Origin of the sequence: Marinobacterium zhoushanense, assembly GCF_014641945.1 — a bacterium.
GTDB classification, from domain to species: domain Bacteria; phylum Pseudomonadota; class Gammaproteobacteria; order Pseudomonadales; family Balneatricaceae; genus Marinobacterium_D; species Marinobacterium_D zhoushanense.
Genome location: NZ_BMIJ01000006.1, coordinates 173,015 through 230,685, shown reverse-complemented (window position 1 = coordinate 230,685; position 57,671 = coordinate 173,015). Strand labels below are relative to the sequence as shown.

Here is a 57,671-nt window from a genome sequence, read left to right as displayed (position 1 = left end):
TTCAGAAACTGGCACAGCTGCACAGGGTGGAATTCGCCCAGGTTTCGCTCCATATCCCAACGCTCGATCAGCATCTCCGCTCCCGGTTGGCGGATGTCGATCAGGTTAAAGGAGTTGGGGGCACCCACCCGGGTTCGCGATGACACACAGGTTCCAGCCAGCAGGAATACAAGGGATGACGGCAAGGATGGGTAGAGGTGTTCGGAGGTTCGCATCAGTGGATCGTGGATATGTCCGCCCACCACCAGATCGACTCCATGGTCAGTCAGGATACGGCATATCGCTTCGGCACCACGGATAATATTGTGGCGGTCCTGATGCCGGCGGCAATCCACCGGGTGGTGAAACAATGCGATGCGGTGACGCGCCGGCATACGGGTTAATTCGCTCAGCTGCTGCGATAAGCGCCCCAGCTCAAGTTCGCCATTGCGGTGACGCCAGCGCGGTGCCGAATTCAGCGCCAGCACCTGTACATCCTGGCCGGTCCAGGCAAATGGCGGCAGCGCGAAACGCTCGCGAAAGCGGCCATAGGGGGAGAATATGCGACGGCCGATATCCCAGAGCGGAATATCATGATTACCCGGCACCAACAGTGCCGGCGCCGTAGGAAGCCTGTCCACGAATCGCCGTGCGCTGTCGAACTGCGACGCCGTGGCGCGTTGGGTGATATCACCTGAGAGCATCACCAGATCGGGAACCAGCTCCGAGACACGCTCCAGCAGCGCATCGCACACCGGCGCCTGTTCGGTACCAAAATGGGGGTCGGAGAGATGAACGATGCGCATCAACCCTGCCCCTCAGGTGGCGCCACCACCCACAGCGCGCCACTTTCGATGCTGAATCTCAGTGGCGTTTTGATTCTCACCCGTTCACCGTCAAGCACCACGTTCAGCCGTTTACGGTTGGTGTTTATCTCCAGCTGCTCGGCGCAGAAGTACTCCAGGCAGGCTTCATCCCGCAGCCTGCGCATCAGCCCCCGCAAGCTTAGCCTGAGCATGGCCCAGTGGCTTACCGGCTTCATCACCACTACACCGAGATTGAGAGTATCGATAGAGGGACCTATCTCCAGGTCCACCCCGCGCATCTGCAGCGAATTGATGCCGACGAACACCATGGGGCTCCTTAGTTCTCGCGTAAGATCCCCGGTACTCAGCGTCAGATCGAGCGAGCGATAACGCCGCATCAGCGTCACAATCGTAGAGAGAATCGCGACCACCCGGTGTCGTCCGAAACGCCTGGCGTGTTGCTCCCGCGCCCGAATCATCCTCGAATAGAGGCCAAAACTGGCGTTGTTGTTAAACAGACGATCATTGACACGACCCAGATCCACTCGCCTGGGTTCGCCCTCCAGCGCCAACCTCAGCGCCGGTTCGAAAGCGGTCGGAATCCCCAGATTGCGTGCAAAGAAATTGAAGGTTCCGGTAGGTATAACCGCCATCGGAATGTCGGTAGCGCAGAGCGCTTCACTCACGGCCCTGATGGTGCCGTCACCGCCCACCACCAGCACACGTCCTTGATCTCGACCTGCCGCCTCGCAGGCCTCCCTGATGCTGGTACTGATCTGCCGCTTGTTGCGACTTAGGTGAAGTTCCGTCGGCACGCCCTGTGCCCGGCAACGCGCTTGCACCTTCTCCGTAATCTGCGCTGCGAGACCCTGCCCGGAATACCCGTTCGCCACAATATGGATCGTGCCCTTTCCGCTCATCGTTCACCGCAAGCCAACACCCTGTTTTAAAGAGAGTTTATTAGCTATAGCCTGTATTACCAATTAGCCGCTATGAGAGACTGGCGAAATCGTCTATTTGTTCGCTAGCGGGCCGGAATATGAAACGACGGGAATCACTGACACACAATCTGTACCAGAAACTGATCAACGAGGAGGACGCCCGCGCCTGCAAGGCGATCGACGAGGCCGCCTGCCGTGAGGTTCCCGGCAATTTTATGCTGACGCTGTTCAGCCAGTTCCTGACCCAGCTCGGGGATGCGGTGTCCAATCCCAAGATCGTGTTGCCCTGGATTATGGAGAGTATCGCCGCGCCACTCTATCTGCTCGGTCTTCTGGTGCCGATACGTGAATCGGGTTCGATGCTGCCACAGCTGGTGATTGCCAGTTATGTGCGCCGGATGCCCGTACGCAAAACGGTCTGGGTCGTCGGCAGCGTGCTTCAGGCACTGGCAACACTCGGCATCGCGCTGGTGGCCTGGCAATTGGAAGGGACAGTAGCCGGGTGGTCGATTATCGCCCTGCTGACACTGTTCAGCCTGTCTCGGGGGCTTTGCTCCGTGGCATCCAAGGATGTGATCGGCAAAACCATCCCGAAGAAACAGCGAGGTCGGCTTTCCGGCTGGTCCTCGTCCGCCGCGGGACTGATCACGCTAAGCCTGGGCGCGCTGTTATTGATCAACGGTGGCCAGGCGTTCAGCCCCGAGCATTACGGCCTGTTGCTTGCGGGTGCCGGTACCCTGTGGCTGATAGCAGCGCTGGTTTACATGCAGGTGAAGGAGTTTCCAGGCGAAACCTCGGGTGGCGTCAACGGTTTTACGGAAGCGTTGAAACGGCTGGATATCCTGCGTACCGACAAGCCGTTCCGGCGATTCGTGATTACCCGTGCACTGATGCTCTGTTCGGCGCTAACAGCGCCCTATTATGTTGTGCTGGCGCAGCAACACCTGGGGTCACCCACTTACCTCCTGGGACTGTTCATTCTGGCCAGTGGCACAGCAGGCCTACTGTCCGGCCCGTTCTGGGGCCAGTTCGCGGATGTTTCCAGTCGGCAGGTACTGATTGTTTCGGCGCTGCTCACCTCGCTACTTGGCTTCGCCGTGTTCACCGTAGATCGCCTGGCACAGGAGTGGCTGAGCATCGCCTGGGTATTGCCCCTAGTCTACTTTATCCTCAGTGTGGCCCATCATGGTGTGCGGATAGGCCGTAAAACCTATGTCATCGATCTCGCCGAGGGTAATAAGCGCACCGATTATGTCTCGGTCAGCAACACGGTTATCGGGTTTATCCTGCTGCTGATGGGGCTGATCGGAGCCTTAAGTGGCTTTCTGCAGCTCAGTGGCATCATTCTGCTGCTATCCTGCCTCTGCCTCGGCGGCGCCGCTCTGGCGCTCACCCTGCCGGAAACGGAATAGCGCCGGTTCAGCCGGCCGGTTGCAACCCGAAGCGGCTCAGCTGCATCTCCTTCAGCCGGCTTAGCGTGCGCCTGAAGGCAAATTCCAGGTAACCCTGGGGATAGAGCGAATCCATCGCGACCGCCGCTTCCAGATAGAGGGGCACCCCCCGGTCGTAACACTCATCGACCAGGGCGATGAAGCGGCGCACACCATTATCGCGACGTGACAGCGGTGGCATCTCGCGATCGCCGGTATCGACGCGTTCGGCGGCATCCTCTGTCCCCCTGGCGATCCCCGACAGCTGCTGTTCACTGGCCAGCGGCGGCAGATCGCTCAGCAAGATGTGATCGAAACGGTCACACAGCTCGATATAGTCATTGGCCCAGAGCGGTGCTTCGCAGAGTTGGTCGTAACTGCACCAGAGCACATGTGCGTTCTGGCTTAACACCTCGATACGGCGCTCCCCGATCGTTAACGGCTGAGTATGCCCGCGCTCTCCGGCCAGACGTGCGAACAGCTCCGCCATCTGTTCAGGCCGGGCGGTGTCCCGTATCCAGTAACGCTGCGTCTGTGCCCCGGGATGCAGGCGGTGATCTTCCGGGCCGCGCACATCGACGATATCCATATGTTTCTGGATCGCATCGATCGCGGGCAGCAAGCGATCACGATGGTGGCCGTGGGAGTAAAGATCCTGCGGCGGCTGATTCGAGGTCAACACCAGCACCAATCCGCTGTCAAACAGCTGACGGAACAACGGGCCGAGAATCATTGCATCGCCGATATCATTGATGAACAACTCATCCAGACACAACACACGAAGCTCCGTCGCCAGCTCCTTTGCCAGGGTCGACAACGGGTCGCTCTGACCGGTCAGCTCGAACAAACGTTTGTGCACCCAGCGCATGAAATGGTGAAAGTGCTGACGCCGAACGGGCACCGAAAGCCCCTCGTGGAAGCGGTCCATCAACCAGGTTTTACCACGCCCCACCGGTCCCCAAAGATAGATGCCACGCACTCTATTGCGGCTGCTAACGTGCAGCGCCTCATGGCAGGCGTGCAGATGCTCGACGGCCAGGCCCTGGGCCGGGTCCTCTACAAAACCTTGCTGCAGAGCTAGCTGATAGGCATCACGGGGGGAAAGCGGCACTGGGAGCTCCGTTAGACTGGCTTCTTTCGGGAGGGAATGATCCCGATTTAGGGCGACTCGGGCAAGTCTCCGGATATTACCCTGGACTAAATAGAAGCCTCTGAACTACCTATACTCAACGAATCGTCAAATATCTCTATACGACATTCATAACCACAAATGCATTACTACAACACAGATTTCAAATTATCATTATTAATTATTGATTATATACACCGTCGATTTTGAAACTTCACAAGTTTTCAACTCACTCTGTTAGAACCAGTATTCAAGCATGTGTAATCATGGCTTATGAAACCTGGGGCCAATCACGATGACAGCACCAAAAAAGTGCATCTAATGTCGCGCATATAACAACATCTTGCAGATATCAGCGCCCAACTTTAATTTATTGCCGATTTTGACCGATTAGACCTTTACCTGTCATAAAGCGGCCCTATACTGGCGCCCTCTCCTTAGCCGCTACACAGGTAACAATGCCATGAACACCCCTGCCATCCGCTTTAACGGCAATGTCGAGTACCGTATAGAGGGTGACACCGCCCAGCTCGGCGCCGAGCTGCAGATCGAAGATCTGCAGCGGATCGAATGCCAGCGGCTGTCGCTTCAGCTCTGGGCCTGCCCTGACCAGGTCAACCCCCAGGCCCTCCAAGGCACCCGCGTTGCAGCGTTGGCACTAAGCCAGAGTCTGTTCACCGGTTTCTACCAGGATCAGACGCTGGCACTGCCACCGGCCGGTGATAACGACTACACCATGGCACTCGCATTGGTTGGCGAAACCGCTGACGGCAACATCCAGGTACATGACTGCGCCGTATTCGCCAACCGTCAGCTGTTCCTGCAACCCAGCATCCAGGGTCGAGTCGACTGCCAGCTGCACGATACCAGCGTCTCTATCCGCATTGACGCGATCGCCAACAGGCGTGACGCCGACAACCGCTCTGGCGCACTGAGTCTCGAACTCTGGGCACTTAACGCCCCCTATCAGGGCGGCGCCTTTGTCGGATTTCCTATGGCCAGTACTGAGCTCGGCACACTAGATGGTCAGTGTGCATGGCAGGATTGCAGCTTTAACCTGGAGATCAACCAGCCGCCAGTGGGCGAGTGGGCGCCGGCGTTGATGCTGCGTGAATGGACTCCGGCCGGTTACATCACCCGCGACTATCGCCAACTGCCGTCACTGGTACGTGAAGCGCAGATGCCGATGCCGGCGGCGGTGGTTAATTCCCAGCCGACTGCGGAGTTCATCGCATATGAATCCAGCGCTAACGATGCGGATCAAACGCCAGTAGAACGCGAGCACAAGGCAGACGCGGAAGCCGCGGTTGTCACCGAAAAAGAGGAGGTGCTGAAAGCGCCGAAAACGAATAGCGACGCCAAGCGCGCAGACAAGGCCGAGAAAAAACCCGCTACCAAAGCGGCCAAGAAAAAGACCGACAAGATCGATGAAGCGGTATCCATCAATACCGCCAGTGCCAAGGCACTGAGCAAGGTCCGAGGACTCTCCCCGCGCCTGGCCGAAGCGATCATCGCCGAACGCCCATACGCCAGCCTGGATGAGCTGCTGAAAGTGCGCGGCATCGGTGCCCGCATGCTGGTTAAGCTGCGTGAACTGCTGTCGCTCTGATGCAGAAGCTTCAAGCGGGAACAGCCGTTCCCGCTTCCACTCATCGATCCCGGGCGTCAGTTGCCATACCCGACTCGAGCCAGCGCACGGTTTGTCGGGTCACCAGCATGGTCAACAACACCCCCGCGGCAAAAATATACAGGCCGTAGTGTACCTGGACGCTGACAATCACACCCAGTTTGACGGTAACGATCAGCATCGCGACCACCATCACATCCAGCATCGCCCAGCGGCCGTATTCGTGCATCAGGTGCAGGATTTTTTGGGTATGGCCATTCGCAGCACCGTTTAGCGAAAGTAACCGTACCAGCAACCCCAGCTTGGCCAGCGGCAGAATCACGCTAAAACCGAATATCAGCAGGAAAAGCAGATACTGCCCCTGCATCCAAAGTTTGGCGATACCGGTCAGGATCGAGATCTGTTCATCGAAGATCCAGAACCGGGTCAGCGTCAGCAGCGGCGTTACCATACCGGCCAATAACAGCAGACCGGAGAACAGTGCCAACCACTGCAGATAGCGAGGGGATTTCAGCACCTGTCCTCCTCAGATCCAGCGACGCACACGGCGGAGATAGCGCTCATACTCCTCGCCGAACAGACCTTTCAGCACTCTCTCCTCGGGCCGGATCTGGAAGCAGTTCATATAGAGGACGAAAAGAATCAGCCAAAGCGGCGCCAGCCAACTGGGTTCATGCAGCGTATAGGCTGTCAGCAACAACAGCAGTGCCAGATACATCGGGTTACGGGAATAGCGATAGAGCCCGCTGTTGACCAGCGTGTTCGCCTTCTCCGGTTTGTGAGGGTGGACGGTGGTCCTCGCCCGGCGAAACTGCACTACCGCCAATACGCCGATCAGCAGGGCGGTAAAGCTCAATCCATATTTAAGCCAGACCAGCGCAACCAGCCGATCCGCCTCCAGCGGCAGAGGCAGCAGACGGGCGCTGCCCCAGATTAGCAACGCCAAGATAGCCGCCAGCAGTACCGGCGGGCATTTGAGCTCCAGCGACATGGTATCCTTCTATCCTTTTACCCTGTTCCCGGTGCAAGGATACCAGATCCCGGCCGCTCGTAGCCCCGCCGTCTGTTGCTATCTTCCCTCCCTTCAACTGAGCCAACCTCGCGCGAGCATTAACCTTAAGCGGATCTGTAAAAACTGACGTTGGTCAAAAGTTTCGCTTAAGTCACATTTGTCACTAAATAGATATTAGACATATACTTGTTCGGAGTTAACTGACTGTGGGGTTAGGTAGATGCAAGCAGGTCGATTACTCGCGCTGTCGCTAATGGCGCTAGCTATTGCAGGATGCGACCAGGAGCTCGATGCCAACACGACGGACGGAAAGGAGCTTTTCAACTACCACTGTGCGGGCTGTCACAAAGAGAGCGGCACTGGCTCGTTTCTGGAGGGGATTCCGGCCAACCGAACGACTCAGTTGACCGAGAAACAGGTGACCCAACTGATCCTTCATGGCAAGTCACAGATGCCTGACATGCCTGCCTTCTCTCAACTAAGCGAGCAGCAGGCACGTAATATTGCGCAATACCTGCTGCGTACCCTCGCGGAAAAATGACTCCAGTTCAGCTGGCAAACAGGGTCGAAAACTGCCGCGCGATACCCAGCACGCTGACAACGATCAATACCCCGCCCAACACCCTGAAAAACAACGGTGTCTCCTTGCTGACCACATAACGGTGGAAACACTCTCCGATCAGATGGCCGACGAAGGCACAGGGCAGCAACCAGAGCTGATGGATCAGTTGCAGATCTACGCCGGCGATGATGAACGAAGTCATCTTTATCGCCACCAGGATGAACCAGAGCACGAATAGCGTATCGCGCAACTGTTGTTTGGCAACGTGGTTGGCGTAGACCGCGACGATCAATGGCGCGCCGATAAGCGAGGTGCCGCTGACGTAGCCGCCCATGGCGAGAAACAGATTATCGACCCAGGGTTTATTGCTGCGGAAAGGTCTATTCAGCACATAGCCAACAGCGTAGGCAATGACGATCACGAAGATGATACTGCTCATGATCTCGCCCGGCAGCGTCAGCAAGCCGAGTACGCCGACCAGTTTCGGCACGATCATGATCTTCATTGAATGGAGGAGGTAATGCCAGTCGATACTGCCCTCGCCCGACTGTCCCCGCTGCGCACGATAGCCACGCCAGGCTATCCACGACGAGAAAATCAGCAGATGAATAGAGATAACCGGCAGGAATACCAGCGGTTCGTTGAGGATCAGAAGCAGAAACGGCAGCGAGAGTACTGCACCGCCAAAGCCCAGACCCGAGCGCACAAAGCCGCTCCAGATAAAGGACAGGCCTATTAGCGCGTATTGCCACCACAAAAGTTCCGTCATCTTCCCATCTCGCCGGACACAAAAACGCCCAGCTTATCAGGTCTCGATGATGGCCAGAACGCGGCGGCGTTAAACTTTGCCGCCGCATTCTGAAACCGACTTCAAATACTGTTCAACGGCGCGATCGAAGCACCTTGACGCCCGACGGCCTTGCTCGCATCCTCTGCAAATACTGATCGAGCGTTCCAGAGACCGGTATCAGGTCCGCTCCCATCGGCAAGCCGCTGAGATAATCGAGCATCGGCGTCAGCAGAGCGTCGGCCAGGGTGTAGCGATCGCCCGCGATGAACTGGCGATTCCCCAACAGCAGCTCTACCCGTGCCAGCGCCCTATAGGCTTCAGGCAAGGCCTGTTCTACCGCATCCATGCGCACAGTGCCGTTTTCTCCCTTGGGAAAGGCAAACTCCAGCAACAGCTTGCGCACCAGCGCCTGATCGATATACAGCCCGATCTCGGCAGCAGTCTGGTCGACCTGGATCCGCCCCCAAAGGTCGTCAGGCTGCAGTGCGGGCCCGTCGAACGCGGCATCGATATAACGGCAGATCACCGCAGTCTCAAAGATCACCCGATCACCGTGGATCAGTGCCGGCACCTTGCCATAGGGGTGCAGCTTGAGATGTTCATCACTCTTGAAATCAATACTCTGTCCATTCGGCTCAAAGCCGATGGCATAGTCGACACCCTTCTCCTCGCAGCAGAGCATGACGCTTCGCACGAAGCTGCTGAAACCCGGCCCCAGAATATGCAGAGTTGCCATAGCTGATCTCCCTTTCCGATTCAGTTTGTCCGCAGTATCCTTACAGCTTTCACAATATGTTCAAGAACATATTTTGTAGCCGAATGCACCCACAGCGGGAGGATGAACACCATGAGCTGGAGCCCGGATCACAAGGAGCGCAGTCGCCAGCGTATCCTGATGACCGCCGCGCGCCTGTTTGCCCAGCAGGGGTTCGATCAGGTCAGTATCGATCAGGTGATGAGCGCAGCGGGCATGACCCGCGGCGCCTTTTATGCGCACTTCACATCCAAGAGCGAACTGTACGGCGAAGCGATCCTGACGGCAGCACGCAATGCCCGTGACACACGGCTGGGCCCCAATGCAGAAACTGACCAGCATCTGGAGCGAGTGGTCAATGCGTACCTCAGTGGCGAGCATGTCAGTGGCGACGGCCTGCACTGCCCGCTGGCGTTTCTGGTCAGCGATATTGCCCAGCGTGATGAACAGGTGAGGGATATATGGACCAGGGTGTTCCGCGGACTGGTCGATGTTGTTCGCCAGGAGCAGGACGACTCAGGCTATGCTCGTGCCTTACAGCACGTGGTGATGATGATCGGCGGCGTCGCCATCGCCCGCGCCCTCAACGATGAGGCGCTGATCCGGACGCTGCTCGAGAGTTGTCGAACAGCGATTCTCGACGCCAGTATTGACACCACCAAAGCCGGAACAATCGGGATATGTCGCACTCCATCGGCATCTGCCTAGCGGTACTCGCACCAGATCGAGGAGTTAATCGGGTTAGCTGCCACATTCTGCATTTAGCAGTTGAGCGGCAAGCCGAATACCGCCATCGCCGCTTCCTTGAACGCTTCCGAGTGCGTCGGGTGCGGATGGCAGACTGAAGGAGACGCATGGCCCGATTGACTAATATGCATATGCATGCATACTGGAGCCATGTTAACGGAACTCGATGAAATCTGCCTGGCCCACTGCCTCCGTAGTGCGGACAGAGTGGTCAGCCAACTCTACAACGAATCGCTGGCACCGCTGGGGCTGCGGATCACGCAGTTTTCCCTGTTACGGGCTCTGCATCTGCTGGGCAGTTGCAATGCCTCACGCTTGGGAGAGGTGTTGGTGCTGGAACAAGCTTCCGTTTCCCGGGGACTGCAACCGTTGATCCGTGACGGTTATGTGCAGGCGGCAGAGGGCGAGGACAAGCGCGAACGGGTGCTGCGACTGACGCGGGAAGGCGAGGCGCTCTATCAGCAGGCGTTGGAGCCCTGGCAGCACGCCCAAGCGCAATTCAGGCAGCATCTTGGCGAACACAAGAGTGAACAGCTGGTTGCCTTCAGTCGTTGTATCGCGGCGATGAAATAGGCTGCCGAAAGCGCCTGTAGCGTGCTGGTTTCTTAGCGCCTGTACACGATCTATTACATATTACCGACCTTAAAAATGCGGCGAAGATTATCCAGGGCAACATCCCGCGAGGCGTCTCTCGGCGCTGAAAACGGGGTGGATGTGGATCTCATCCGCTCGCTTCTGATGCGCGGATCGAACATGGCGGCGATGTTTTCCTCCGCCACATCCCGCGCGGCTTCACGCCGAACCGGGGTGGTGACTGCAGGCAGCTCCATTGTCGACAGACTCGGGTTGTGTATCCGGTTGATATTTTCCATCGCCACACCGCCATCTGCCATGGCCGTTTGGGTCATAAATAGCGCGGCCAACGCAAACAGAAGGGCAATGAAAGGGCTGCCGGAATAGTTTCTCACAGAAGCTTTCATGATGGACACCTAAATAATGCATATGCATGTATATGGTTGAGAAGAGCGCCCGCTAAAGCGCAGGTTCGGTGAGCCTGGATCTCCATATCCTCCCGCCGATAGCTTGAACATAGTTGCATATGCATTTAACGTCAAACCAGCACCCCGCCAGCGATTAACCTCCGACCGGGAACCCGTGCTCGCTTATGCGCATTGGATGAGGTCGGCCCCAAATGCGGCCTCAGGCGACAATCACGCAGATGGCGCCGAGCACAATAAAGGCGAGGCCCCACAGGTCGCGCGTACCCAGTTTCTCGCGGAACCAGCGGGCTGAAATCGCCAGTGTGAACAGCACCTCCACCTGACCGAGGGTCTTGACCATCGCGACCGTCTCCAGGCTCATGGCGGTAAACCAGCCGATAGAGCCCAAACAGCTGAACAGGCTGGTCAGCATCACCGCCTTGGGCCGTTGCCAAAGCGCCGCAATGGTCGGGCGGTCACGGATCGCCAGCCAGGCGAGTAACACCAGCGTCTGGGTCGATATCACCCAGAGCAGCACCCAGGCGGCGCTGTGCGGGAAACTCAGTTCCAGCATCAGGGCCGCCTCGCGCACCCAGAGCGTGGTCAGCGCGAAACACAGCCCGCTGCCCAATCCGGTTACCACGGTTTTCAGCGGTAGCTCGCGAACGGCATGGGTATTGCTCATCAACCATACCGCCAGCGCACCGATCAGTACGCCGATCCAGGCCAGCAGCGTTAACGGGGCACTGAAGAAAAACGCCCCAAGCACAGCAGCGATGACCGCTTCACTCTTGGCCAGCCCCACCCCGATAGCATAGTTGCGCAGCCGAAACAGCATCACCATCAGCGCGGTGGCAAAGATCTGCGACACCGACGCCGCCAGAATGGTCAGCACGAACGGCGTATTGAAGCTCGGCACCGCCACCGGCTTGAACCAGTAGAGCAGCACCAGATAGATCGCGGCCAAGGGACTGGCCCAAAGGAAGCGGGCGAGCGTCACACCGGCGGTGTTCACCTCTTTGCTCAACCGGTTCTGGAACGCATTGCGCCAGGACTGCATGAACGCGGCAAAGATCGTAAACGGTATCCAAAGGCCCATCGTTATCCATCCATCGGTTGTGCCCCCCCCCTAACAGCCCAGGGGCCTGCGCTTTCTTGGGGCGGGGGGCGCCATTGTACGACCCAGCGCGCCGGGTACCAACTAGCGATAGCTTCTTTGCGTATCGCCCGACAGTTCCTGCTGCAACCATTCGATCAGCCGGTGGATCAGTGGCCGATTTTCGCCTGCCGGTAGCCACAGCCCGACGCGTGCCGGCGTCTCGATAAACCCCCAGGGAGCCACCAGACGCCCGGCACGCAGATCCTCCTCCACCAGATAGGCCGGCGCTATCGCTACACCGAGTCCCACCAGTGCCGCTTCCAGCATGTAGTTCAGGTGCTCAAACGCCTGGTCACGCCTGATCCGCGTAACCTCCAACCCCTTAGCCGCAAACCAGAGCGGCCAGGCCTGGGCGCGCGACTGGGTATGCAGCAGCGGCAAGGCGTACAAGGATTCGGGATCCTCCGCACTCAGTCCCTGCAGCAGTTCAGGCTTCATCACCGGCCCCATCAGCTCCGGTGCCAGATCGATCACCTGGGCATCGCCGGGCCAGGGCGGCTCGGCGAAACGCAATGCCACGTCCACCCCGGGCCCCAGCGGCCATTGCGCCTCCTCACTGGCGGTCAAATGCAGCTTCAGCTCCGGACACTGCCGCTGCAGCTTGTCCAGCCGGGGTATGAACCAACGCGCAAGAAAGCTGCCAGAACAACTGAGCACGATGGGAGCGTCGGCGGCACGGCGCTTCAACTGATCGCAGGCCTGAGCGAGTTGTTCGAACGCCTGTGAGGTAGAGGCACGTAACTGATCCCCTTCGGCGGTCAGCACCAGACCTCGCCCTTCGCGCTTGAACAACGTTACGCCCAGCTGCTCCTCAAGCTGGCGAAGCTGTCTGCTTACCGCGCCATGTGTGACATGCAGATTCTGTGCAGCACGGGTTACACTTAACTCCCGCGCCGTTTCATTAAACGCACGCAATGCATTTAACGAGGGTAATGTGTCACTCATGGGATATCAAACCTGTCAGCTTTTCTCACAGATTAACGTAAAATAATCGATTTTCACACGCCTTAATCTCAACTAACCTAGAACCCATAAAGTTACCGCTATGGAGCCTTGCCATGAGCACCCAGACCCAAAAAACACCCGAGATCGGCCCGGACCTGAACGGTTTCTTCGGCACCTTCGGCGGACGCTTTGTCGCCGAGACCCTGATGCCGCTGATTCTCGACCTGCAGGCCGAATATGAGAAGGCGAAGCACGACCCCAGCTTCTACGCCGAGCTGGAGGCACTGCAGAAGGATTACGTCGGTCGCGAGAGCCCGCTCTACTTCGCCGAGCGCCTGACCGAACATCTGGGCGGCGCCAAGATCTACTTCAAGCGCGAAGACCTGAACCATACCGGCGCGCACAAGATCAACAACTGCCTGGGCCAGATCCTGCTCGCCAAGCGCATGGGCAAAAAGCGGATCATCGCCGAGACCGGCGCCGGCATGCACGGCGTGGCCACCGCCACTGTAGCCGCCCGCTTCGGTCTGGAGTGTGTGGTCTACATGGGTACCACCGATATCGACCGCCAGCAGCCCAACGTGCAGCGCATGAAGCTACTCGGTGCCAAGGTTATTCCGGTTGTCAGCGGCACCGGCACGCTGAAAGATGCGATGAACGAAGCGCTGCGCGACTGGGTCACCAACGTGGAGTCCACCTTCTACATTATCGGTACCGTGGCCGGTCCCCACCCCTACCCAGAGATGGTGCGTGACTTCCAGTGCGTGATCGGTAATGAGGTACGCGAACAGCTGCAGCGGAAAGAGGGACGCCTGCCGGACTCTCTGGTCGCCTGTATCGGCGGCGGTTCAAACGCCATGGGCCTGTTCCACCCGTTCATCAAGGATGCCTCCGTGCGCCTGATCGGCGTTGAAGCCGCCGGTCACGGCATCGACAGCGGCAAGCACGCCGCCAGCCTCAAGGGCGGCACGCCAGGCGTACTGCACGGCAACCGTACATTCCTGCTGCAGTCTGAAGACGGCCAGATCCAGGATGCACACTCCATCTCCGCCGGTCTCGACTACCCCGGCATCGGTCCCGAGCACGCCTGGTTGCACGATATCGGCCGTGGCGAATATGTCGCCATCACCGACGACGAAGCCTTGGATGCGTTCAAACTGACCTGCCGCCTGGAGGGTATCATCCCGGCGCTGGAATCGTCCCACGCCATTGCCTACGCCATGCAACTGGCCCCGACCCTGCCCAAAGATCACATTATGGTGATCAACCTGAGCGGTCGCGGCGACAAGGATATGGCCACTGTAACCGCATACCTGGCCGATGAGCTGGCAGACTGAGGAGTTAAAAGATGAGTGCTAACCAGACCCGTATCGAGCGCCGCTTCGCCGAGCTGAAAGCGGCCAACCGTGCCGGACTCGTCACCTTTATCAGTGCCGGCGACCCGGATTACGACACCGGCCTGAACACCCTGCTGGCGCTGTCGGAAGCGGGTGCCGACGTGATCGAACTGGGCATGCCGTTCACCGATCCGATGGCGGACGGCCCATCGATCCAGAAATCCTCCCTGCGTGCATTGACCGCCGGGCAGGATATGCAGAAAACCCTGGCCATGGTGCGCGCCCTGCGCGAGCGCGACAACGACACCCCGCTGGTGCTTATGGGCTACTACAACCCGATCTACTGCATGGGTGTGGACAGGTTCCTGAAGCAAGCCTCGGAAGCGGGTGTCGACGGTCTGATCGTGGTCGACCTGCCGCCGGAGCATGACGACGAGCTCTGCCTGCCGGCACGCGAATACAACATCAATTTTATTCGCCTGGCGACGCCGACCACCGACGCCAAGCGCCTGCCGCTGGTGCTGCAGAACACCTCCGGCTTCCTCTACTACGTCTCCAGCACGGGCGTCACCGGCGCCGCCGCGCCGACACCGGAAAAGGTAGAAGCGGAGGTCAATGCGATCCGCGCACACACCGATATCCCGATCGGTGTCGGTTTCGGTATCCGCACTCCGGAACAGGCGGAGCGTATCGCTCAGTTCGCTGACGCGGTGGTGGTGGGGTCTGCATTGACCGACTGCATCGAGAACGCGGCGACACCTACCGAAGGCACCAAAGCAGTGGCGGAGTTAACCCGCTCCTTGGCGGCCGCGGTGCGCAAGGCACGCCAGTAAGCCATAGAAACCCGCAGGCGCTTGTCAGCTGATCGAGACAAGCGCCTGCATGATCCCGCCCTCACGCAGTTGCGTTAGCTGCTCCTCATCCCGCACCAGAATCGCCCCGCAAAACGCCAGCGCGTTGAACGAGATCCCCTGCCACATCTCCGCCGTTCTTGGCACCATCAGCATCCAATCCGGCGTCAGCAGTAGGTTGTAGGGCGAGTCACGCCCCAATGCCAGTGCCTCACGTAAGACCCTGTAGTATTCGAGCAATCGATTGCCCGCCATGGACAGATCATCGAAGAGCCCCGCAGGCAGCTGCAAAACGGCGTGATTAAAGGCCAACCCCTCGTAGCGCTGAGGCTTATCACCCCGAATAGACCGCAACTGTTGCGAAAATGGCGTTTCGGCAAAGGGCTGCATCGGCAATGGCACCAGTTGCAGGTGTTTATGCGGCTGACTGGCCCCGGCGGTCTCGCCGCCGTTATAAAACGCCAAGCCCGGCAGTTGCGCCATCACCTCAGCCAGGGCAGCAAAATCACGTCGGTTGATCAAGTCGGACTGGGCTTCGAATTCGCGAGTCACGATCAACAGGTGCTGCTTCACCACATTGAACTTGTTCAGCAGGCAGCGGTGGTAGTCGCCAACATCTCCGACATACAGCGCCTCTTCATAGGGTAGAAAGGGGTTGGTATTATGGCTGCCCGCCCGCTCTAGCCGCGCCCTCGCCTCATCCTTGCGCTTGAGGTTATCCAGCACGCGGACCAGATACTTAAGCCCGCCCTGCTCCAAGACCTGAGCTTCGGTCGGGATTGACTGCAAAGCACCACAGGCGATGGCGGCCCGCGCGATACTGTCCACGTGATCTTTAAAATTTGACACCCGCCACCTCTTAAATACCCTTAACTAGCCAACCCTGGTGCAGCCGGAGCTTAGCCGGAATTTACGACTCCCTCCTTGGCAACGACATAATATGACTAAAATAAAATGAACAGAGCGGATACTGATATCCCGCTATAACTAAGCAGAACAGGGACAATACCATGTATTCAGACATTATGGTTCCGGTCAGCCTGCCCCACATTGACCAACTGGATAAGGCATTGAAAGTGGCAGCGGATCTTGCCCGACATTATGGCGCCAGGGTCCATTACGTTAGCGTATCCGCCTCCGCACCCAGTGAGGTAGCCCATACGCCGAACGAGTTTGCCGAAAAGGTTCAGCGCTTTGCCGCCGAACAGGGTGCCGCCCACAACATCGAAGTACAGGCACACCCGCTAATCTCTCACGATCCAGCTGCCGATCTGGATCTCGTATTGGAGCATGCAGAGGAAAAGTTGGGCGTGGACCTGGTGGTGATGGCGTCGCACTTGCCCGGCTTTTCCGATCATCTATTCGGCTCCCACGGCAGCCACGTAGCCTCGCACTCGAAGTTGTCGGTGTTCATCGTCAGGTAAATACGAGGCCCCGGGAGAAGCAGCGCTGAGAAACCAGTCAGGTATTCTTCAGTAGCCCGCGTGCAACTGAAAGGAGAAGCCGGTGTATCAGGTAGATCAACCTGGCCTTTCCGACCAAGACCCGATGCTGCCCGGCTGAAATGTCCCTTGGCGTTTCCTGCGCCAGCGTCTTGGGGGATCTTGTCCCCTCGCCACGCCCCTGCGTCATCGCCGTATTGACCAATGGCGGAACCACCTCGTACAGGGGCGACAGAGGATCCCTCCAACTGATAACGCAATGCCAGAGTAAAGCTGCTCAGTGCCGCCTTGGTCGCGCGATAAACCGGCGCACTCCGCTTGGGCGCCAGTGCCGCTTGGCGCCGACCGCTATACTATTCTGTAGCTAACCGACCGTTATACCTATACAACTCGACCCGGGGAGGCAGCATGAGCAATCTTACTTACCAGTGCGAACTGGAGTGCGACACGCTGCAGACAGGAGGAGCCGTGGAGCTGATCTTAGAGCCAAGAGAGAAAGATCTAGGCGGATTTTCTGTACGCCGTGTACTACCCACAAGGCAACGCAAGATGGTTGGTCCGTGGATCTTTTTCGATCATATGGGACCGGCGCAGTTTGACGCTGGGGACGGCGTCAATGTTCGCCCCCATCCTCATATCGGAATCGCCACCGTGACCTATCTGTTTGACGGCGAGATGTTGCACCGCGATTGCTTGGGCAACTATCAGCCGATCCGACCCGGCGATATCAATTTGATGGTTGCCGGCAAAGGTATTACGCACTCCGAACGCGAGCGCGAGGAGATTCGCAATACTGTTCACAGCCAGCACGGCTTACAGCTATGGCTGGCGCTACCCGAGGCTCAGGAGGAGATCGAGCCCGCGTTCTACCACTATCCAAGCAGTGCTATACCGACGGTGGAGGTGGCAGGGTTTCCGGTACGGGTGATGATGGGCAGTGCTTACGGTGTCACCTCGCCGGTGAAGGTATTCTCCGAAACGCTCTATCTGGAGGCGGATCTGAAAGCTGGGCAGCGCCTGGAACTGCCCGCAGCAGAGGAGCGCGCCATCTATGTAGCGAAAGGCGGATTGAAGACAGACGGGTCCCAGATTCCCGAACATGCGATGGCCTGCTTCTCCGATGTTCCCGGGGTTGTAGTCGAGGCCACACACGATACCCGCCTGGCCCTGGTCGGTGGCGAGTCGTTCAGCAAGCGTTATATCGAGTGGAATTTCGTGTCCAGCCGCAAGGAACGGATCGAACAGGCCAAGGAGGATTGGCGCAACGGCCGCTTCCCGAAAGTAGTCGGTGATGAGGTAGAGTTTATCCCGCTACCGGATTAGACCGTCCGCTTGTAGTCCGACCGTATAGCCATGGATCGCCCGCTCCAAGGCGTCTCGTTCCCTGTCAGGGTCCTCTACGCTTTCGATCAGTCGTATTCTGTCGACGTATGGCGCGGGCAATGCCACTTCATGGGCCCCGACCAGCACGTGGTTCAAGTACCAGGTGAAGGGTTTCATCTGCGGATCGGTCATCATCGCCCAGTAGGTATTGGCTTCTATCAGCTCACCTGCCGGACCGACCACAACCACCTGCTTCTCGCCGTAGCCAACACCTAGCCCCTCGGCCCGATCCAGAGCCGGTTTTTCAAGCGGGTCTATGTGGTAAAGAACACCGATCACCTGATGTTCCCGGTTACCGGTGTAGAAGGCATCGCACTTGCCGGAGCCATCACCGCCGCATTTATGAAAACGCAGGTCGTGAGACTCCAAACGGTAGCGTCCCAACCGCTTGGCGCTGGGTACGCGGTTGCGCAGCCGTGCGATCGACATGTTGGATCCGTAGGCGAAGTAGTGCATCTCTATCTCCTGAGCCACTATCTGCTCTCAGCGGCTCACTGGCTATGATAGCGCCTGCATTCGAAGTCTGAATGAGCGCTTTTCATATATCGGAGGCTAGCCTCTTACACCGCGATCACCTCGATCCGTTCCTGCTGACCGTGCTCCCCGACCGGCTCGCGCTCCAACGCCCCGAGTGCCATCAGGATATTCTGTCGCCCCAGTTCGCGATAGGCATCCAGATGGCGCTCATCGAAGAACTGGTTAATCAAGCCATCATTGGGGAAACGGGTATCCAGCTTGGAAAAGCAGATCACCTGCGCCGAGGACGCCTTGGTCAGCACCGATTTAACGAACAGCAAACGCCCGGTTTTGCCGGATGCATAGCGGATCTGCCCCAGTGCATAGCACCCCTCATGCAGGCCGCTCTCATCCGACGCCAGCAGTTTGGTGTCGAGTTCTATATCGCACCCGAAATCGGCGTGGGCGCGCTGCAACAACAGGCCAAGATCACTCAGCGCTATCTGCGGATCAGCGCCGGCATCGCTGGAGATGATCAAAGGACACTCGCGGCGCAGCAATTCGTAGACACCGAGATTCTCGAAATGGCCACCGTCCGACAGATGGAGGCTGGAAGCGGTTTCGCTAAGTCCCTTGCCAAACAGCTCCCGGAAGATCAGCCAGAACGGCATGCGGGTAAACTGCTCTCCGGCACGGCGCGGATGCTGCACCCAGAAGCCAAGGCGGAAATTGATCAGCGTGAGCAATACGCTCAGTGCACGGTTTGCAGTTTGCGCGGTACCCGGGTCCACTGCAGCACCGCTGGTGGTAATCGCCTCGCCCAGACTGAGGCGTCCGGACTGGAACTGCGACGTGCGGGCAAAGCCGGTGACAGGATTACCACTGAACAGCGGGCTCAGGGTAAAACTGTCGCCCAGTCGCGAACGCGCCAGGGCCCGTTTGGAGTTGACCGTCGACAGCGTGGTGTTGATCAGTGGCAGTGGCGCCCCCTTGTCTGGGCCGATCTCGGCCAGCGGCATATCGTCCGCTTCGCGCTTTCCGTGCACTGGCTCAGCGGTATAGAAAAAGGCTTGCGCCAGTTGAGCCAGATAGTAGCCGTGCATCGAGGTGCGGTTAACGCTCGCCAAGGTCGCCAGCAGCACGGAAATACCCAAGATGGACCAGAACAGCGGATGATCGACCAGCATCAGGTGGAACACCAGATGGTAGGCAAGGGCCGCCAATCCATAGAGCACGAGGGTTAGGCCGAACAGCGCCAGTCTCGGCTTCATGCGGGCATTGGCCATCGCCCAAGCGCCGGTAATGAACGGCAGCGCATAGTCAAGGTGTTTACCCAGCCCCGCCCATGACTCGGAGGCGGCCAGCGCCAGCAAGGCATCGTCAAGCTGGGCGACCATCGGCAGGCTGCCCAGCAGCCCCAGGGTGATCGCCGTGCCGAGTGAACGGCCCATGAACCTGCGCGGCGCAAAGCTGCGCTTCAAATCGCCATGGGTACCCGCACGCCACAGGGCCATGGTCGGAATCGTCAAGAGATAGAGCGCGAAGCAGCCGATGGAGGCGAACATCATCAGCAGGTAGCCGCTGTGGCCGTGAATCACCTCACCGCCCGGTAGATGCCAGTGTTGCGGCCAGAGAAAACGGCTATGGGGCAGCCCCATCAGCCAAAACCCGGCCAGCAGGATCGGCAGCAGCACCATCAGACTGAACAGTGAGGACGCCAGAATACCGCCAGCCAGCGTCGCGGCGCTGACCCCCTTGCCCGCCACCAGATAGGCTGCGTTGGCACGCAACCAGTTGAGCACCGGCGCACTGAACAGCTCGGCCGCACCCTGCCCCTTGTGCTTGAGCCACTGATAGCAGCCAGCCATATAGCCGCCACCGGATACCGATGACAGGTAATCCACCCGATTGAGCCAGCCGCTCTCCGACAGGCCCTGAAGAATACCGAGCTGGAAACAGGCCGAGCGTATACCGCCACCGGAGAAGGCCAGACCGGTGATCGGCTGATCCGGGTCGATGCTGGCGGCCTTCCGACGCTGCGCGATCCAGACCGCTTCCTCCGCTTGCACGTCGGCGAAATCCTGGCGGTAGTTCGGATTGCTGTCATGCATAACCTTCGCTCCTCATTCAGCCCTGCCCGCCCAGGCAGGCGGGCGCTCCCGGATACTGGTAGCCCGGCGGGTTGTCACGGTGGATTTTGAGATACTCCAACAGCGCAAAACGCTCGTCGTTACTTAGCTCCGGGCCGATAACCCCTTTGGCCAAGGGATTGGCAGCCGGATCGTTCCGGTACGCCTGCCACTGTTTCGGCGTCGCCTCGAAACTGTGGCCGGTGTTGTGGTTACCGGTCAAAGCGGTGTTGAACCAGAATCCGTCGAACTCACCACCGGGCGGCTGGCCGGTGGTGTAACCGAGATGAACCGGGTCGTAATCACGCGGGCCGACAAAGAAGCTCGTATCGCGCTTGGCCGCAGGCAGCAGCATCTGGTGGATACTCGGCACCGAACCGTTGTGCAGGAACGGCGGCGTCGCCCAGACACCGGCCAGCGGGCGCGGTTTATAGCCGATGATCTGCTGCGGCAGATCAAGAGCACCGAACCCTTCCAGACAGGCCTGCTGCGCCTCGGTCAGGTTGTTGTCGCGGTAGTAACGCTGTTTCAACAGCAGGTCGATCAGGTTCAGGCCAAGCCCTTCGGTGATATTGGCCGGATCGATCGAGGCCAGCAACTTGGTAAAGGCTTGCTGGGCGTAATCCATGTCGTACCAGAGCGCATTGACCTGACACTGGGTGTCGCAGCTCAGCTGGGGGTAGGCCTCATACGTGGCCGACAGTTCCACATCTGGCTGCAGATCGAAATAGTTGAGCGCCTGCTTGATGCTGGGCACTGGGGAGGGTTCGAAGCCCTGCTCCGCCAGGGTATCCGGCGCCGGGAACTGATCCGCCAGGGCGCTGAAGGCGACACGAGCCTCCTCGCTCAAGCTCTGATCGATCGCCAGCTCCTGCAGGCGCATCAGCATGTCACGGGCCAACCTCTTCTGTAGCAGTGGATCGATCAGCTCCTTGACCTGGGTCTGGTCGATACCGGTTGCGGACAGGTCGTAGGTGCGCGACAGGAAGCTCTGCGCCTCGGTGGGATCGGTACCGATATGGTCAATCCCGATCACCTCGATCAGCCAATGGTCCCCGGGACCTGCCTTGAGCGGAGCCTCCGCCAATTGACGGGCACGGCTCGACCTATGTGGTCCATGGCACTCTACACAGTGGCTCTGAAACAGTTGCTCCCCCTTGGCAGCCTTGACCGTATCGATGGCGCCGAAGATATCCTCCGGCCAGATCGGCGGCGGCAGCTGCTGCAGGGCGCGCTCGATCCGCTCCAGCCCCGGAATATTCACCGAGGTGCGGAAGCGCTGATCGGCCGGCAATGGCGCACCCTCGGTGCTGACCAACTGGATATCGGCCCCTACCCCCAGCGCCTCGCCCACGTTACGCGCCAGCGGCTGGGCCACCGAGCCGTTGTACTGCACCCAGTTGAACTTCCAGATGTTCCACAGATAGGGGTAGCTCACGGGTGCCGAAGATTTTTGCAGATTGGCATCGGTCAGGTGCTCACCGAACACGGTGTTGGCAATACGGCCCAAGGCGTCGGTACGGCCGAACCCTTCGCGGGTCGGGTAGAGATGAGCCAGGGGGTTGTTCTGCTGGATACTGAGAAACGCCTCCAGCGTATCGCCCAGCTGCCGGTGCAACTTTACCTTGCTGCCGCCGTCGGTCAGTACCCGGTTGGCAAAGCGGTTGAACTTGAGCGGGTTGGCCCAGGTTTCCGCCAGCGCGCTGATCAGCGTGGGGCCGAAGCTGCCACGAGCGAGATCGGTAAACGCGTGCATCGCCTGACCGCCATCGATGCGCAAACCGTAACGCTTCCCCTCCTTGTTGTAGTGCAGCTCGCCGGTATGGCAGGCGGCACAACTGATATCAAGCAGCGCTTCGCCCAAAGATGCAGAGTAGCGCTTGGTAAAGCCGACCGGCAGTTCATCCGGGTGGCTGGGATCGCTCAGGAACTTGAAGCGGAGCAGGAACCGGGGGTCGGCAAAGCGCCCCTCCGACAGCGGCTGCTCAAGGTTGAGAAACCAGCTGTAACGCAACGCCGCATCTCCCGCGCCCTGCGGCAGCACGGCGCCCTGAGGGGTATGGTAATAGGTCTCGCGGGCTGAGGTTTTCCAGCCGCTATTCAGATAGCGGTATTCATCCACCGGTTCGAATCTTGGCATCCGCGCCTCTGAGGAGTGGACGAAGTAGGCAAACACCCCTATGGCGGCCATTACCAGCAGTACGATCAATATCAGCAGCCGCCAGATCAAGCGCGACGCGATTCCCTTGCTCATTTTGGTTCCTCTGCTTGGCAAGTTGTCGTTGTAGTGTTAAAGCGTTTTCAGATACTCAATCAGTGCACGTTTATCGGTGTCGGAAAGCCCCGTGCCGTATAGATGGCCAGCGTTACCATTCCCCGGCTCGGTGGTGTCGAACTGGCTGACCTGTGCTGCGTCGAGCACCTGCTTACCCAGCCCCACCGCGCGCGGATCGTACTCGACCCTGCCCACGGCAAAACGACTTGGACGCTCGGTGGAGAGCAGCGCTGCCAGCGAGGGTACCGAACCGTTGTGCAGGTAAGGCGCGCTGGCCCAGATACCGGAGAGCGGCCGCGCCTTGTAGGCGTAGGGACGCTCGTCCAGCGGTGCGCTGTACACCTTGTGGAAGCTGTGAAGACCGGCTTTGATCGACTGCCAGGGCTGCTGCAACAGTGCGCCAAGCGTCGCGTGCAGCACCAGCTCGATGCTGTAAGCCTCCTCCCCCAGCCTGTTACCGGCGACATAGAGCAGCTTCTTGCCCTCAAACGCGCCGCTCTTGGCCTTGGCATTGACGAAGTTGTCAGCCATGGTGCGGTCGGTACCGACCTTGTCCACGGACACCAGCGTCGCCTTCAACTCACGCTTGGCCTTGCTCTGATCGGAGATCATATGGCAGGACAGGCACTGGGTCTGATAGATGGCGCTGCCCTGCTCCGCTAAGGCTCGATCTATTACGCCCAGTTGCTGTTCCGGCCAAGCCGGGGCTTTCAGGTGGTACCAAAGATCCTGGATCGTCCCCAGGTTCTCCAGCTCGACGCCGGAATCGTAGCCAATGCCATCGCTGTGAATGTTCAGATCGCCGAACACCGCCAGTGCCGTGGTCGCGTTCTGCACCAGCGGTCCGGGCCCTGCGTTGGGTGCGGAGCCGTTCCACTGCACCAGATCCAGGTGCGCGGCGTCCCACAACACCGGGTAACTGACCGGAGCATCGGGTTCACGACGGTTTTCGGGAAGTTCAAGGAAATCCGCCGCCACCGCGTTGAAGATCTGGCCAAAGGCATCCAACCGGCCGCGCCCGTAGGCGTAGTGGGTATCGTTGAGTGCGGCCATTTTCTTCAACCGCTCGGTGCGCGTCTGCAGCGACTGCCGGATATCCGGTCCTGCCCCCAGCGCCTGGGCAAAGCGCGTAAACTTGCCGTAATCCCGCAGGGTGGCGTCCAGCGCGGCAATCACCTCTCTCTCGAGCAGCTGGAAATCGACCAGCGACTGTCCGCCATCGATATGCAGACTCTTGCCCCGGTAATAGATCTGCCCCGAGTGACAGGCGGCACAGCCAAGCCCCACCCAGCGCTCGCCCTGATGTGGAGGTGTGCTGGCCAGCCCGATGGGAAGGTTGTATGGATTCGCCGGTGAGCTTCCTGCCAACGCGAAGCCGAAACGGCGCAGGTTATCCGGACGACTGAAAAGCGCCTGACCATCCGCGTCTTCTAACACCAAAAACCAGGAGAGCGGCATGATGCGGGAGCCAAAGCTGGTGTACCAGGCGGTTTCCCGCTGCTGGTCGTTCCAGTTCTGATTTAATAGTTGAAGCCCTGTCGACGTGCTTGAGCTGTTGGTGGCCGGTGGTTCGTCACCGCATCCGGTTAACAGCAGCGACATTGTCAGTAAAAGTGAACCGGTTAGCACCCGTGGTGAAAATCGAAACTCCCTTGTCACCCGCGCTCCTTATTATTCGTATATTAATGGTCGCTAATTTTTATTGGTCTACTTTTAGACGCTAATAATCGACCTGCTCCAGGCAAGGATTCAATAAGAACAGGTGTTTAAGACATAGGTTTTTAACATAGAGTTGGAGAAGAATTACACCATTTTTTAACGATTTAACTGAAACGGAGTGAATGTATACAGTTTTTCGATTAGCCGACTCATGCTACGCGCTGCTGTTTTTTAAACTTGATAAGAAGGTCAACAAAAAGGCGAAAAGTAGGCAAAGCGATAGACGTAAGCGGCCCGGTATAATTAACCCGGACCACTACTGGATAAACAACCTTTACTGCAGGGGGTAACAGGGCGCTTCACCGTTTTCACAGATCCAGTTGATCCAGAGTTTACGATCCGTTCCTTCCTGCAGGGTGGCGAAGTTGCGGGTACGCAGGTATTTGTCTGCACCATGCGGCCGTAACATATCGATGGCGATCTGTTCATCCTCGCTCGGGTACTCGGTATCGTCGTTGGTCACCGCGCTGATACCGATCCACTGGATACGGCTCGGTGCCGGATGCACGATCCCCGAGGAGACCACTTGGTGGATCAGGGTCTGGTGCTGCCGATCTCTGATCACCCCCAGACAGCCGATATGAACGTCGCCGGACAGGATCAGCGTGCGTCCTGCCTGGCGTTTTCGGGCATTGGCCAGCAGGCGCATAATCAGTCGCGCCCGCTCACCTTCATGGGTCTTGGCTCGCCAATGGTCCTTGAGGTCGTCGGTCAGCTCCTCCATCTTCGAGGTCATATCGAAATAGGCCTCAACCTGTGAGAAGTCGCGATATACAACTGGTACCGCCGAGAGCACCAGCAGGTCGCCATTGCTGTCGCGCTGATCAAGCCAGGCCAGCAAGTCCTCCCACTGCTGACGACTCATCACCTGCTTGATCGCGCGTTCGGCGCGGTTGTCGAGCGCCAGAATATGGTAGCGCCGAAAACGGAAACCGAACGCATGATGGCCCCTTTCCGGCGCCAGCAATGATCGATTCTGAGGCGCATTACGCAGTTGGTAGAGTCTGAAAAAGCGTGCCGCGCCGTCGTAGATCGCGTGAAACACTGGGCAGTTCTGCAGATCCTCCGGGTAACTGCCCCAGCCATCGAAGATGTCGTGGTCGTCCCACATCATCACCGACGGAATACTGGCCATCATCCGGGCCACCGCGTCCTGCCGCCAGCGCTCCACATAGAGATTGGCGTAAAACTCGGAGATCTGACTGCGCATCAGGTCATCGGGTTCGGTCGCCATACGGGTCTCAAGATCCTGCTCGTGCCAATCGGCCAGCGTCTTCACCCGTGACCAGATCGAGTCCGCATAGACCTGGTCACCGCCCATCATCAGTAGCGAAAACGGTTCCTGGTCATGAGCCTTGGCCATCTCATGCCACATACGGTAGGGCGAACTGGTCGAGGTGCGTAGCGCCTCATCGGAGAAGCCGTTACAGGAGGCATAAGCGAGCTTGGGTTTCTCCTCGCGCCCCGGTTGATAGAAGGTCCAGTGTTGATGGCCGAATGGGTCAGACAGCGCTGTGTCGTCCACTAGCAGTTGATAGGCGATGAACTCACCCTGCTCAGGAGTATCCAGAGACTTTTCGGCCCGCCAGAAGCGCCCGGCCTCGTTATCCTCCACCATCATCGCCGTGACCGTCTCCGTTCGACCGGAGTCAGGCCTCAGTCTCAGAACGACCTGTTCCACATTGGATGAGGTGACCAGGCAGACGGTATACAAAGTATCGGACTCCAGCCCCAACAGCGGGCCCAGAATCAGTTGTGCCGACATCGATTAAACTCCTTTTTCAATAGATCCGCGTCCTTCTCGCACTCACTCGCCCGACAGGATATCGGACAGCGTACGGCCAACTTGTGCAAAGCGATCCGGGTCTTGGGCTTTCAGCGTACTCAACCACGCTGTCACCCGCTGCTCAAACTGAGCCGACTCCACGGTCTTCACTTTCTCGATCTGCTGCTGCAAGGATTCCAGCTTTTTCATCGCCTGCAGAGCCGCAACCTTACCGCTCTTATCGAGCGTATCTCTTTCCGCAAGACCGAGAACCAGCTCGGTCAGCCAGCCGATCTGTTTACCGTAGGAGGCGACATTTTCAAACACCTCCTGTTCAATTTTGCCGTTGCCTGCCTCCGGTTTTATCGTGCCGAACAACCAATGGGTTTCGGGCGCAATGCGCTGTATCGAATCGCCACTGAGCGGGAAATAGAGCTTGGGTGAGAACCACCAGTTCCACGGGTACATTGGACACTCCCTTGCTTGAACTAAACTAGCGTTTTATTTTTGGCCAACAGGTTAGAGGTTAGTCCAACTTCAGTCACCAGTCCGTCATCGTTCCTGTTTAGGGTATTGCGTTTGCCCATCCCACGACATGGAGTTCACCTCAGATGATCAGACACAACCTCTGCCACACCCTGCTGGCGATAGCGATCGCCGGCGTCGCGAGCAGTAGCCTCGCTGCAAGCTTCGACCGGATAGCAACCTTTGCTACCGCCGACAACCTGCCCATCGGCGGCGATATGAAGCATGAAACCTCTGCCGAGATCATCACCGCCTCTGGTGACGGCAATACCCTGATCTACTCCGACAGCCCCCGCGGTGGTGTCGGTTTTATCGACATCCGGGATAGCTACGATCCAAAAGCAGGCGGTTTTATCGCCCTGAATGGAGAGCCGACCTCCGTCTCGGCTTATAACAACCTGGTCGTTGCAGGCGTCAATACGTCGGAGAGCTACGTCGCCCCGTCAGGTTACCTTGCTGCCATCGACCTGGACAGCCGCCAGGTCATGAGCCGCTGCGATCTGGGAGGGCAGCCGGACTCGGTCGCCATCTCCAGGGATGGGCAGTTTGTTGCCGTGGCGGTCGAAAACGAGCGGGATGAAGAGCTCAATGACGGCTTACTGCCCCAAGCACCCGCGGGTTACCTGAGTATTCTGCCGATCGTCAACGGACAGGTGCAGTGCGACAAGCTGCGCCGTGTCGATGTCTCCGGACTGGCCAGGATCGCGCCGGAAGATCCGGAGCCTGAGTTTGTCGCGTTCAACGACAACAACGAGCTCGCACTGACGCTGCAGGAGAATAACCACCTGGTGATCGTCGATGCCGAAAGCGGCAGGATCATCAACCACTTCTCCGCCGGCACGGTGGATCTGGACGGTATCGACACCGAGAAGGATGGCGCCCTGCTCTTCACCGGTAGCCAGAACGGCGTCCTGCGCGAGCCGGATGCGGTCAAATGGCTGGACAATGAGCGTTTCGTCATCGCCAACGAGGGCGACTACAGGGGTGGCGCGCGCGGCTTCACCATCTTCCACAAGGATGGCCGCGTACTGTTCGAATCCGGCGCCACTTTCGAGCACCAGGTGGCCATGGCCGGCCACTATCCCGACAAGCGCTCTGGCAAGAAAGGGGCCGAACCAGAAGGACTGGAGGTTGCCCGCTTCAATGGCGAGACCTATATCTTCCTGCTCTCCGAGCGCGGCTCGGTGATCGGTGTCTATCGCGATACCGGAGCCGCACCTCAGTTCGTGCAGCTGCTGCCCTCCGGCATCGCGCCTGAGTCGGCGGTGGCCATCCCGGCACGCAACCTGCTGGTCAGCGCCAACGAAAAGGATCTGGTCGAGGATGGCGGAGTCCGCGCGCACGTAAATCTCTACCGTTTGGACGACGAAGCACCGCTTTATCCTCAGATCGTCTCTTCCGTCGATAGCGAAGGTCGACCGCTGGGCTGGGGCGCACTGTCCGGCCTCACTGCCGACCCACAGAAACCGGCGCTGCTCTACGCGGTCAACGACAGCTTCTACAACTCCCAGCCGCGTATCTTCACCATCGATGCCTCGGTCCAGCCTGCCCGTATTATCAGCGCTATCAACGTAACCCGCGACGGCAAAGCGGCCAAGGCGCTGGACCTGGAGGGGATTGCGTCCGATGGCAAGGGTGGATTCTGGCTGGCCTCCGAGGGCCGTACCGACAAGGAGATCCCGCACGCGATCTACCATGTCGACGCCAATGGCGAAATCGACCGCACGTTACCGTTCCCGGCGGAGCTGCTGAACAACGAAACCCGCTTCGGTGCGGAGGGCGTTGCCCTGATCGGCGACGAGCTCTGGATCGCCATTCAGCGCGAGTGGAAGGACGATCCTAAACACAGCGTCAAGCTGGTCTGCTACAACCTGAAGCAGGATAAGTGGGGGGCGGTGCGCTACCCGATCGAAACGCCTGAACAGGGCTGGGTGGGCCTGTCCGAGATCAGTGCCTATGGTGACGCTGTCTACATCATCGAGCGCGATAACCAGATCGGCGAGAACGCCCGCATCAAGCGACTGTACAAGGTCGCCAAGAGCGAGCTGAAGCCGGCGCCACTGGGCAGCAAGCTACCGGTGGTGCACAAACAGCAGGTGCGGGACTTCATCCCCGACCTGAAAGCGGACAATGGCTACGTGGTCGACAAGATCGAAGGCTTCACTATCGACAACCGTGGTATCGGCTACGCCGTCACCGACAACGATGGCGTCGACGACAGCTCCGGCGAGACCTACTTCTTCTCCACCGGGAAGATGTAAGCCTAAGGATTCTGTACAACGAAAAGGGTTGGTACAAATTAAAAGGGTCGGCACGTCCGACCCTTTTTATGTGCGGCAATGCTTCAACGCTGGGACGCCAGCAACCCACCACCAGCACCGGCCAACAACAGGGCACAACTACGGTTAAAGATCCGCTGTCCACGAGGCCTGCTAAACCATTGCTTCAGGTAGAGCCCGGCCGCTCCGTAAAGCGCGATCGCAACCCACTCCAGCAGCAGGAACAGCGCGCCCACTATGGCAAACTGCACCGCCATATCCCCGGCGGGATCGACGAACTGTGGCAGAAACGCGGTGAATATCAGGATCGCCTTCGGATTACCCGACGCCAGCAGGAACTCCTGCCGCGCCATGCCCAGCAGGCTCTTGCGCTTGGCATCCAACGCCACCTCCTCCGGTGTAACACCGGCAATCCAGAGCTTGTAGGCCATCCAGAACAGGTAGAGCGCACCGACCACCTTGATCAGGGTAAAGATCAATTCCGAGGTGTGCAGCACCACCGCCAGCCCCGAAGCCGCCAGCACGATCATCAGGGCAAAGGCGATGAGGCGTCCCGCCCCGGCAAGCACCGCGTTGCGCAGACCATAGCGCTGGGCATTGCTCATCGCCAGCAGGTTATTGGGCCCGGGTGACAGGTTCAGCGCGAAACAGGCCGGGATGAAGATCAGTAACAGATGCAGTGACATGACAGGTTGATCCGAGGCAGAAACGAGAGTGACTGAGCGACTAATTTTTAGCCAAGGCCGATCTTAATTCAACCGTATTGCCATCCGGATCCTGAATATACACCGATGGGCCGAACCCCTCGGCGCCATAACGTACCTCGAACGCACTCATCTCCACGCCCGCCTGCGCCAGCGCATCGTGCAGTTGCTGCTCGCTGATTGGCGCCAAACGCAGGCATAGATGATCCAGGTTGTTCTCGGTCCGGCTCGGCGGCCCTCCACCCATTCGGCCGAGTTCACTGTCAACGCGAACGATATCGATCAGGGCGTCGCCGGCACGCAGCTGCACCAAGCCGGTGTCAGGGCCGGTATCCCGCTCCAGCGTGCAGCCAAGCACGTCGATATAGAACGCGAGCATCGCCTCGAGCTGCGCGGTGCGCAGCACGATATGGTCTATGCCTTCAATCTTCAGCATCGTGTCACCACCTCCTTGGTCGAGCCGCCAGTTCAATCAGTATAACGACTGGCGGGTGACAATTGCGATTGGAGCCCGCCTCATAAAGGAGCGGGCTTGAGGCTCAGTACTGCTGATCCTGCTCGTCGATCTTTTCATACAGTTGGAAGCTGCCATCCTTGTTCAGCAGTACCACCGGATAGGCCTGGAAGCGGTCACCCATCTCCATACCTGGGCTGCCGGCCGGCATGCCCGGTACCGCCAGTCCAAGCGCGCCTTCAGGCGGCGCGGTGAGGAAACGCTTCACCAGCTTGGCAGGCACGTGGCCTTCAAACACATACCCCTCTTTCGAGACCGAGGTATGGCAGGAGCGCATGTTGGCCGGGATGCCGTATTCGTCCTTAACCCCATTGAGGTTATCGGGGTGGTGGATCGAGGACGCGAAGCCATGGGTCTGAGCATGCTCCACCCAGCTGGTGCAACAGCCACAGGTCGGGCTTTTGTACACGTCCAACTCAATATTTTGGCTTTGTGCATCGGCAACAGGAGACTTGGTATCGGTGGCCGAACTCTCCGAGCAGGCCGACAGAAACAGTGTTGCGCAGAGCAGAGCGGTGCCGGAATAGTGACGAGCGCTAAGAGTCATGATGATCTCTCCAAAAATGAACGAACCGATAGATACAAAAAGGATGGCGTCGATCAGCGAATTTTCGGAGGAGTATAAGGGCGTGACAGGGCAGCACTCATCGGCATATTGATACGGCTGTCGGGTCGAACTGAGAGCGGCGCGACGTCGAGCGATAACTGCATAGGCGGGCATGCTGAAGCAAGCGAGCACTGCCCCGCCCCGCAAGGGTGTTCCAGTTCATCGTCACAGCAATCGGACAGACTTACATCCAGGACCTGGTCGCACTCGGCCAGCTGCCCGCAATGTACGCCCGTATGCAGATCGGTCATGAATTCGGATGCCGACATCAGCGATGATGCCTGTAGCGTCAGCGACTGGCTCAGCAGCATCAATACCAGCAGCAGAGTCATGCCAACCTTACGGCAATAGTGTCTGATCAGATTGCTCAAACCTACTCTCCGAACCACGCTGAACCTAACCGAATCTTACCTGTTGGAGCACCTGAGCCGCCCAAAGTTTCACCGCCACAGGGGAAAACAATTAAAGGAATAATAACCGGGTCCGACTATTTTATCAGGACCCGGATCAATACTCCGCTTACTCTCGCACCAGAATCACCCGTACTGCATCAAGCTTGAGCTCAGCACGGGACAGGGCGTCCGCCATCTGTTCCCTGCGCCCAGCAAGCGCTTCGAGCTCCTGTGGATGGATGCCGGGATTTACCGCCGCCAACGCTTCCAGTCGCTGGTATTCGGCGCCCTGCTCGGCGTGCATCCGCTCCAGTGCCTGCTCGACCATCGGTGCAAGCTGCTTCTGCGCCAGAACGTCGGCCTGCTTGAGCTGGGTAACGATCTGCTCACGAGCCAGCCGCACCATATTTTGCCCGGCGGTACGCGATACCGTCTCCGCCAGCTTGTTCAGCGGCTCATGCCCCAGCGGCCCCGCCAGATCCTGGCCATTGGGACCGACCAGCACCCGCACCAGTCCCTTGGGCAGATAGCGCTGCAACTGCAGTGCCCGCGGTGCCGTGGTGTGCAGCTGGAAGATCGCTTCCAGCAACAGGGTACCCGGCGGCAGCGGCGGCAGTTTCAGCGTCACCAAGGAATTATTGCCATATTCGCCGCGCAGGATCAGCTCCATGGTGCCGGCCAGCAACGGGTGCTCCCAGCTCATGTACTCAATATCCTCTCGCGACAACGCCCGCTCGCGATTGAAGGTCAGCGTCAGCCCCTCGTCCTCAAGGCCTGGCAGCTGACACAGCATGTGTTCGCCCATCTGCAGTACCAGGCCATCCTCACCATGAGGCTGGGTATCAACGCCGAATCGCTCGAACAGTTTCTCGGCGTAGGCCTGCAGCTCCTCTCCCGACTCAGCGTCGATCACCGCGGCTGTTAGTGCCTCGGCGCGCTCCTGATCGCAGCTGCCCAGCTCCAGTAGCCGGTCGCGACCTGTGGCCAGCCGGTCCTCAAGCTCAATACGGGCGCTGCTGGTATCGGCGATCAGTTGCTGGAGCGCCTGGCTGTTCTGCGGATCGTTCAGGCATTCATACAGCTCGTCGGCGACCTGATGATAGATCGCCTCTCCGCTGGCGCAGACACGGCTGAACGCCTCCAGACCACTGTCATACCAATCCAGCAGCACGCCTACAGCACTGTCCTGATAATAGGGAACATGGATCTGGATATCGAAACGCTGCCCGATACGGTCGAGGCGACCGATACGCTGCTCCAGCAGGTCAGGGCTCAGCGGCAGATCAAACAGGACCAGGTGATTGGCAAACTGGAAGTTGCGCCCCTCTGAGCCAATCTCAGAACAGATCAAAACCTGGGCACCCAGCTCCAGATCGGAAAAATAGGCGGCGGCACGGTCGCGATTGATCAGCGACATCCCCTCATGGAACGCCGCGGTGCGCAGCCCCTGACGCAGGTTAAGATACTCCTCCAGCGCGATCGCAGTCTCCGCATGGGCGCAGATCACCAGCGCCTTATCCTTGCGGTTCTCGCGCAACCACTCCACCAGCCACTCCACTCGCGGATCGAACTCGACCCATTCAGGCCCCAACAGCAGCTCCGGATGCAGCATCTGCTCCATCCGCGCGGTCAACGCCGCCTCCTCGTACACCGCCGGCATCGGCAGCGGAACCGCGTCGAGCTGCCGGGAGCGGAAACCGCTGACGCTGTCACGGGTGTTACGGAACAGCACGCGGCCGGTGCCATGGCGGTCGATCAGCGACGCGATCAGTACCGACAGTCCCTGTTCTCGCTTATCCCGCGGCAACGCCAGCCAGTTGCCCAGTGCCTCATCCCCGAGCCAGCCGGCAATCTCGTGCTGCACGCGGCTATCGGCGGCCAACAGGTCGGCTCCGCCCTCCTCCAGCAGCGGCTCGATGGCGTGGCTGAGATGGTGAAAACGATCACTCTCGGCAACGAAGCTTTCCAGATCGTGATAACGCTCGGGGTCAAGCAGGCGCAGGCGCGCAAAGTGTCCTTCGGGGCCCAGTTGTTCAGGCGTGGCCGTCAGCAGCAACACGCCCGGTATTTTCTCGGACAGCGCCTCGATACAGCGGTAACCGTGGCTGACCGCCGTGGGTGTCCAACCCAGATGATGCGCTTCATCCACCACCAGCAGGTCCCAGCTCGCCAACAGCGCCTGCTTAAGCCGGGCATCGCGCTGGGTTAGCAGGGACAGCGGACAGAGTACCAGCTGGCTGGACTCGAACGGGTTACCGCTATCAGACTCCAGCAACGCCATGCAGCGCTCTTCGTCCAGCAGCGTGAACATCAGGTTGAAGCGGCGCAGCAGTTCCACCAGCCATTGGTGCACCAGGTTATCGGGCACAACCACCAACACCCGGCTGGCACGACCACTGATCAGGCGCTGGTGCATCACCAGGCCCGCTTCGATGGTCTTGCCCAACCCCACCTCATCAGCCAGCAATGCACGCGGGTGCTGCCGTGATGAGAGTTCCACCGCAATATGGAACTGATGTGGCAGCAGTTGTACCCGCGCACCGAGCAGTCCGTACACCGGTGAACTCATCAGCCGGTGATGATGCTCAAGGGTACGCACACGCAGTTTAAACAGGCCGTTGCGATCGATCTGGCCGGCCAGCAAACGTTGTTCCGGGCGTGCAAAGTGAACGGCGCTATCCAGTTCAGGCTCGGTCAGGACCACCTCGCCCCCTTCGGCATCGCTGCAGCGGTAGATGAAGCAGCCACGATTCTCGAATCGCTCGAGCACCTCAAGCGTGTCACCGTGATGGTTGTTGACCTGCTCACCGGGTTCATAGATCACACGGCTTAACGGTGCATTATCGATCGCGTAGGTTCGCTGCTCCATCACCGCGGGAAATGCGATCTCGACACGACGATTGGCACACTCAATGACTATGCCTAACCCCAGATCCGCTTCCGTATTACTGATCCAGCGCTGACCGGGGGTAAACTGCTCGTGAGACAAAACCTGAACTCCATCTGTGGCTAGGGGTAAAACGGGGCGCACATGATAGCTCGACTCGAGCCAGAATGCTGCCCTTGCGGCTCTGCTTCACAAGCCTAGCAAAAGACTGCGACAGTATTCGGTTAAACTGTGCGCATATGCGCTACTGGAATCGCACTATGTTCGAAAAGCTGTTTGCTTATCTGAGCGCCGCCCACCAGCCGATCGTTACCATCGATGACGAGCAGTGGTGCATGTTGATCGCGTCTACCCCTCTGCTTAAGCAACTGGAGGCATCTGCGCAGCAGAGATTAAAGGGGCTCAGCGAACGTTTTCTGGCCGAAAAACGCTTCTTCGGCGGTGACGAACTACAACTGGAGCTGAACATGGTGCTCAGGGTTGCGGCTCTCGCCTGTTTACCCGTGCTTGATCTGGGCTACCACTGGCTGGACGACATTCGCGAGGTGGGGATCTATCCGGATGCATTTATGGTTCACCACCAGGAGCTGGATGAGTTTGGCGTCGTGCATGAGCGTTATGAGCCGCTGAGCGGCGAAACCTGGGAACATGGCACCCTGGTGCTCTCCTGGCCCGACATCTTGCACTCCGGCCTGCTGACGGATGGGCATAATGTGGTGATCCATGAGATCGCCCATGTGCTGGATGCACGCAACGGCTCATTCAACGGTTTTCCGCCATTAACCAAGGGGATGGTTGCACATGACTGGACTCGGACGTTCAGCCGCGCCTTTGAGCGGTTAAACCAGCAGCTGGATAGCGGAGTTGAAACCCGGATCGACCCGTATGCGGCAACCTCACCGGCCGAATTCTTCGCCGTAACCAGCGAGTACCACTTCGAGCGACCGGATATTCTGAGGGAGGCGTTTCCGGCGGTAGCCGAGCTGTTGGGCCGATTCTACGATCCGGCGGAGGGGAGATAGCGGTGGCCGTATACAGCCACCGCCAGAAATTAACCCAGGTTATCGCTGCTTGGACGGTACCTCGATCAGGCCATCCTTACGGAACATCGCCTTGATGCCACGCACCGCCTGGCGGATGCGATCCTGGTTTTCGATCAGCGCGAAGCGCACGTAGTCGTTTCCATAGTCACCAAAACCGATACCGGGCGAGACACACACCTTGGCGTCGGCGAGCAGTTTCTTGGAGAACTCCAGCGAGCCCATCTCACGATAGGGTTCGGGGATCTTGGCCCATATGTACATGGAGGCTTTCGGGATATCGACCATCCAGCCAGCCTCGTGCAACCCTTTGGCCAGCGCATTGCGACGCTGGCGGTACTGTTCGGCGATATCGCGCACACACTGCTGATCACCCTCAAGCGCGGCGATGGCCGCCACCTGCAGCGGGGTAAAGGTGCCATAGTCGTGGTAGCTCTTGATCCGCGCCAACGCGTGCACTAGCTCCTTGTTGCCAACCATGAAACCGATGCGCCAGCCCGCCATGTTGTAGCTCTTGGACAGGGTGAAGAACTCCACCGCCACATCCTTCGCCCCCGGCACCTGCATGATCGATGGCGCCTTCCAGCCATCATAGACGATGTCGGCGTAGGCCAGGTCATGGACGACGATGATGCCGTACTGCTTGGCCAGGGCAACCACGCGTTCGAAGAAATCCAGTTCTACGCACTGTGCGGTCGGGTTCGAGGGGAAGCCCAGAATCATCATCTTCGGCTTCGGAATCGCTTCGCGAATCGCCCGCTCCAGCTCGACAAAAAAGTCCACACCGGGAATCAGCGGTACGGAACGTACCTGAGCGCCGGCGATCACCGCACCGTAGATATGGATCGGGTAACTCGGATTGGGTACCAACACCGTGTCCCCGTGGTCGCAGGTTGCCAGCATCAGATGTGCCAACCCCTCCTTGGAACCGATGGTGACGATCGCCTCCTCTTCGGGGTCGATCTCTACATCGTAGCGGTCCTTATACCAGTGCGAGATCGCCCGGCGCAGACGCGGAATGCCGCGCGACGTGGAGTAGCCGTGGGTATCTTCACGCTGTGCCACGGTACACAGTTTTTCAACGATATGCGGAGGTGTTGGACCGTCCGGGTTGCCCATGCTGAAGTCGATGATGTCTTCGCCACGCCGACGCGCGGCCATCTTCAGCTCGGCGGTGATATTGAACACATAGGGGGGAAGACGATCGATACGGGAAAAACGGCGTACGGGGGGAGTGCCAGCATTATCGGCCATAATAACCTCTTGTCACGTAAGCGCCCGGAACCGTCCGAGCGACGCCGGCCATGCTCTCATGACCGTGCGGCTAGCATAGCGCGTCGCAAGCACGCTGAACAGACGCCACCCAGCCTTGTACGACGCCATCTAACCGATATCAGCTTGAGGGGATGACACTGGTTAGCTTCAACCGGTTTTTGTTGTCGCTCCGCTCGTACTCGTATCGATCCATGTAGTGTTTAATCAGATCGATGCCAAGCCCGCCGATTTTAGCATCGTCAAGCGATTGCGGCTTTTTATGCGGCTTTGCATTGACCGGATTGAACGGTATCCCATCATCCTCGATCAGCAGCGTCACTTCATCGGGCCCCACCCCAAGCGCCAGATGTATCTGGCGTCCATCCTCTTCCGGATAGGCATAGAAGATGATGTTGGTAACCGCTTCGTTGGCACACAAGTCAAACTTGAACAGCATTTCTTGCGGTACCTGATAGTGACGCAGCACCTCACCAAGCCAACGGCTCATTCTGGGGATCTCCGACGTTGCATTGGTGATTGTAAGCAACGGACTTTCGTCTTTAAGTTCTGTCAGCTCCAAACCCCATACCCCTGTTGATTGGGAAACCTGTTATTGGGAAACTTTGCCGAGTGCCAGTCCATAGTCCATACACACGTCCATGATCTTATCGATGCCCGATATCTCCAAAACGCTCTTTACGTCGGGCTGTGGATTCAGTACGACATACTTGCCACCCCGGCGACTCACCGCCTTGGCATTGATCAACAGTGAGCGTATGCCGATCGATGACATATAGGGCACCTCGGCCATGTCCACGATCACACCACTATGCTCACCGCCTGTCAGCTCGCCGAAACGTGCCTCAATCTGTTGGACCCCCTCGATATCCATTCGGCCGGACAGATTGATTTTCAACACACCACTCTCAAGCTCTTCTCCATCGATATTCATTCAACACCTCGTCCTTTGACTCCGTTTAGATAGTAACTAGCGTAGTTGCCGACTTAGAGGCTAGCCAACACCGTGCCAACGTATCACCATGATCGTTAAGTCATCCGCCGGATCTGCATCGCCCATGAAGCTACGAACCTCCTGCTCCACCTTTTGCATCAAGCCACTGGAATCCTGCTCTTCACCGAGCGACTCCACTACACGCTCCAGACGATCGCGTCCGAACAGGGCCTGATCCAGATCAGCCGCCTCGGTAATTCCATCGGTGAAAATACACAAAAACTCGTCAGTCGACAGACGGTGATGGAAGGTTTCATATCGGTAGTCGTCCATAATAGCGATCGGTGGGCCGCTACTATGGATAAGCGTACCGACACGACAGCCCGGAGCCACAAGAAGCGGTGGTTCATGGCCAGCATTCACGTAGATCAACTCGCCACTGCGCAGATCCAGAATACCGATAAAAGCGGTTACAAAGAGCAACTCCGGATTATCCCGCGCGATCTCCCTGTTCGCCTGACTGACCAGTTCCCCCAGTTCGATATCCGGATCACTGCGCAGTGCAATGCTTTTGCACAGTGTTTTACTGATGACCATGAACAACGCCGCATGCACCCCTTTGCCGCAGACGTCGCCAATAATGAAAAACACCCTATTCGCATCAAGCATGAAACAGTCGTAAAGGTCGCCCCCGACCATCTTCGCCGGCTCCATCATGGCCGCCAGATCGAGACGCGGTTCCGCGCGAAATACCTGACCGGGGTCAGGCACGATACTCATCTGAAACCGCTTCGCCGCCTCCATCTCCCCCTGAATACGCAGCGCGGCCTCACGTTGCTCGCGCAAGTCCTCCTCAAGCCCCTCAATCTTACCCTCTCCTCTCATCATCGCGTCTGCCAGCAGTGCGACATACAAAACCGCAAACAGCAGATAGGGTGACGCGATATCGATCAGCACCTGGTAACGGCTGTAAAGCACCAAGCCTGCAGCCGCGAGCAAGCAAACCAGAAGCACCACCAGCGGCAGTTGGAACCACATTCTCAATCTTGGCAACAGGTAGATAACCGTGATGCCGAGAATCAGCATCAGCCCCCCCTCGACCAACGGTGCCCATTGCGGGCGCAGCAACGTACTGGCGTCGAAGACCGTTTCAAGTACCTGGGCATGGATCTCGACTCCAGGAACACGCTCCCCTAACGCCGTGCTCGGAAAGTCGACGAGCCCCAAACCGGTAAACCCGATCAGTACCAGCTTCCGCTCAAACAGTGAGGGATCAAAATCACCCTCCAGAACACGGGTCGCAGAGACAAAACGTGCCGGATCATGCTCACTGTAATGGACCCAAATTGAGCCGTCGGCCTGGGTCGGGATATCCAACTCTCCGACTCCGACCCCAATCACGCCGTTGTTATCCGCTGTAACAGAAAAGACTGGCGCTCCGATCGCCAGGCGCAACATCTCCAATGACAACGAGGGCAACATCTGATTTCCGACCGCGGCCACCATCGGCACTCGCCGTACGACGCCTCGCTCTATATCGGCGCTTAGTATGGAGTGTCCAGCCACTGCGTTCTGTAGCATATCGATACTGGTCAGCGCGCCCTGGTATCGACGCACGGAGGGCAACGGATCCTCTCCCCGTATCTGAACCGGCGTTGCCACCAAAGAGAAGGGATGGCGCTCATCGATACCCGCCACACCGAGTACCGTGGGGTATCGCTGCAGAACCTGCGCGAGTCGTTCGTCATTGCTCGGCAAACTACAAAGTTCTTCAAGCAAGCCCTCGCGTATTCCCGGGATCAGCGTTCCGACACTGCAGGGCGAGACACGATCCGGTTCCGGCATGATGATATCGATGCCAATCGCCGCCGGATTAGCCTCCCCCACCCGCTCGATCAGCTCAGCCAGTCGACTGCGTGGCCAGGGCCATTGCCCGAACTGCTTCAAGCTCGCCTCATCGATGTCGACGATGATAGCGGGGCCTGAAACGCGCTCTCGCGGAATCAACATCTGATAGAGATCGAAACAAAATCCCCGAAGTGCCGCCTGCATGGGAATGAACCCCAGAAGGTGAAACAGCAATAACAGTAATAGCCCGACAGGCAATATCCAGCCCTTGAGAAAGGGTGACAAGACCGAATGCGTATTACCTATTTTCAGCCTGATCAAAACGCTATACCTCATCCTTGGTGGTCAGGAGGTGCCGATAGCAGACAGTTTCGAATATTACCTCATCTAATCATGTAAATAGATTTCCGACCAGTACTGTTAATACACCCGCACTCATTTGTTCGCTAGAAAGATATAAAAGATATATAGATTATATATGCACCATTTAGCAGCATTTAGCACCAAGCCTGTGCAACAGATTTATTTTATGCATCCATTTACCAACACATTTGACATAAGCTTTAATTATTACATCAATATTAATAAATACTTATCTCGCACCGCTACGAACTGATCAAACAGTCAGAAAATGGCATATTTTGTGCGTTCCCCACTTTCAGTTTTTCGCCCACAGGCTGACTGAATGAGGTGCCTGATGAAGGAACAGGTCTGGCTCCAGGAATTGATCGACCATCTACACTCCAAGCATGCGTCAAACTTCGAGGGGGAAATCGCGACCTATATCCCCGAACTGAGCAAAGCCGATCCTGCCCACTTCGGAGCGGCATTCGTGACCTCGAACGGAAGCATCGTAGAAGCCGGCACTGCCGACGTCTGCTTCACCATTCAATCGATCTCTAAGCCCCTCACCTACGGTATGGCCCTGGAAGCCTTTGGCGAAGACGAAGTTGCCAAGTATGTAGGTGTCGAACCCAGCGGCGATGCGTTCAACTCAATTGAGCTGGAAAAACTTAGCAACCGCCCCTTCAATCCGATGGTCAATGCCGGAGCGATTACTGTCACCGCGATGCTGTACCAAAAATATGGCGACAACACCTTTCACGAGATAATGAGTCGGTTTAGTGCGGCAGCCGGGAGACAGCTTGAGTTCGACGAGGATGTATATCGCTCAGAGTCCCGTACCGGACACCGCAACCGGGCGATCGCCTACCTGCTGCTGAATTTCGGCATGGTGCCGGATCAGGTTGAAGCGGCACTGGATATCTACTTCAAGCAGTGTTCGATCCTGGTTAACTGCCGAGATCTGGCGACTATCGCCGCAACGCTCTCCAACCTGGGAAAAAATCCGGTCACTCAGACTGAAGTATTCGACATCGACAGGGTCAAGGATATGCTGTCGATCATGTTCACCTGCGGCATGTACGACTATTCGGGACAGTGGGCCTATCGAGTCGGAGTACCGGCCAAGAGCGGTGTCAGCGGCGGCGTCATGTCGGTAGTTAACCGGCAATTAGGCATCGCCACCTACTCGCCGTTACTGGATAGCAAGGGGAATAGCTGTCGGGGTATACGTTTGTGTACTGATCTCGCTCAAGAGCTGGGACTTCATGTATTTGACTGCATGAATGCAGGCTCAAGTTACCTGAATGCCATGCTGGAAAACAATTGACTATTTTGCTACTCCGATAATATGTGTGTAGTAATAGCGTGCAACATTTCAGGATTAATCATGAAATTAACACATATATAAAATAGATGCTTGCGCTATGGTTAACTAAGAGTTAAATCTTAACGCCTATGCGAGGCCCATATCGGGAGGCAGTCCTCGTTAAGCGCGCCGGATAATCCACGATTTACGGCGATAAAATCAAAAGGATCGTACAATGTCCAGCTGCCTTAAAACATGTATCCCTATTATTGCATTATCACTTTCCAGCCTCATCGCCCATGCCGGTGACGAGAGTATCGGTCATATCAAAACTCTCAAGGGTAGCGCGTTTATCGAGCGCTCAGGGCAAGTGATCGCTGTAACTCCAGGCCAGGAGGTCTATGGTCAGGACAGCATACGTACCGGCGCCGAAGGATCGGTCGGACTGCTATTCCTGGATGACTCAAGGGTCGCAATAGGTCCAAACTCCCGTATCGCGTTGGATAGCTTCAATTTCGATCGAAAAACCCATGACGGCGACTTCGGCATGTCGCTGAAGCAGGGAACCCTGTCCGCAATAGCAGGCAAGCTGACCGAAAAGAATCCAGGCGCCATGAAGGTAAAAACCCCGGCGGCGATCCTCGCCGTACGTGGAACCGAATTCTCGGTCAAGGTTCCCCCGACACAGGAGTGATCTCTGCATGATCAGACAGGGAAGGTCTCTGGCCCCGTTGTTCGTCATGTTAAGCGTTTCAGGTTGTACCCTGTACAGCGGCACGGTTAATACCTTAGGTCCCTCTAAGCCGGTGTCGGACCTGCGACCACAAACAGCGGTTGAGTCACTGGTGCTTTCGACCACACCGCCCCCTTTCTGTCCGGCAGGCGAGGTGTATATGGTGATGCCGGAAGATGGCCGTGTCGGGGTGGTCACGGTAACGCTAAACTCCGGTGAGCAGTATCAACTGGAGGGCGACTACAGCGCCATGAGCTTGAACGGTGACCAAGTCAGGACCTATACCGGCAATGAGGAGGAGCTTCGCGCCACCTTTGGTGAGGCATACGATGCGGTACCCGCGGCACCACTCTATTCGATGGTGTACTTCAAGTTTGCCACCGATGAATTGACACCGGAATCGCGCGAACTCGCCAAGCAGATCTACAGTGCAGTACTTGAGCGTAGCGCCCCGGAAGTGCTGGTCACCGGACATACCGATACCAGTGGTCCAGCCGATCTCAATTTGCGCTTGTCCAAAGACCGCGCGGAAGCGGTGAAGCGGGACCTGGTCAAATTGGGTATTGAGCTACAAACCATCAAAACCTTTGCCAAGGGTGAAACGGAGCTACTGATCGACACCCCGGATAACACCCGAGAACCAAGAAACCGTCGTGTCGAGATCAATGTACGCTGATTAACCGTGCAACGACCAGATCAAAAAAACGGCGGTCACCCCTCAGTCAAGCTGGAGAGTGCCGCCGTTTACGGTGCGTGTTGGAACCTTACCCGGATTGAGTCTGCATAGCCGTCGTATCGAAGCGCCGACTGTAGATGAACAGCCCGACAAATACCACCGCCGCAATCAGATCATAGAGCAGCTGGCCGTGGGGCCAGAGCAACCCCAGCGCACAAATACCGCTGAGCAGTCGCAAGGCGATATTCAGCCTCCCTTCCAGATATCCCTCCATGAAGCCGACAAAGGCATACATACCGAGGATACCGAAGGTGAAGATGGTCAGCACCTCGCTCCAGCTGCCGCCGATGAACGGTGTGTAGGCAAACAGCAACGGCACCACATAGAGCCCCTTGGATAGCTTCCAGGCGGTAAAGCCGGTGGCCATCGGCGGTGTACGCGCGATCGCCGCAGCAGCAAAGGCAGTCAGACAGACTGGCGGCGTCACGTTGGAATCCTGCGACAGCCAGAAGATGATCATGTGCGCTGACAGCAGCAGCATTGACAGCAGGGTCGGATCCAGCGCCTGCTGCAGCAACTGCCCCTTGAAGTCGGACGGTACCTGGGCCACCAGCGCGGCCGCATCGGCCGCAGGCATCGGCTGCGCCAGAGCGGTCAATGCATTGGGATCAATCAGCATAAAGATGGTCCGCGCCGCTTCCGGCAACTGCCCGGACACGATCAGATCGATCAGTTCCCGCTCCGCCATCAGGTTGTACAGCGCCGGCGCCGACAGCGTGGCAAGCACGATGTAGGCCGCGGTTACAGGCAAGCCCATGCCCAGGATCAGTGAGGCCAGTGCCACCAACAGGATGGTGATCAGCAGACTGCCACTGGCCCAGTTGGTCACCATCAGTGAGAAGGTGTTGCCGATACCGGTCATCGATACCACGTTGACGACAATACCGACCGCAATCAGCAGCATCGCCGTGGTGGCCATATTCCGCGATCCCTGAGCCAAGGCATCCAGTACGTCGCGCAGCCCCATTTTCCTTGGTGACAGCCAGGAGGCGACGACCACGGAGATAATCGAGATTCCCGCCGCATAGGTCGGCGTGAAGCCGTATATCAGCAGCGCTACCAGCACGATGATCGGCAGCAAACAGTGCCACCCCTCCTTCATCACCTCCTTGAACGGGCGTGCGTGCATCTCCACCGCGGAAGCATGGCTGCGCTTGGCCTCGACCCGGACATAGAAACCGACCGACAGGAAGTAGAGCAGTGCCGGCAGTGCGGCGATGCCGATGATGGTGACATAGGGGATCTGGGTGTAGGAGGCCATGATGAACGCTCCCGCGCCCATCACCGGCGGCATCAACTGCCCACCGGTGGAGGCAGCCGCTTCCACACCGGCTGCGAACCGCGCCGGGAAGCCCGCTTTCTGCATCATCGGGATGGTGATTACACCGGTCGACACGGTATTGGCCACAGAGGAGCCGGACACCGATCCCATCAGGCCGGAACCGAACACCGCGACCAGGCCAGGACCACCCACAAATCGCCCTGCAACGCAGCGTGACAGCTCGATGATAAAATCGCCGGCGCCGGATTTGACCAGGAAAGCGCCAAACAGAATGAACATGAACACGTAGGTCCAGGAGATCTGGGCGATGGCGCCGAACATCCCCTCTGAGGAGAAGTAGCTGCGAAACAGCACCGTCTCCAGGCTCAAGCCCGGGAACTGGAACATACCCGGCACATACTGGCCCCACCAAAATACATAGGTCAGCGCCACCAGAATCAGCGACGGGATGAACCAGCCGGTGGTACGCCGGGTCATCTCCAGCGCGATTAAAATCGCGACCACGGCCACGACCCAGTCCGACGCGATGAAGTGGACACCGCGCTGGTATAACGCATCCTCAAACAGCATCAGATAGAGGGTAGTGGCGACCGCCACCAGACCGATCAGAAGATCGATCGCCAGCACCAATTTGGCGCTGCCCGCCCCGGTGGTCGAACGCATCGGCACCATCAGCGCGGTGATCAGCGCGAAGCCACTGAAATGGATGGCCGAGACCCAAAGCTCGGACATTGTCCCCAGGGTGTTGAAATAGATATGCACCAGCGCGAAAAGCACGCCGGCCCAGTAGATAAAGCGGCCGACCAGCGATCTTTCGTCGCGTTGCGCCAGCTCCAGGCTCTTCAGGCGCTCTGCCGTTTGCTGATCATCCATTGGCGTTGCCGTCATTGGATCTACCCTCGATTGGTCATTGCGAGCTCTGACCGGCTTCCTTCAGGCGGAAGCCGGTCGACGACAGACAGGAAGGCGATCAGTTCTTGATCGTGAGACCCATTTCCCGGTAGAAACGCGCGGCACCCGAATGCAGGGGTACCGGCAGACCTGCGATCGCTTTCTCCAACGCCATCGCCTTGGTGGCGGCATGAATACCGTTCAGGAACGGCAGGTTCTCATAGATGGTTTTGGTCAACTGGTAGACATCCTCCTCCGACACGTCTTCACGTACCGCGAGGAAGTTAGGCTGTGCGATGGTGTTGATCTCCTTGGTCTGGCCAGGATAGGTGTTGGCCGGAATCACGTAGCGGGTCCAGAGGTCATAGTGACCGTTGGCCTGCGCCATCTGCTTGTCGGTAAAGTCCAGTACCGTGATATCGCCGCCCATGGCCGCGTAGGCGCGGGTGATCGCCGAGGTCGGCACACCGGAGGGGATGTTCATGCCATCGATTGTCCCGTTCTGCATAGCATCGGCGGAGGGGCCGTAGCCCATGTAGGCCAGGTTGAACTTATCCGGGTCGATGCCCAGGTTGCCGAGGATGGTGCGGCCGGAGCCCTCTGTACCCGAATTCTTCGGCCCGATAGAGAATTTGATGTCTTCAAAACCCTTCAGATCATCGATGGTACCGGTCTTGGCATAGGAGGAACGGACCACGAACTGTTCGACGTTCTGCCACAACATAGTGACTGAACGCAGACCGGTCTGAGGGCCAGAATCTTTCAGTTCGCCCTCCCCGTGCCACGCCCAGGCACCGTAAAGCCCTTGCAGGATCGCAAACTGCGCTTCGTTCTCGCGCAACAACTTGATGTTCTCACCGGAGCCTGCAGAGTTGATCGCGGACAGCGACAGGCCGATGGTGGGTTCCAGCTTGACCTTGGCCAGCGTGGCAACTGCTACACCTACCGGATAGTAGGTGCCGCCAGTGGACGCCGTAGCCAGAATATAGGAGCGCTTCTCTTCAGCAGCCTGAACCAGGCTCATACTGGAAGCGGCAACACCCACCGCCAGCGCCATGCCCATACTCTTGATGAAGTTGCGTTTGTTGATTGTCATTCCTGCATCCTTTTTTGTGTTTATATCGCACCTCTGCCTCCCGCGGTCGCGACGATGGGGTAAGGTCGCGCCGGAAGCAGGCCCCGTTAACGGAGTACATCAGGTATAGCAAAGGATGGACCAGGCTCCAGAAAAAATCCTATCCTAATGAAAAAAAAGAATATTTTAGATTCAGGGAAGAGGTATCCAGTGGCGATAGGCAATATTTTGCTTATTATTCGAGGCCGCAATAAGCAAAAAATTGCTCATGGGGACTCGTCGGGAACAAACTCGCTACGGTTGATACCGTAGCGCAGCATTTTCTGATTCAGGGTACGTCGCGGCAGATCCAGCTCCTCCATCACCGCCTTGATGTTGCCCCGGTGCGTTTTGAGACTGAGCCGGATCACCTGGGCCTCGAACTCATCCACCTGCACCGCCAACGGCAGGTGGCGCTGGTTGATTCTGGGCGTGACCAGCGGCACCTGGCCGCGAGAGAGCAACTCCGCAGCCGAAGAGCGGTGATCAAGCGCAAAACGTATTGCCACGTTTTTCAGCTCCCGCACATTGCCGGGCCAGGCGTAGGACTGGAGTGCGCAGATATCGTGATCGCTCAGCGGCCTCGGCTCGCGCTGGTGGTCTGTCGCGGCCTGGGCGACATAGTGCGCGAACAGCAGCGGCACATCATCAAGCCGATCCCGCAACGGGGCGAGGTGCAGTTCCGACACGCAGAGACGATAGAACAGGTCCTCACGGAACCCCTCCTCCTCGCGCAGATCCACTTTGGCAGCCGCCACCACACGCAGGTTGACCGGAATCGATTGATTGGAGCCCAACCGCTCGATCACCCCCTCCTGCAGGGCACGCAACAACTTGACCTGCAGATTTACCGGCATGCTCTCGATCTCATCCAGAAACAGCGTGCCGCCGCTGGCATACTCAAACTTGCCGATACGGCGTTTACTGGCACCGGTAAATGCACCCACCTCATGGCCGAACAGCTCGCTCTCGATAAGGTTTTCCGGAATCGCACCGCAGTTGATCGGCACGAAGGGTTTGCCGGATCGAGGGCTGAATTCATGCAGGCACTGGGCCACCAGCTCTTTGCCGGTACCCGTCTCACCGTAAATGATGACGTTGGTATTGAGCTGACCTAGCAGCAGGATCTCGTCGCGCACTCTCGAAATCGCCGGGGAGATTCCGATCAGCTTGCCCGCGAGCCCCGAGCGACTCGCCAGATCCAGCTGCAGACGCCGGTTCTCCAGGGTCAGCCGTCGCTTGTCGCAGGCTCTTTGCAGGGTTTCCGCCAGCCGGTCGGGAACGTAGGGCTTCTCGATAAAATCGTAAGCGCCCTCGTGCATGGCACCTATCGCCATATCCACGTCGCCGTGGGCGGTCAACAGAATCACCGGCAATCCGGGCAGCGTCTGCTGCACCTCACGCATCAGCGCCAGCCCATCCATGCCCGGCATACGCACATCGGTAAGCAACACTCCTGGCCAGCCCTCGTTCAACTGAGCCAGCGCCTGCTCGGCACTGGAGAGGCTGACGACATGGAAGCCGCAGATCGACAGCCACTGCTCGGTGGCCTCCCGTACCATCGCTTCATCGTCCACCAACATCACACAGCGGCACTCGTTGACGGCCTGGATCGGCAGTTCGGGTTTCATATCACCTCTTGTCCATTACCGGTCGGTTGTTGCTCGCCGGCTGACGAGCTATCAAAGCGTTTCAGACGCAGTTCGAAGCAGGCGCCACCCTCTGCGCGGTTGGTGGCAAGTATATCGCCACCGAGATCGCGAACGATCGACTGTACGATTGCCAGCCCCAGGCCGAGACCGCTGCCCACCTCCTTGGTGGTAAAAAAGGGCTCGAACAGCTGGGCGCGATGCTCCTCCGCGATACCCGGCCCGTTGTCCGCCACCGAGAGATAGACATTCTGCTCATCTGAGGCAACGTGCAAAATCAAGCGATTGGGTCCAGGCCTGGGCTGCATGGCGTCACAGGCGTTCTTGATCAGGTTGATCAGCACCTGTTCAAAACGTGCCTGGTCACCGGAGAGATGGAGCCCGGAGGCCGGCGGCGTATAGTCAAGCTGCAACTGCATCTCGCTGAAGCGGCCACGAAACATCGCCAGCACCTGGTCGATCGACTGCGCTACCGGTACCGGTCCGACCTGCTCCGGTTTGCGGTAGGCGAATGTCTTCAGCTGTCCAGTGATCAGCGCCATACGGTCGATCAGGCTTTCGAGCTGGCGCAGATTTTCGCGCTGCTGTTCCGGATTGTCGAGCTGTCGCCGACAGATCGCCAGGTAGGTTCGCAACGCGGTCAACGGCTGGTTCAACTCATGCACCACCGACGCCGACATCCGGCCCAAGGCTGCCAGTTTGCCCGCCTGTACCAGCTCCGCCTGCGCCTCCTCCAGCGCCCGGGTGCGCTCGATCACCTTGTGTTCCAGCGATTCATTGGCTTCACGCAGCGCCTGTTCCAACCGCTTGCGCCGGCTGATGTCGATAACGGTGACCAGATAGCCCAGCTCCGGATGATCGGTCATACCCCGTACCGACACCATCATCGGGAACAGCGTACCATCGGCACGGCGCCCGACCATCTCGGCACCTGTCAGCGGTTGGAATCGATCGGTGCCGAGATTAGACAATGTCTCACGCAGCAACTCGCTGCTGCCACCGCTGAGCAGCTCCTCTACCGTACGGTTGCGCATCAGCTCCAGCGACACGCCGAACTGCTGCATCGCCATCGGGTTGATGAACTGGATCAGTCCGCTCCGGTCCACATTGATCAGCCCCACTTGGGCGGTACTGATCATATCGCGTTGGCGCTCCTGACTCAGAGCACGCTCACGCGCCTGATCCAATTGCAGCGCCTTTTTCTGGCGCGACTCCCTCAGGTACAGGAACAACAGCGCCAACGCGAAACCGCCACCACCGATCGCACCGGCGGCAATCCGCTGCTGTTGCTGAACGATGCGGGCATCGCTCAGCACACTGACACGCCAGTCGAGATCGTCCAGCACCACACTCTGGGCTAGATAGACGATGCCATTGAGGGTCAACAGCTGGATCTTTGCGCCATCGCTCAGAGACTCCGATTTTGCCTCGGGCAGTCGATCGGGCATCATCACGCTGAACAGACGCTCACCGTCGATATCATTGATGATGAAGGGGTAGTCGATCGGCAGCTGTTCGCGCAGCTTGTCCAGTTCCACCCGCATCGCCGCCACCCCGATCAGACGCTGCTCATCGTAGATCGGCGCCGACATGTACAGCGCCTGCCTTGGAGGAACCCCCTCATGCACAAATTGGCGCCCCTCGTTGCCGGCGATCGCCTGGCGAAAATACTCCATCTCGGCCTGCGAGCCGCCCAATAACATTCGTTGATCCCGCCAGTTGCTTGAGGACCTCAGCAGACCGTCCAGATCGAACACCATCAGCGCACTTGAACCGGACACCAGGTTGATCTGTTCAAGGTAGCGGTTAACCGGCTCACTGCTCTCTGCGCCGGGACTGCGCAACAAACCACGGACCTCTCGGCTCTGGGTCAACACGAAGGGGAGATAGCGATACTGATCCAGCGCGCTGCGTAACAGGCTGATATTGCCCAGCAACCTATCGGTACCCTCCTCGTGGAGGCGCATCAACGACCAGTTACGCGTGTAGGCAGCCCCCTCCAGCGCGAGCATCAATACCACTGCCAGATAGAGCGCCATCAATATCAGTGGCCGGAACGACAGCACATCCACCTCTCACTTTTCTGTGGCCGACAGTCTGTGGTAGACAGTCATGGACGGACTCAGGCCCGCTTCGCCAGTAACCTTTGGCACGCGGCAGGATCGAGCAACTCCCCCAGGTCATCATATTCAGGATAGGGCAAACCGGCGGTCAAGCAGTGCGCCGCGATCTTCGGATAGCGGGATTCGAACATGTGACGGGCGGTTTCGCGCACCGGCATGCGGTCCAGCTCGTACAGACCGGCGAGTTGGCGCTGGCGCTGAGCTTCAATCAGGATAATACCCGCCGCCGTTGAGACGTTGAGCGACTCCACCATGCCCATCATCGGCACCGTGATGTGCGCATCGGCCTCCCGAGCGGCCAACTCGCTGATCCCCTCTTTCTCAGCGCCCATCAAGATGGCGCAAGGCTGGGTATAGTCCACGTCACGGAAATCGACAGCGCTGTCCGACAGGTGCGCCGCGTAGATCTTCATACCCAGCTCCCTGACCGTCGCGATTGCGCTGTCCAAGGTGTCATGCAGCACGGAGTCGACCCAACGATCACTGCCACGGGAGGTGCCACGGTAACGGCGATACTCGTGATCAGGCTTGACCACATGCATGCGCGGAATACCGACGGCATCACAGTTGCGGACCAGGGCGGCGATATTGCGCGGTTTGTGCACCTTGTCGGTAATCAGTGTCAGATCGGGCTGGCGTCGCCGCAATATCTCCAGTAAGCGCTGTTCACGTTCCGGGGTCATGAGCTCTCCTCTATTCTGTTCAGCGCAGTTTACCGCAGATGCTGTCTGTTTTTCCCGTCTAAGGCTCGGTACAACGGCCCAGAGCAGCTAACTTACCCTGTCGGCAGCGCTTATCCTTGTTTTTCCGCCCCAATGCCTGTGCCATAATCGACCGCTTCGTACAACGCCTATCGATGGAATATCAAGCGCAATGACCGACACCAACAACATCATCGCCTATCAGGGATACCCCGGAGCCTACTCCCACCTCTCCTGTACCCGAGTCTTCCCGGACATGGAGACCCAGGCTTGCGAGAACTTTTTTGATGCGATGTTTATGGTCGACAATGGCGAGGCCCGGCTGGCGATGATCCCGCTGGAAAACTCGACCGCCGGTCGCGTTGAAGAGATCTATCGACTGATGCCGAAAACCCAGCTGCACATCATCGGCGAGCACTTCGAACCGGTGAATCACTGCCTGCTGGCGCTGCCCGGTACCCGCATCGAAGATTTGAAAACCATCTCATCCCACCCCCAAGCGCTGGCGCAGTGTGATGGCAATATCAAGGCGCTGGGGCTGAGCCCGATCGCGGCGCTGGATACCGCGGGATCCGCAGCCGAGCTGGCGGAAAATCCGAATCAGAGCCATGCGGTGATCGCCTCCAGCCTCGCCGCCGAACTGTACGGTCTGGAGATCCTGCAGGAAAATTTCCAGGACAAAAGCGGCAACACCACGCGCTTTATCATCCTGGCGAAAGATAGCCATATGCCGCCCCTGGACGCTGATGAGCGCTACATGACGACCATTATGTTTGCCGTGCGCAACATGCCGGCCGCCCTGTACAAGGCGCTGGGCGGCTTCGCCACCAACGGCATCAACATGGTCAAGCTGGAGAGTTATATGGAGTCCGACACCATGCAGGTGTCGAGTTTCCATCTTGATGTCGAAGCGCATCCACATGAGCAGGCGATGCAGTATGCCCTGCAGGAGCTGCACTTTTTCGCCAAAACGGTACGCATTATCGGCACGTATCCGGCCCACCCGTTCCGCCAGAGCAGGCAGATGAAAACCGAAGACTGATCACGAAAGTGAATTTTTGCTTTTGGATCCGAGATTTAGCGGACGCGCAAAACCGATCTTGCTGCAATGCAGTAAATATGGCCATTTTTATAACCAAATTGTTTAAAAAACAAGCTAATTGCTATTGTGCATTGCAGCATACGCGCTATGCTTAAGGTGTCCTGAAGGATCAGGACGCGACAGGTGTCTCTCTTCACCTATCGCATCCCATCTTGCAGCTCCGGCCGTTGGAGTTGTTTGCACTTTGCCTACCCCTCTCCGCCAGGAGAGGGGTCTTTTTACAAATTCAGTTTGTTCTCACGGGCTCCGGCACCGCAGTGCGGCCAGATTCTAACGCGCTCAGCTTTTCTCGTCTCGCGTAAGGCGTAGCCAGTAGCGTACTGCTGGCCAGCGGTTGACCAGCATGGCCAGGAAGATCAGTGAACAGCCCAGCACCTGTAGCAGACTCATCCTCTCTCCCAACCACCATACCGCCATCAATGCCGCCCACACCGGCTCCAGGGTCATAATGATGGCTGCGTGACTGGCCGGTGCCAGCCCTTGGGCTCGGGTCTGAATCGAAAACCTGAGGCTGGTGGCAAGCAGTACGCTGGCCAGAAACCAGCCCCATATCTCCAGTGGCTGATCGAAGCTCCAACTCTCAATCAGGCTCGATAGCAGGAAGGTGATCACGCCGGCTATCACCAACTGAATTGCAGTCAACGGCACCGCCGGGATTCGGGCGGAGGCACGGCTGTTGAGAATGAAGGTCAACGAGAAGAACAGCGCTGCCACGAGGAAAAAGATCTCACCCCAGCCAATCACGAATTCGGCATCCAGTGACAGGCAGGCCATGCCGATGGCGACGAAAGGCAGCGAGTAGAACACATAGCGGTTCGGCCGCTCACCGAACAGCAACCCCACCAACGGCACCATCACCACCCCCAGGCTGGTCAGGAAAGCACCGACACCGATATGACTGGCCAGGTGCAGACCCACGATCCAGAAGGCGATGGCTATACCGAAGAAAACTCCGACACGCAGACTTGCACGCCACTGTTCCGCCGACAGCGCCCGCAGCGAGCCGAAACGAAGGCAGCCCAACAGCAGTCCGGCACTGGTAAAACGCATACACATGAACAGCAACGGCGCAAAGCCGACCAGCGCCTCCTTGGAAAATATCCAGCCGGCGCCGGCCAGTATTGTGGTCAGGATCAGTAGCAGATCCGCCTTGAGATGATTGGAGAGGACCACCCCTTTCGACTCCTTGTATGCCAACGTCTCCATATAATCCAGTCGCCAACAGTTTTAGCGGACGGAGGAGCTGATCAAAGCTGTCAGCACCTATCGGCTAGTTGATTTGGCAGCCGCGCTTCCATCGTGCTTGCAACACACTGTGCGGTGTGAAACTGGCGATCGGCGCCAGAGACGCTTTACTGATATAGAGCAATGAAGATTAGAAAGCCCTCGGTACCGAATTGCGCGAACCCACTGGGCTGGATGATAAAGAGATGAATAGTACCGGAAAATTCGCCGGTCGTTCAGTACATCAGCGTGACGGAAGGAGTTTTATATGGCCAAGATTCGCATAGCGATCAACGGAATGGGACGGATAGGCCGCAACATCGTACGCGCCCTTCATGAAGGCGGATATCAGGACCGCATAGAGGTGATAGCGATCAACGATCTGGGCGACATAAAAATCAACGCGCACTTACTGAAATATGACTCGGTACACGGCCGGTTCGGAACCGATGTTCGGATCGACAACGGTAAGCTGGTGGTGGGAGGACAACGGATCGAAAACCTCAGCGAATCTAACCCCACGCGACTCCCCTGGGCCGAACTCGATGTCGATGTGGTGTGCGAATGCACCGGGCACTTTACCAGCCGTGATAAGGCGGCTGCTCATCTTGAGGCAGGCGCGAAAAAAGTACTGCTATCGGCACCAGGGCAAGGCGTTGATGCCACAGTGGTTTTCGGCATCAATGACAACGTATTGAAGCCCGAGCACCGGATCGTCTCCAACGCCTCCTGCACCACCAACTGCCTGGCCCCCGTCGCCAAGGCGCTCAACGACGGCATCGGCATCGACAGGGGTTTGATGACCACCATCCATGCCTATACCAATGACCAGAACCTTAGCGACCTTTACCACAGTGACCCCTATCGTGCACGAGCGGCCACTCAATCGATGATCCCGACCAAGACCGGAGCCGCCGCCGCAGTCGGCTTGGTACTGCCGGAGCTCGACGGCAAACTGGACGGGATGGCGGTGCGGGTGCCAACCATCAACGTATCGCTGGTAGATCTGACGTTTCGGGCGGAGCGGCTGACCAGCGTCGAAGAGGTCAACCGCATCATGCGCGACGCTGCAGCAGGTCCGATGAAGGGAATATTGGAGATCAACGATCTGCCGCTGGTATCGGTGGACTTCAACCACAACCCGGCATCATCGATCTTCGATATCAGCCATACACGGGTCAACGGCGATCTGGTCAAGGTGATGGCCTGGTACGATAACGAGTGGGGATTCTCCAACCGGATGCTCGACAACGTACTGGCATTGATGTCGATCTGACCCGAACCCGCACTGCCCGCCGTAAACCCTCGCAGCCGTGGCCAACGGTGATCAAACCGGGCCACGGATCTACCATGTCGTTACAATCGTCAGGCGGCCAGGTCGAACAGCAATGCCTCGACACTGTTATCAGCCGCGATATCAAGAAGCGATTCCTTCTCGATGATCACGCCATCCCCCTCTTGCAACACCCTGCCGTTAAGCGCCAGAGCGCCCCGCGCAACCTGAAGGTAGTGCAGCCGAGTGGTTTGAAGCGGCAGTTCGATACGCTCGCCAGACAGCCTGAGTTGATAGATCCGGGCGTCCTGATGCAGCTTAAGCGACCCGTTTGCCCCATCCGGTGAGACGATGAGGGTTACCCCCTTCGCATCGCTGAAATCCTTCTGCGCATAACTGGGCTGCAGGCCCGGCTGCTCCGGACGGATCCAGATCTGCAGGAAGTGCAAATGTGTCTCCGGCTCCGGATTGAACTCGCTGTGCATGATGCCGGTGCCCGCGCTCATCACCTGCACCTCGCCGGCACGCAGGCGGGTCCGGTTGCCCATAGTATCCCGGTGTTCGATACTGCCGTCGAGGATGTAGCTGATGATCTCCATATCCCGGTGGGGATGGGTCTCGAACCCCGCACCAGGGACTACCCGGTCGTCATTGATCACCCTCAGGCTGGATACGCCCATATGGCGAGGGTCGTAATAGTGGCCGAAGGAGAAGGTATGACGGCTGTCGAGCCAGTCGATGCGGAACTGCCCCCTCTCCTCTGCCGGTCTTAGCTTGATCATCTCCGCTCTCCTCTGGGACCTGTTAAGTGGGTACCGGTCAGGCACCCACTTTAGCCAGCTTACGATCGATCGACAGTGCGCCACCGCCCTGGATCGCCAGTGCGACGGATACCGCCAGCAGTGACAGACCAAACTCATAGCCTCCATTCGACATGAACAGTCCGTTACCGATATGTACCGCCAGGATCGCCACCAGCATGGTAATCGCCAGCACGGCAGCAGCCGGACGCACCAGCAGGCCAAGCAGCAACAGGATACCACCGAAGAACTCGGCGCTACCGGCGCCCAACGCCATCAGGTACCCGGGTTCCAGGCCGATGGAGGCCATCCACTGTCCGGTGCCCTCAAGGCCGTAGCCGCCGAAGGCGCCAAACAGCTTCTGTGCACCGTGGGCGGCGAAGATAATCCCGGTGGGGATACGCAGGGCCAGAGAAGCCAGGCTGTCGTTGGTTGAAAGCAGTTTATTGATCGCTGTGTTGTTCATCGCTGTCCACCTCGTTTAATTCAATGTGTTTGTTCATTGAGCCCACTATAGTCACTGGACAGATAAAAAAATAACGGTGATATTTGAGCTTTCAGTTCAAATTAATTGAATTATGAACACACCTCTAACCCTGGATGCACTGCGCATTCTCGACGCCATCGACCGGCGCAAAAGTTTCGCTGCGGCAGCGGAGGAGCTCTACCGAGTGCCATCGGCCATCTCCTACACCATCGGCAAACTGGAGGAGGATCTCGGGGTACAGCTTTTTGACCGCAGCCGGCGTAAAGCGGAACTGACCGCCGTGGGTCGATTGGTTCTGGAACAGGGACGACAGATTCTCATCGCCAGTGAAGAGCTTACTGTATTGGCCCGGCAGGCAGCGGCCGGCTGGGAAGCGGAGCTGCGCATCGCAGTGGACTCTGCACTGGGGTTTGATGCTATCTATGACTTGATCGAGCGCTTTCAACAGGTCCAGCCCCACACTGAAGTCAGAGTAGCCGAAGAGGTATTGGCTGGCAGCTGGGACGCGCTCAATGCACAACGCTGTGATCTGGTTATCGGCGCCGCTGGCGACCCGCCCGGCCAGGGCTTCTCTACCCTGCCACTGGGCGAGCTGGTGTTCGAGTTCGCGGTCGCCACCGACCACCCACTTACTCGCATGCCACAACCGCTCTCGATGGAGCTGATCCGTCAATACCCTACTGTGGTGGTTGCCGATAGCTCCCGATACCTGCCGGTGCGCTCCTCTGGGCTGCTGGATGGCCGCAGCCGTATTGTGGTCGACTCGCTTCAGCGCAAGATCGATGTGCAATCAAGAGGGTTAGGGGTTGGCTACCTGCCGCTGAACCTGATGCAGTCAGCGCTTCAAACAGGCAGCTTGCAGGTCTTGAAGCTGGCGGAAAGCCGACCGCCGCAAAGCATCTCGGCCGCCTGGCACTCCAGCAACCGGGGCAAGGGGCTGAAATGGTTTATCGACCAGTTGCGCGACATGCAGTTCGACTCTCGACTTGGACTGATCCCGATTGAGCGTTAGCTCCGCTACTTCAGCGGGATCACTTTGCGAAAGGTCAGATTGATCCGGCCCTCTTTTACCTTCGGATCGCGCGGAATGCTGTGGAACCAGTGATGCTGAAACCCAGGTTTCATCACCAGCAGCGTACCGCTCTCCAGCGCCATTCGGCCCTCCTCCTGACTATCTTTGTGCTGCCAGGCGAAGGTACGTGTCGCGCCCAGGGTCAAGGATGCGATCACAGGACTTTCACCCAGCTCACGCTCATCGTCAGCGTGCCAGCCCACGTAGTCCTGGCCATTGCGGTAGAGGTTCACCAGCACCGAGTTGAATTGCACATTCAGGTGGCGCTCAATCTTGGCGCGGATATCACTGAGCAGCGGAGTCCAGTCACGGGTTTGTAGCAGGTTGTTGCTGTAGCTGTAGCGGATACCGGGATCGGCGTGCCAAGTCTGCTGTCGTGGCAGCTCGAACACACGCCCGTCCACGCAGTAGTGATTGTCGGGCCAGGCATTCTCATGCAGCAAACGTTCGTAGAGATGCTGACTTTCATCGGCAGAATAGAACCCTTGCACCACCCCGAGCTCCGACAGCGGTGACAGGGGCGGGGAAAACGGTGGGAACCTTCGACGCTTCACTCAACCCTCCTCAATAACCACTCAAGTTATGAGTGTTTAAAGAGCGCATTCTGACACGTCCAGACAACTCCTGCACAGATTGTGCACCATCATCCTGCGTCCCTGGCACTATTTAACTTATCCCTGCTCCTCGGTTACCATCGATGCAGCTGCCAATGACGGCGGCAGCACATCCGGCCCAGCAGCTGTCTAGGGCCACCTGAAGCAGGAGGCACACAGGCATGAAACTTCATCCACGCACTCGTTCTATCTGGATTCTGCCGCTGTTACTGACGGGCTGCTTTTCGGAACCGGACCGCCCAATCGACCAGTACAGTGCTATCGCCGCCGCCTATGAGATCGCCCGTGATCTGGAGGAGGATTATGGCGATCGCGAGATGCCGGGAATGACCAGCTCTCTGGCACTCACCTACGCCAAACTGGAGAAGCCGGAAAAGGCCCTGGAGATCATCAACACCCTCAACTACCCCCACTATAAAACCAACGCCTGCGCTCACATTGTTCACTACTATCTGGAAAGCGATCGCACGGAGCAGGCTACCGCGCTTATGCCCACCTGTACCAGATACGCCAAAGAGGTGGATACCTCCGCATCACTGGATCCAGCCAGTGCATTACAGACGCTGGGGCAGGCTGCAATGGCGCTGGGGGATTGGGCGTACGCCGATCAACTGAGAGCCCGGCTTGCCTCCGATATGCCCTCCTACGGTTTCTGGCTCGGCATGGATGAGGTGAAGGGTGCCAGAGCACTCGGTGAAGACCAACGCGCAATAGAGGTGCTGAAGGAGCTGCCCCCGATACTCGCACCCTACCGTGATAAAAACGCTGGCTTTTACATGAAGAGTTACGCCGAGATCGCCCGGGAGTATCGACTACTGGGCGATACTTCGACCGCCAATCGCATCATGAGGGATCTCGTGGACTATGCGGTGACCACCGAGCGCTACAACTATTTCAGCAATGTACTGCTGGTGTCCGACCTGAAGCGCCAGCAACAGTTCGATCTGGCAATCGAGCTGATCGAGCGCGACAGGGACCGCGCCATCGAAAAGGGCGACC

At 58.2% G+C, this 57,671-nt stretch carries 53 protein-coding genes (2 of these 53 running past the window's edge); 18 read left to right on the top strand and 35 right to left on the bottom strand.

All coding sequences use genetic code 11. The features are described from left to right. Nucleotides 1-785, bottom strand: the 5' portion of a protein-coding gene (locus IEX40_RS15280; RefSeq protein ID WP_188749817.1) for a metallophosphoesterase family protein. 76 nt of this gene lie to the left of the window's left edge; 785 of the gene's 861 nt are visible here — the first part of the coding sequence; the start codon lies at nt 783-785; the stop codon falls past the left edge of the window. After that, on the bottom strand, nt 785-1,705 hold the full coding sequence (locus IEX40_RS15275) for a diacylglycerol/lipid kinase family protein (RefSeq protein WP_188749815.1): 921 nt from the start codon (nt 1,703-1,705) through the stop codon (nt 785-787). Before IEX40_RS15275 ends, IEX40_RS15280 begins: the two co-directional genes overlap by 1 nt. A 119-nt stretch (nt 1,706-1,824) precedes the next feature. On the opposite strand from IEX40_RS15275, the gene IEX40_RS15270 reads away from it, so the two are divergent. Further along, entirely contained in the window at nt 1,825-3,138 is a 1,314-nt protein-coding gene (locus tag IEX40_RS15270; protein WP_188749813.1) for an MFS transporter, read from the top strand. A gap of 7 nt (nt 3,139-3,145) precedes the next feature. Here the strand turns inward: IEX40_RS15270 and zapE are convergent, their stop codons facing one another. Then, the gene (zapE, locus tag IEX40_RS15265) at nt 3,146-4,267 is read right to left on the bottom strand and encodes a cell division protein ZapE (RefSeq protein ID WP_188749810.1); all 1,122 of its coding nucleotides are present in this window, start codon (nt 4,265-4,267) and stop codon (nt 3,146-3,148) included. Nucleotides 4,268-4,748: 481 nt separating this feature from the next. On the opposite strand from zapE, the gene IEX40_RS15260 reads away from it, so the two are divergent. Beyond that, entirely contained in the window at nt 4,749-5,894 is a 1,146-nt protein-coding gene (locus IEX40_RS15260; protein WP_188749808.1) for a ComEA family DNA-binding protein, read from the top strand. A gap of 40 nt (nt 5,895-5,934) precedes the next feature. Here the strand turns inward: IEX40_RS15260 and IEX40_RS15255 are convergent, their stop codons facing one another. Then, nucleotides 5,935-6,429: a paraquat-inducible protein A gene (locus tag IEX40_RS15255; protein WP_229680783.1), complete on the bottom strand. Its 495-nt coding sequence runs from the start codon at nt 6,427-6,429 to the stop codon at nt 5,935-5,937. 9 nt (nt 6,430-6,438) lie between these two features. Next, complete coding sequence (locus IEX40_RS15250) at nt 6,439-6,903, bottom strand: methyltransferase family protein (protein ID WP_188749806.1); 465 nt, start codon at nt 6,901-6,903, stop codon at nt 6,439-6,441. Nucleotides 6,904-7,144: 241 nt separating this feature from the next. On the opposite strand from IEX40_RS15250, the gene IEX40_RS15245 reads away from it, so the two are divergent. Then, a complete protein-coding gene (locus IEX40_RS15245; RefSeq protein WP_188749804.1) occupies nt 7,145-7,465 on the top strand; it encodes a c-type cytochrome in 321 nt (106 codons plus the stop codon). Between the two features lie 7 nt (nt 7,466-7,472). Here the strand turns inward: IEX40_RS15245 and IEX40_RS15240 are convergent, their stop codons facing one another. Both IEX40_RS15240 and IEX40_RS15235 read right to left on the bottom strand, forming a co-directional pair. Continuing rightward, on the bottom strand, nt 7,473-8,255 hold the full coding sequence (locus IEX40_RS15240) for a TSUP family transporter (protein ID WP_188749802.1): 783 nt from the start codon (nt 8,253-8,255) through the stop codon (nt 7,473-7,475). A 112-nt stretch (nt 8,256-8,367) separates the two neighbouring features. Beyond that, on the bottom strand, nt 8,368-9,012 hold the full coding sequence (locus IEX40_RS15235; protein WP_188749800.1) for a glutathione S-transferase family protein: 645 nt from the start codon (nt 9,010-9,012) through the stop codon (nt 8,368-8,370). Nucleotides 9,013-9,123: 111 nt separating this feature from the next. Here IEX40_RS15235 and IEX40_RS15230 point away from each other — a divergent pair, with 111 nt between their 5' ends. Both IEX40_RS15230 and IEX40_RS15225 read left to right on the top strand, forming a co-directional pair. After that, entirely contained in the window at nt 9,124-9,738 is a 615-nt protein-coding gene (locus IEX40_RS15230) for a TetR/AcrR family transcriptional regulator (protein ID WP_188749798.1), read from the top strand. Between the two features lie 189 nt (nt 9,739-9,927). Beyond that, a complete protein-coding gene (locus IEX40_RS15225) occupies nt 9,928-10,350 on the top strand; it encodes a MarR family winged helix-turn-helix transcriptional regulator (RefSeq protein ID WP_188749796.1) in 423 nt (140 codons plus the stop codon). 53 nt (nt 10,351-10,403) lie between these two features. Here IEX40_RS15225 and IEX40_RS15220 read toward each other — a convergent pair whose 3' ends face one another. The 3 genes from IEX40_RS15220 to IEX40_RS15210 form a co-directional block, all read right to left on the bottom strand. Beyond that, the gene (locus IEX40_RS15220; protein ID WP_188749794.1) at nt 10,404-10,757 is read right to left on the bottom strand and encodes a hypothetical protein; all 354 of its coding nucleotides are present in this window, start codon (nt 10,755-10,757) and stop codon (nt 10,404-10,406) included. A gap of 220 nt (nt 10,758-10,977) precedes the next feature. Further along, nucleotides 10,978-11,856 (bottom strand): EamA family transporter, encoded by an 879-nt coding sequence (locus tag IEX40_RS15215; protein WP_188749792.1) that lies wholly within the window; start codon nt 11,854-11,856, stop codon nt 10,978-10,980. 102 nt (nt 11,857-11,958) lie between these two features. Continuing rightward, complete coding sequence (locus tag IEX40_RS15210; protein ID WP_188749790.1) at nt 11,959-12,861, bottom strand: LysR family transcriptional regulator; 903 nt, start codon at nt 12,859-12,861, stop codon at nt 11,959-11,961. 113 nt (nt 12,862-12,974) lie between these two features. Between IEX40_RS15210 and trpB the strand changes: the two genes are divergently transcribed. Together trpB and trpA are read left to right on the top strand one after the other, a co-directional pair. After that, nucleotides 12,975-14,198 carry a tryptophan synthase subunit beta gene (trpB, locus tag IEX40_RS15205; protein WP_188749788.1) on the top strand — a complete coding sequence of 408 codons (1,224 nt, stop codon included), beginning with the start codon at nt 12,975-12,977 and terminating at the stop codon, nt 14,196-14,198. A gap of 11 nt (nt 14,199-14,209) precedes the next feature. Next, complete coding sequence (gene trpA, locus IEX40_RS15200; RefSeq protein WP_188749786.1) at nt 14,210-15,031, top strand: tryptophan synthase subunit alpha; 822 nt, start codon at nt 14,210-14,212, stop codon at nt 15,029-15,031. 24 nt (nt 15,032-15,055) lie between these two features. Here trpA and IEX40_RS15195 read toward each other — a convergent pair whose 3' ends face one another. Continuing rightward, the gene (locus IEX40_RS15195) at nt 15,056-15,898 is read right to left on the bottom strand and encodes an ATP adenylyltransferase family protein (protein ID WP_188749784.1); all 843 of its coding nucleotides are present in this window, start codon (nt 15,896-15,898) and stop codon (nt 15,056-15,058) included. Nucleotides 15,899-16,059: 161 nt separating this feature from the next. Between IEX40_RS15195 and IEX40_RS15190 the strand changes: the two genes are divergently transcribed. Both IEX40_RS15190 and IEX40_RS15185 read left to right on the top strand, forming a co-directional pair. Beyond that, complete coding sequence (locus IEX40_RS15190) at nt 16,060-16,473, top strand: universal stress protein (RefSeq protein WP_188749782.1); 414 nt, start codon at nt 16,060-16,062, stop codon at nt 16,471-16,473. 426 nt (nt 16,474-16,899) lie between these two features. Then, complete coding sequence (locus tag IEX40_RS15185) at nt 16,900-17,814, top strand: pirin family protein (protein WP_188749781.1); 915 nt, start codon at nt 16,900-16,902, stop codon at nt 17,812-17,814. On the opposite strand, the gene IEX40_RS15180 is transcribed toward IEX40_RS15185, so the two are convergent. The 6 genes from IEX40_RS15180 to IEX40_RS15155 form a co-directional block, all read right to left on the bottom strand. Further along, complete coding sequence (locus IEX40_RS15180; protein ID WP_229680782.1) at nt 17,803-18,348, bottom strand: gamma-glutamylcyclotransferase family protein; 546 nt, start codon at nt 18,346-18,348, stop codon at nt 17,803-17,805. The genes IEX40_RS15185 and IEX40_RS15180 overlap by 12 nt on opposite strands. An 86-nt stretch (nt 18,349-18,434) precedes the next feature. After that, nucleotides 18,435-20,441 carry a hypothetical protein gene (locus IEX40_RS15175; RefSeq protein ID WP_188749779.1) on the bottom strand — a complete coding sequence of 669 codons (2,007 nt, stop codon included), beginning with the start codon at nt 20,439-20,441 and terminating at the stop codon, nt 18,435-18,437. Between the two features lie 16 nt (nt 20,442-20,457). Further along, complete coding sequence (locus IEX40_RS15170; RefSeq protein WP_188749777.1) at nt 20,458-22,713, bottom strand: di-heme-cytochrome C peroxidase; 2,256 nt, start codon at nt 22,711-22,713, stop codon at nt 20,458-20,460. A gap of 36 nt (nt 22,714-22,749) precedes the next feature. Next, nucleotides 22,750-24,336 (bottom strand): di-heme-cytochrome C peroxidase, encoded by a 1,587-nt coding sequence (locus IEX40_RS15165; RefSeq protein ID WP_229680781.1) that lies wholly within the window; start codon nt 24,334-24,336, stop codon nt 22,750-22,752. A gap of 391 nt (nt 24,337-24,727) precedes the next feature. After that, entirely contained in the window at nt 24,728-26,218 is a 1,491-nt protein-coding gene (locus tag IEX40_RS15160) for an alkaline phosphatase D family protein (RefSeq protein WP_188749773.1), read from the bottom strand. A 42-nt stretch (nt 26,219-26,260) separates the two neighbouring features. Next, nucleotides 26,261-26,686 (bottom strand): hypothetical protein, encoded by a 426-nt coding sequence (locus IEX40_RS15155; protein ID WP_188749771.1) that lies wholly within the window; start codon nt 26,684-26,686, stop codon nt 26,261-26,263. Between the two features lie 143 nt (nt 26,687-26,829). Between IEX40_RS15155 and IEX40_RS15150 the strand changes: the two genes are divergently transcribed. Further along, the gene (locus tag IEX40_RS15150; RefSeq protein ID WP_188749769.1) at nt 26,830-29,004 is read left to right on the top strand and encodes an esterase-like activity of phytase family protein; all 2,175 of its coding nucleotides are present in this window, start codon (nt 26,830-26,832) and stop codon (nt 29,002-29,004) included. Between the two features lie 83 nt (nt 29,005-29,087). Here IEX40_RS15150 and IEX40_RS15145 read toward each other — a convergent pair whose 3' ends face one another. The 5 genes from IEX40_RS15145 to rapA form a co-directional block, all read right to left on the bottom strand. Continuing rightward, nucleotides 29,088-29,708, bottom strand: coding sequence for a LysE family translocator (locus tag IEX40_RS15145; protein ID WP_188749767.1), 621 nt, complete (start codon nt 29,706-29,708; stop codon nt 29,088-29,090). 40 nt (nt 29,709-29,748) lie between these two features. Beyond that, nucleotides 29,749-30,162, bottom strand: a complete 414-nt coding sequence (locus tag IEX40_RS15140; RefSeq protein ID WP_188749765.1) for a VOC family protein — start codon at nt 30,160-30,162, stop codon at nt 29,749-29,751. 103 nt (nt 30,163-30,265) lie between these two features. Continuing rightward, nucleotides 30,266-30,787 (bottom strand): DUF411 domain-containing protein, encoded by a 522-nt coding sequence (locus IEX40_RS15135; RefSeq protein WP_188749762.1) that lies wholly within the window; start codon nt 30,785-30,787, stop codon nt 30,266-30,268. Between the two features lie 53 nt (nt 30,788-30,840). Further along, nucleotides 30,841-31,218: a hypothetical protein gene (locus IEX40_RS15130; RefSeq protein ID WP_188749760.1), complete on the bottom strand. Its 378-nt coding sequence runs from the start codon at nt 31,216-31,218 to the stop codon at nt 30,841-30,843. A gap of 148 nt (nt 31,219-31,366) precedes the next feature. Beyond that, nucleotides 31,367-34,228 carry an RNA polymerase-associated protein RapA gene (gene rapA, locus IEX40_RS15125; RefSeq protein WP_188749758.1) on the bottom strand — a complete coding sequence of 954 codons (2,862 nt, stop codon included), beginning with the start codon at nt 34,226-34,228 and terminating at the stop codon, nt 31,367-31,369. Nucleotides 34,229-34,386: 158 nt separating this feature from the next. Here rapA and IEX40_RS15120 point away from each other — a divergent pair, with 158 nt between their 5' ends. Then, nucleotides 34,387-35,148, top strand: a complete 762-nt coding sequence (locus tag IEX40_RS15120) for a M90 family metallopeptidase (protein ID WP_188749756.1) — start codon at nt 34,387-34,389, stop codon at nt 35,146-35,148. A 39-nt stretch (nt 35,149-35,187) separates the two neighbouring features. On the opposite strand, the gene alaC is transcribed toward IEX40_RS15120, so the two are convergent. From alaC to IEX40_RS15100, 4 genes are all read right to left on the bottom strand, one after another. Beyond that, nucleotides 35,188-36,420 carry an alanine transaminase gene (gene alaC / locus IEX40_RS15115; RefSeq protein ID WP_188749754.1) on the bottom strand — a complete coding sequence of 411 codons (1,233 nt, stop codon included), beginning with the start codon at nt 36,418-36,420 and terminating at the stop codon, nt 35,188-35,190. A gap of 139 nt (nt 36,421-36,559) precedes the next feature. Then, nucleotides 36,560-36,967 carry an ATP-binding protein gene (locus tag IEX40_RS15110; protein WP_268235802.1) on the bottom strand — a complete coding sequence of 136 codons (408 nt, stop codon included), beginning with the start codon at nt 36,965-36,967 and terminating at the stop codon, nt 36,560-36,562. 63 nt (nt 36,968-37,030) lie between these two features. Next, nucleotides 37,031-37,372 carry an STAS domain-containing protein gene (locus IEX40_RS15105; protein WP_188749750.1) on the bottom strand — a complete coding sequence of 114 codons (342 nt, stop codon included), beginning with the start codon at nt 37,370-37,372 and terminating at the stop codon, nt 37,031-37,033. A 60-nt stretch (nt 37,373-37,432) separates the two neighbouring features. After that, complete coding sequence (locus IEX40_RS15100) at nt 37,433-39,556, bottom strand: CHASE2 domain-containing protein (RefSeq protein WP_373286485.1); 2,124 nt, start codon at nt 39,554-39,556, stop codon at nt 37,433-37,435. Nucleotides 39,557-39,917: 361 nt separating this feature from the next. On the opposite strand from IEX40_RS15100, the gene glsA reads away from it, so the two are divergent. The 3 genes from glsA to IEX40_RS15085 all read left to right on the top strand — a co-directional run bounded on the left by glsA (nt 39,918) and on the right by IEX40_RS15085 (nt 42,280). After that, entirely contained in the window at nt 39,918-40,892 is a 975-nt protein-coding gene (gene glsA / locus IEX40_RS15095; protein WP_229680780.1) for a glutaminase A, read from the top strand. 214 nt (nt 40,893-41,106) lie between these two features. Beyond that, the gene (locus tag IEX40_RS15090; RefSeq protein ID WP_188749744.1) at nt 41,107-41,565 is read left to right on the top strand and encodes a FecR family protein; all 459 of its coding nucleotides are present in this window, start codon (nt 41,107-41,109) and stop codon (nt 41,563-41,565) included. A 7-nt stretch (nt 41,566-41,572) separates the two neighbouring features. Continuing rightward, nucleotides 41,573-42,280: an OmpA family protein gene (locus IEX40_RS15085; protein WP_188749742.1), complete on the top strand. Its 708-nt coding sequence runs from the start codon at nt 41,573-41,575 to the stop codon at nt 42,278-42,280. Between the two features lie 88 nt (nt 42,281-42,368). Here IEX40_RS15085 and IEX40_RS15080 read toward each other — a convergent pair whose 3' ends face one another. The 5 genes from IEX40_RS15080 to trmH all read right to left on the bottom strand — a co-directional run bounded on the left by IEX40_RS15080 (nt 42,369) and on the right by trmH (nt 50,082). Beyond that, on the bottom strand, nt 42,369-44,510 hold the full coding sequence (locus tag IEX40_RS15080; RefSeq protein ID WP_188749740.1) for a TRAP transporter permease: 2,142 nt from the start codon (nt 44,508-44,510) through the stop codon (nt 42,369-42,371). Between the two features lie 82 nt (nt 44,511-44,592). Beyond that, nucleotides 44,593-45,609, bottom strand: coding sequence for a TAXI family TRAP transporter solute-binding subunit (locus IEX40_RS15075; protein ID WP_188749738.1), 1,017 nt, complete (start codon nt 45,607-45,609; stop codon nt 44,593-44,595). 245 nt (nt 45,610-45,854) lie between these two features. Beyond that, nucleotides 45,855-47,258: a sigma-54-dependent transcriptional regulator gene (locus IEX40_RS15070; RefSeq protein WP_188749736.1), complete on the bottom strand. Its 1,404-nt coding sequence runs from the start codon at nt 47,256-47,258 to the stop codon at nt 45,855-45,857. Next, a complete protein-coding gene (locus IEX40_RS15065) occupies nt 47,255-49,342 on the bottom strand; it encodes a sensor histidine kinase (RefSeq protein WP_188749734.1) in 2,088 nt (695 codons plus the stop codon). Before IEX40_RS15065 ends, IEX40_RS15070 begins: the two co-directional genes overlap by 4 nt. 56 nt (nt 49,343-49,398) lie before the next feature. Continuing rightward, a complete protein-coding gene (gene trmH / locus IEX40_RS15060) occupies nt 49,399-50,082 on the bottom strand; it encodes a tRNA (guanosine(18)-2'-O)-methyltransferase TrmH (protein WP_188749732.1) in 684 nt (227 codons plus the stop codon). Nucleotides 50,083-50,272: 190 nt separating this feature from the next. Here trmH and IEX40_RS15055 point away from each other — a divergent pair, with 190 nt between their 5' ends. After that, nucleotides 50,273-51,142 (top strand): prephenate dehydratase, encoded by an 870-nt coding sequence (locus IEX40_RS15055; protein ID WP_188749730.1) that lies wholly within the window; start codon nt 50,273-50,275, stop codon nt 51,140-51,142. Between the two features lie 339 nt (nt 51,143-51,481). Here IEX40_RS15055 and IEX40_RS15050 read toward each other — a convergent pair whose 3' ends face one another. After that, nucleotides 51,482-52,408, bottom strand: coding sequence for a DMT family transporter (locus tag IEX40_RS15050; RefSeq protein ID WP_188749727.1), 927 nt, complete (start codon nt 52,406-52,408; stop codon nt 51,482-51,484). A 286-nt stretch (nt 52,409-52,694) separates the two neighbouring features. Between IEX40_RS15050 and gap the strand changes: the two genes are divergently transcribed. Beyond that, entirely contained in the window at nt 52,695-53,702 is a 1,008-nt protein-coding gene (gene gap / locus IEX40_RS15045) for a type I glyceraldehyde-3-phosphate dehydrogenase (protein WP_188749725.1), read from the top strand. A gap of 89 nt (nt 53,703-53,791) precedes the next feature. Here gap and IEX40_RS15040 read toward each other — a convergent pair whose 3' ends face one another. Together IEX40_RS15040 and IEX40_RS15035 are read right to left on the bottom strand one after the other, a co-directional pair. Further along, nucleotides 53,792-54,481: a pirin family protein gene (locus tag IEX40_RS15040; protein ID WP_188749724.1), complete on the bottom strand. Its 690-nt coding sequence runs from the start codon at nt 54,479-54,481 to the stop codon at nt 53,792-53,794. 37 nt (nt 54,482-54,518) lie between these two features. Next, on the bottom strand, nt 54,519-54,965 hold the full coding sequence (locus tag IEX40_RS15035; RefSeq protein WP_188749722.1) for a DoxX family protein: 447 nt from the start codon (nt 54,963-54,965) through the stop codon (nt 54,519-54,521). Between the two features lie 112 nt (nt 54,966-55,077). On the opposite strand from IEX40_RS15035, the gene IEX40_RS15030 reads away from it, so the two are divergent. Then, the gene (locus IEX40_RS15030) at nt 55,078-55,998 is read left to right on the top strand and encodes a LysR family transcriptional regulator (protein ID WP_188749720.1); all 921 of its coding nucleotides are present in this window, start codon (nt 55,078-55,080) and stop codon (nt 55,996-55,998) included. A gap of 5 nt (nt 55,999-56,003) precedes the next feature. Here IEX40_RS15030 and IEX40_RS15025 read toward each other — a convergent pair whose 3' ends face one another. Beyond that, on the bottom strand, nt 56,004-56,612 hold the full coding sequence (locus IEX40_RS15025; RefSeq protein WP_229680779.1) for an alpha-ketoglutarate-dependent dioxygenase AlkB family protein: 609 nt from the start codon (nt 56,610-56,612) through the stop codon (nt 56,004-56,006). Nucleotides 56,613-56,833: 221 nt separating this feature from the next. Here IEX40_RS15025 and IEX40_RS15020 point away from each other — a divergent pair, with 221 nt between their 5' ends. After that, nucleotides 56,834-57,671: the 5' portion of a hypothetical protein gene (locus tag IEX40_RS15020; protein ID WP_188749718.1), read on the top strand. It continues 776 nt past the right edge of the window; the window shows 838 of its 1,614 coding nt (coding positions 1-838); its start codon is at nt 56,834-56,836; its stop codon lies beyond the right edge, outside the window.

Excerpts from the sequence above, each read along its gene's own strand:
- IEX40_RS15165 (WP_229680781.1), bottom strand. The coding sequence starts at position 24,336 with ATGTCGCTGCTGTTAACCGGATGCGGTGACGAACCACCGGCCACCAAC.
- IEX40_RS15120 (WP_188749756.1), top strand. The coding sequence starts at position 34,387 with ATGTTCGAAAAGCTGTTTGCTTATCTGAGCGCCGCCCACCAGCCGATC.
- IEX40_RS15080 (WP_188749740.1), bottom strand. The coding sequence starts at position 44,510 with ATGACGGCAACGCCAATGGATGATCAGCAAACGGCAGAGCGCCTGAAG.
- IEX40_RS15040 (WP_188749724.1), bottom strand. The coding sequence starts at position 54,481 with ATGATCAAGCTAAGACCGGCAGAGGAGAGGGGGCAGTTCCGCATCGAC.
- IEX40_RS15145 (WP_188749767.1), bottom strand. The coding sequence starts at position 29,708 with ATGTCACTGCATCTGTTACTGATCTTCATCCCGGCCTGTTTCGCGCTG.
- trpA (WP_188749786.1), top strand. The coding sequence starts at position 14,210 with ATGAGTGCTAACCAGACCCGTATCGAGCGCCGCTTCGCCGAGCTGAAA.
- IEX40_RS15050 (WP_188749727.1), bottom strand. The coding sequence starts at position 52,408 with ATGGAGACGTTGGCATACAAGGAGTCGAAAGGGGTGGTCCTCTCCAAT.
- IEX40_RS15275 (WP_188749815.1), bottom strand. The coding sequence starts at position 1,705 with ATGAGCGGAAAGGGCACGATCCATATTGTGGCGAACGGGTATTCCGGG.
- IEX40_RS15135 (WP_188749762.1), bottom strand. The coding sequence starts at position 30,787 with ATGACTCTTAGCGCTCGTCACTATTCCGGCACCGCTCTGCTCTGCGCA.
- IEX40_RS15170 (WP_188749777.1), bottom strand. The coding sequence starts at position 22,713 with ATGAGCAAGGGAATCGCGTCGCGCTTGATCTGGCGGCTGCTGATATTG.
- alaC (WP_188749754.1), bottom strand. The coding sequence starts at position 36,420 with ATGGCCGATAATGCTGGCACTCCCCCCGTACGCCGTTTTTCCCGTATC.
- IEX40_RS15250 (WP_188749806.1), bottom strand. The coding sequence starts at position 6,903 with ATGTCGCTGGAGCTCAAATGCCCGCCGGTACTGCTGGCGGCTATCTTG.
- IEX40_RS15160 (WP_188749773.1), bottom strand. The coding sequence starts at position 26,218 with ATGTCGGCACAACTGATTCTGGGCCCGCTGTTGGGGCTGGAGTCCGAT.
- glsA (WP_229680780.1), top strand. The coding sequence starts at position 39,918 with ATGAAGGAACAGGTCTGGCTCCAGGAATTGATCGACCATCTACACTCC.
- IEX40_RS15175 (WP_188749779.1), bottom strand. The coding sequence starts at position 20,441 with ATGCATGACAGCAATCCGAACTACCGCCAGGATTTCGCCGACGTGCAA.
- trpB (WP_188749788.1), top strand. The coding sequence starts at position 12,975 with ATGAGCACCCAGACCCAAAAAACACCCGAGATCGGCCCGGACCTGAAC.
- IEX40_RS15030 (WP_188749720.1), top strand. The coding sequence starts at position 55,078 with ATGAACACACCTCTAACCCTGGATGCACTGCGCATTCTCGACGCCATC.
- IEX40_RS15260 (WP_188749808.1), top strand. The coding sequence starts at position 4,749 with ATGAACACCCCTGCCATCCGCTTTAACGGCAATGTCGAGTACCGTATA.
- IEX40_RS15220 (WP_188749794.1), bottom strand. The coding sequence starts at position 10,757 with ATGAAAGCTTCTGTGAGAAACTATTCCGGCAGCCCTTTCATTGCCCTT.
- IEX40_RS15035 (WP_188749722.1), bottom strand. The coding sequence starts at position 54,965 with ATGAACAACACAGCGATCAATAAACTGCTTTCAACCAACGACAGCCTG.
- IEX40_RS15240 (WP_188749802.1), bottom strand. The coding sequence starts at position 8,255 with ATGACGGAACTTTTGTGGTGGCAATACGCGCTAATAGGCCTGTCCTTT.
- IEX40_RS15270 (WP_188749813.1), top strand. The coding sequence starts at position 1,825 with ATGAAACGACGGGAATCACTGACACACAATCTGTACCAGAAACTGATC.
- IEX40_RS15075 (WP_188749738.1), bottom strand. The coding sequence starts at position 45,609 with ATGACAATCAACAAACGCAACTTCATCAAGAGTATGGGCATGGCGCTG.
- IEX40_RS15085 (WP_188749742.1), top strand. The coding sequence starts at position 41,573 with ATGATCAGACAGGGAAGGTCTCTGGCCCCGTTGTTCGTCATGTTAAGC.
- IEX40_RS15070 (WP_188749736.1), bottom strand. The coding sequence starts at position 47,258 with ATGAAACCCGAACTGCCGATCCAGGCCGTCAACGAGTGCCGCTGTGTG.
- IEX40_RS15245 (WP_188749804.1), top strand. The coding sequence starts at position 7,145 with ATGCAAGCAGGTCGATTACTCGCGCTGTCGCTAATGGCGCTAGCTATT.
- IEX40_RS15190 (WP_188749782.1), top strand. The coding sequence starts at position 16,060 with ATGTATTCAGACATTATGGTTCCGGTCAGCCTGCCCCACATTGACCAA.
- IEX40_RS15235 (WP_188749800.1), bottom strand. The coding sequence starts at position 9,012 with ATGGCAACTCTGCATATTCTGGGGCCGGGTTTCAGCAGCTTCGTGCGA.
- IEX40_RS15100 (WP_373286485.1), bottom strand. The coding sequence starts at position 39,556 with ATGAGGTATAGCGTTTTGATCAGGCTGAAAATAGGTAATACGCATTCG.
- IEX40_RS15210 (WP_188749790.1), bottom strand. The coding sequence starts at position 12,861 with ATGAGTGACACATTACCCTCGTTAAATGCATTGCGTGCGTTTAATGAA.
- IEX40_RS15185 (WP_188749781.1), top strand. The coding sequence starts at position 16,900 with ATGAGCAATCTTACTTACCAGTGCGAACTGGAGTGCGACACGCTGCAG.
- IEX40_RS15215 (WP_188749792.1), bottom strand. The coding sequence starts at position 11,856 with ATGGGCCTTTGGATACCGTTTACGATCTTTGCCGCGTTCATGCAGTCC.
- IEX40_RS15150 (WP_188749769.1), top strand. The coding sequence starts at position 26,830 with ATGATCAGACACAACCTCTGCCACACCCTGCTGGCGATAGCGATCGCC.
- IEX40_RS15230 (WP_188749798.1), top strand. The coding sequence starts at position 9,124 with ATGAGCTGGAGCCCGGATCACAAGGAGCGCAGTCGCCAGCGTATCCTG.
- trmH (WP_188749732.1), bottom strand. The coding sequence starts at position 50,082 with ATGACCCCGGAACGTGAACAGCGCTTACTGGAGATATTGCGGCGACGC.
- IEX40_RS15225 (WP_188749796.1), top strand. The coding sequence starts at position 9,928 with ATGTTAACGGAACTCGATGAAATCTGCCTGGCCCACTGCCTCCGTAGT.
- IEX40_RS15140 (WP_188749765.1), bottom strand. The coding sequence starts at position 30,162 with ATGCTGAAGATTGAAGGCATAGACCATATCGTGCTGCGCACCGCGCAG.
- IEX40_RS15090 (WP_188749744.1), top strand. The coding sequence starts at position 41,107 with ATGTCCAGCTGCCTTAAAACATGTATCCCTATTATTGCATTATCACTT.
- IEX40_RS15155 (WP_188749771.1), bottom strand. The coding sequence starts at position 26,686 with ATGTACCCGTGGAACTGGTGGTTCTCACCCAAGCTCTATTTCCCGCTC.
- gap (WP_188749725.1), top strand. The coding sequence starts at position 52,695 with ATGGCCAAGATTCGCATAGCGATCAACGGAATGGGACGGATAGGCCGC.
- IEX40_RS15105 (WP_188749750.1), bottom strand. The coding sequence starts at position 37,372 with ATGAATATCGATGGAGAAGAGCTTGAGAGTGGTGTGTTGAAAATCAAT.
- IEX40_RS15055 (WP_188749730.1), top strand. The coding sequence starts at position 50,273 with ATGACCGACACCAACAACATCATCGCCTATCAGGGATACCCCGGAGCC.